The sequence below is a fragment of the Streptosporangium sp. NPDC050284 genome (genome assembly GCF_044459525.1).
Classification (GTDB): domain Bacteria; phylum Actinomycetota; class Actinomycetes; order Streptosporangiales; family Streptosporangiaceae; genus Streptosporangium.
The window spans coordinates 56857-113630 of record NZ_JBITIZ010000009.1 but is presented as its reverse complement, the minus strand read 5'-3'; the positions used below and the strand labels follow the sequence as shown (position 1 = coordinate 113630).

Genomic DNA, 56774 nt, shown 5'->3' with positions numbered 1-56774 from the left:
GGGCAGCGCTGCTTGATCAGCGGCAGGGCCTCGATGAACGCCTTGGCGTACCCGTTGTGCTCGCTGATGCCGGTGGCGACGGCGAGCACGTTGGGGTCGAACACGATGTCCTCGGCGGCGAACCCGGCCTTCTGGGTCAGCAGGTCGTAGGCGCGGGCACAGATCGACACCTTACGCTCGACGGTGTCGGCCTGTCCCTGCTCGTCGAAGGCCATGACCACCACGCCGGCGCCGTAGTCGCGGATGATCCGCGCCTGCTGCAGGAACGACTCCTCGCCCTCCTTGAGGCTGATCGAGTTGACGACGCCCTTGCCCTGCACGCACTTGAGACCGGCCTCCAGCACGCTCCACCGCGAGCTGTCGATCATGACCGGGATGCGGGCCACCTCGGGCTCGGTCGCGATCAGGTTCAGGAAGGTGGTCATCGCCTGCTCGCTGTCGAGCAGGTCGGCGTCCATGTTGACGTCGAGCAGGTTGGCGCCGCCGCGTACCTGCTCCAGCGCGACGTCGACGGCGCCCTGGTGGTCGTCGGCCTCGATGAGGCGCCGGAAGCGCGCCGAGCCGGTGACGTTGGTGCGCTCGCCGATCATGACGAACCCGGTGTCCGGGCCGATCTCGAAGGGCTCCAGGCCGCTGAAGCGGGTGCGGGCCGTCGGTGCCGGTACCTGGCGGGGCGGGAGGCCGGACACGGCGGCCGCGATCCGCTCGATGTGCCCCGGCGAGGTCCCGCAGCACCCGCCGACGACGTTGACCATCCCCGACCTGGCGAACTCGTCGAGCAGCGCCGCCGTCTCGTCCGGGGTCTGGTCGTAGCCGCCGAACGCGTTGGGCAGGCCCGCGTTGGGGTGGCAGGCGACGTAGGTGCCGGCGAGGCGCGCGAGCTCGGCGACGTGCGGGCGCATCTCCTCGGCGCCCAGCGAGCAGTTCACGCCGACCAGGAGCGGTTCGGCGTGCCGGATCGAGCTCCAGAACGCCTCGACGGTCTGTCCCGACAGCGTGCGCCCGCTCAGGTCGACGATCGTCACCGAGATCCACAGCGGCAGGTGCGGGGCGACCTCGCGCGCGGCGGTGATCGCGGCCTTCACGTTGAGCGTGTCGAAGATCGTCTCGATCAGGAGCAGGTCGACCCCGCCCTCGGCCAGCGCGCTGATCTGCTCGGCGTAGGCGGCGCGGACCTCGTCGAACGAGACCGCCCGGTAGGCGGGGTCCTCGACGCGCGGGGAGAGCGACAGCGTGACGTTCAGCGGGCCGATCGAACCGGCCACGAAGCGCCCGCCCGCCTCGTCGGCGGCCTGGCGGGCCAGCTGGGCGCCGCGCAGGTTCATCTCCCGCACCAGCGACTCCAGCCCGTAGTCGGCCTGGCCGATGCTCGTGGCGGTGAAGGTGTTGGTGGTGGTGATGTCCGCGCCGGCCGCGAGGTACTGGCGGTGGATGTCCAGGATGACGTCGGGGCGCGTCAGGTTCAGCAGGTCAGGGTCGCCGGTCACGTCGCGCGGGTGGTCGAGTAAGCGGTCGTTGCGGTAGTCGGCCGGGGTGAGCGAGGCCCCCTGCAGCATCGTGCCCCAGGCTCCGTCGAGCACCAGGATTCTTTGCCCCAGAAGCTCGCGCAGTGCCCGCGCGCGGGCCTCGGCTCCCTGTGTGCCGCCTTCGGGACGCGGGCCGTCACCGGCCGCGTGCGAGACGGAGTCGCTCTCGTGCTCACCGACGTGCTTCGAAGATCCGTTCATCGGTCTACCTCCCTGTTGTGGGAGGCGCCCTTGCCGGAAGATCAGGGCCGAGCGTGGCGGACCTGAGCCCGTTGCAGCGCCTCTCGACCTTGAGATCAAGGGTACCGAGGGTTGGGATGGGACGCCAAACAACAGTCCACTATTTGAAAAGCCCCTGCCCACATACCGTCATGGAGCCCCCTCGAGCGAGGGCGGTCGTCAGGGGCCGTCCTCGGCCGCGCTCAGCCACGCGCTGATCCCGGCCAGCGCGCCGGGGCCGTAGTCGGAGTTGACGTCGCGGGCCAGGTCGGCCACCGAGACGGACCGCAGAGCCTCCCGCCATGCGGTCTCGGCGCCGGCCATGGCGCGCTTGATGGCGCAGGGGGCGGTGCACGACTGCGGCGAGGCGGCCATCGGGCCCCGCTGGCGGATCTCGGTGCAGACGAAGGCCGGGCCTGGCCCGTCGACGGCCTCGACGACGTCGAGCACGGTGATCAGCTCCGGGGAGCGAGTGAGGACGTAGCCGCCGGCCTTGCCCTGGACCGAGTGGACGAGTCCGGCGCGCGAGAGGGCTTGGAGCTGTTTGGCGAGGTAGCTGGGTGAGACGTCGTGCAGCTGTGCCAGCCGGGCGGCCGAGGCCGGTTCTTCCACCGAGGTCAGTACGACACAGCAGTGCAGGGCCCACTCGACCCCACCGGACATCTTCACCTCTTAACTCTAATCCACCCCCTACTACCCGGACAAAAAATATCCGTGTAATATCTCGGATAGAAGATGTCCGAGTTAGCGGGCATGGGTCATCGAGGAAGGGCAGGACGTGTCATGAAGTTCGCAGTCATCGGCGGAACCGGGCTGATCGGATCAAAGGTGGTAAAGATCCTGAACGAGGCAGGGCACGAGGCGGTGCCGCACTCGCTGTCCAACGGAGTCGACGTGCTCACCGGTCAGGGCGTGGACGCCGCGCTGGCCGGCGCCGACGTGGTCGTCAACCTGACCAACTCCCCGACCTTCGACGAGGCGTCCCCCGCGTTCTTCCAGACCTCGATGGACAACCTGCTGGCCGCGGCCCGGCGCTCGGGCGCCAGGCACTTCGTCATCCTGTCCATCATCGGCGTCGATCAGGTCCCCACCGACTACTACCGCGCCAAGACCCTCCAGGAGGATCTCCTCAAGGCCGGCCCCGTCCCCTACTCGATCGTGCGCGCCGGCCAGTTCATGGAGTTCGTCGACGCCATCCTGTCCTGGACCGCCGACGAGGAGACCGTCCGCCTGCCCCGCACCCCCCTCCAGCCGGTCGCCGCCGACGACGTCGCCGCCACCGTCGCCGACGTCGCGGCCGGGGCACCCCTGAACGGCACCCTCGACGTGGCCGGACCCGACGTGTACCCGCTGGACGAACTGGGCCGGATCACCCTCGCCGCCAAGGGCGACGGTCGCTCGGTGACCACCGACGACGCCGCCGGCATGTTCGCCGCCGTCCCCGGCGACGTACTCGTCGCCGGGGACGGAGCCCGCATCGCCCTTACCCGCTACACCGACTGGCTGAAGTAGGCCGCACCGCGCGTACCACTCGACCGCCGGCCGCGGGCACTACTTGGTGATCGTGATGGTGTCCACGTCGAACAGCGAGCCGGAGCCACCGCTGAAGGTGAGGAACAACGGCCCCGAACCCGTCGCGGTGAGGGTGGTGGAGATGGTCCTGAAGGTGTCCCAGCTGCCGGTGTTCGGCACGGTCACCGTACCGAGCACCGTCCCGGTCTGCGAGCCCGCGCGCACCCGGATGGTGCCACCGGCACCGGCCGAGGAGACGCGGGCGCTGAAGGTCTTCGCCCCGGAGACGTTCACCGACGAGTACCCGACCCAGTCACCGTTGTCGATGTAACCCACCGTCCTGCCGCCACTCGCCGGGCCGTGGTTCGCCGGCTGCACGCCGAAGTTGGAGGTGTAGGCCTCCCCCTCGACCGTGATGCTGGTGCCTGAGGTCCTCGGGCTGCAGTCGGCCGTCACCTGCCCGGCCACGTACCTGATGCCGCCGAGGAGCAGGCTGCGGAAGGCCGATTCCGCGTAGGACTGGATGGTGTGCCCCAGGCCCGTGTAGAACGAGCGGCCCGAGCCCTGCGTGCGGCACCAGGTGATGGGGTGGTCGCCGCCCATGCTGCCGCCGCTGTAGCTGCCCTCGTCGAGGTTCTGCAGGACGCGCACGTTGGAGCGGGGGTTGGTGCCGTAGTTGTACCACTCGTCGCTGCGGCTCCAGGTGGCGCCGAGGTGGGAGGTGGCCGGGTGCGTGTTGTCCTCGGTCCTCACGGTGGCCTGCTGGATCGCGGGGTGGCTGCTGAACCAGGCGCCCACGAGCTGGCCGTAGTAGGCCCAGCCGTACTCGGTGTCGGCCGCCGCGTGGATGCCGAGGTAGCCGCCACCGCCGTTGATGTAGCTCTCGAACGCGCTCTGCTGGGTGTTGTTGAGGACGTCACCGGTGGTGCTGAGGAAGATCACGGCCTCGTACGTGGCCAGGTTGGCCGTGGTGAAGGCTCCCGCGTCCTCGGTCGCGGTGACGGTGAAGCCGTTCGCCGTGCCCAGGTCCCTGATGGTCTGGATGCCGGTCGGGATGGAGTCGTGGCGGAATCCGGCCGTCTTGGAGAAGACCAGTACGTCGAACGGGGCGGCGGCCTGGGCCGCGCCGGGGACGAGCACGGTCGCTGCCGCCGTGAGGGCCGCAGCGGCTACCGCGAGCCCGCGTGCGATGAGACTACGCATCGCTGTCCTTTCGGGTACGTGAGAATCCCCGGCGCGGCGAAGTGCCGCGCCGGGGATTCGTCATTTGGTGATCGTGATGGTGTCGATGTCGAACAGTGAGCCGGAGCCACCGGTGAAGGTGAGGAAGATCGCCCCTGAGCCCGTCCCGGTGAGAGTGGTGGTGACGTTCCGGTAGGTCTCCCAGCCGCCGGTGACCGGTACCGCCACCGAGCCGAGGATCGTCCCGGTCTGCGAGCCGGCGCGGATCTGGATGGTGCCGCCCGCACCCGCCGAGGAGATGCGCGCGGTGAAGGTCTTCGCCCCGGACGCGGTCAGCGTGCTGTAGCCGGCCCAGTCACCGTTTTCGATGTGGCCCATCGTGCTGCCGCCGCTGGCTCCGGCGTGGGTGACCGACTGCACGCCGGAGCTGGAGGTGTAGGCCTCCCCCTCGACCGTGGTGCCGGTGCCGCCGCCGGTGTTCAGGGTGAAGGCGTCCAGGTCGAAGAGGTTGCCCTGACCCGTCGCGCCCTTGAAGACGAGGAACAGCGTGCTGGTGCCCGAGGGAACGTTGCTCAGGTTGGCCGAGACGTCCCTGAAGGTGTCCCAGCCGCCGGTGACCGGCACGGTGACCGTGCCCAGGAGCGTACCGGTGGCCGACCCCGCCCTCACCTCAAGCGTTCCGCCGGCACCGCCGGAGGAGACGCGGGCGGTGATGGAGGTCGCGTTGCCGAGCGCGTACGGCGTGAAGGAGATCCAGTCGCCGTTGTCGATGAACCCCGCGGTCTTGCCGCCCTCGGCCGTGGCGTGGTCGGCGAGCTGGACGCCGGACTGGGCGCCGAAGTGCTCGGCCTGGCGATGGCGAGGCTGCAGGGTGCGCGTGCTCTCGGTGGTCAGGCCGGCCTTGTCGGTGTAGCTGGCGACGAAGACGCCGTAGATGTTCGCGGCGCTGTCGTGCTCACCGTCCGTGGGGACCGCGATGCTTCCCGAACAGCCGTTCCTGCTGGTGATCTGGTGGGCGTGGCTGTCGTGGCCGAGGAGGTAGGTGACCGTGACCTTGCTGCAGTCGATGGTCCCGTCCTCGGGGTCGCTCACGTTGACCTGGAAGGGCACCGTGTCACCGAAGGAGAACAGCTGCCCGTTGACGGGCTGGGCGAAGTTCACCGTGGGCGCGGTGTTGCCGACCGTGATGGTGACGTTGGCGGTGCCGGTCAGCCCGCCGGAGTCCCGCACGGTCAGCGTGGCGGTGTAGGTGCCGTTTGTCGTGTAGGTGTAGGTGGGGTTGGCCGCGGTGGAGGTGACCCCGTTGCCGAAGTTCCACGAGTAGGTGAGCGCGCCGCCCTCGGGGTCGGAGCTGCCGGCCGAGGAGAAGGTGACGGCGAGCGGCGCGGCCCCGGAGGTCTTGTTCGCGGCGGCCCTCGCGATCGGGTTGCGGTTGCCGCCCCCGATGTACTCGATGCGGTAGAGGGCCTGGTTGCCCGAGCCTGTGCCGTAGTCGAGAACGTACAGGGCGCCGTCGGGGCCGAAGGTCATGTCCATGACCTGGGTGCCGGTCCACGGGAAGGCGGAGATCTCGCCGGGCGCCCCCGAGGAGGTGACCTCGATGGCCTTGATCCAGCGACGGCCGTACTCACCGGCGAAGTAGCGGCCGTTGAGCGAGGCGGGGAACTTGATCGCCGAGTTCAGGTTCGCGTCGTAGCGGTAGACCGGGCCGCCCATCGGCGACTCGGAGCCGCTGCCGAACTCCGGCGGCGATCCGGCGTCGCCGCCGTAGCGGATCCAGCTGGGCTTGGCCGCGGGCAGGGTGGTCAGACCGGTGTTGCGGAACGAGTTGTTCGTCGGGCCTCCGGTGCAGTTGTACTTCGCCTGGGAGGGTCCGGACGGGAAGGTGTACTCGTTGTAGGTCTCGGCGGTGGTGTTGGTGCCGGTGCAGTACGGCCAGCCGTAGTTGCCCGGGGCCGTGATGCGGTTGAACTCCACCTGGCCGGACGGGCCGCGGCTGGAGTTGCTGCTGCCGGCGTCCGGCCCGTAGTCGCCCAGGTAGACGATGCCGGTGGCCTTGTCGACCGACATGCGGAACGGGTTGCGCAGGCCCATCGCGTAGATCTCAGGGCGGGTCTTGGCCGTGCCCGGGGCGAAGAGGTTGCCGCTGGGGATGGTGTAGGTCCCGTCGGCCTGCGGCTTGATGCGGAGCACCTTGCCGCGCAGGTCGTTGGTGTTGCCCGAGGAGCGCTGGGCGTCGAACTGCGGGTTGCGGTCGGTGCGCTCGTCGATGGGGGTGTAGGAGTTCGACTCGAACGGGTTGGTGTCGTCGCCCGTGGTCAGGTACAGGTTGCCCGCCGCGTCGAAGTCGATGTCACCGCCCACGTGGCAGCACTGGCCACGGTCGTTCGCCACCTGCAGGACGACCTTCTCGCTCGCCATGTCCAGGGTGTTGTCAGTTTTGAGGGTGAACCGGGAGAGATTCAGGTGCCCCTTCCACTGGTCGAAGGTCGCCGCGCTGCCGGTGGTGGGCGCGTCACCGTTCGGGGTGCTCAGCCTTGGCGAGTAGTACACGTACACGTAACGGTTGGTGGCGAAGGCGGGGTCGGCCGCGATGCCCTGCAGCCCCTCCTCGTCATGCGTGTAGACGTTGAGCTTGCCGGCCGTCGCGGTGCTCCCGGCCGCGGTCGTACGGCGGATCGTGCCGTCACGCGCCGTGTGCAGGACCGACCTGTCGGGCAGCACCGTCAGCGACATCGCCTCACCGAGCGAGCCGGAGCCCCTGGCCAGGGCGACCTGCTGATAGTCGGAGGCCGGGATGTCGATCATCGCGCGGGCCGCCGCGCCGGTGGCCGATCCGGTGACCGCCTGGGCCGTCGATCCGGTGGCCACGACGCCGGTGGTGATGAGCAGGACTGCGGTCAGCAGCCTGGCCCACGGCCGAGGGCGTGGGGACATGGAGGGTCCTTTCCTGACTTGGGGGACAGTCAGGCAAGGCGCGCGCCGCCGCGCTTATGCCGCCGGCAGCGTTGTCACGTGCTGCCGGTGATACCAGGGTTCGTGCGGTGGTGCGGTGATACCGGGTTCGTGCGATGGTGCGCGCGTTCTCGGAGGGTGCCGTCTCAGAGAACGAAACCGTGAAAACCAACGATGTCGCGACAACCAACAATCTGGCTTTTCGCGACCCGCTGCACGAGTTACAGATTTTTAACACGCCGGAAATTGCCTGTAAACCCCCTGTCAAGGCTTCCCAGGTCAGGCCCACCAACACGAAAACACCCGAACCGCTCCCCTCCCACGCGGCGGATCCTTCGATGGGAACGGGGCTGCGAGCCGACGCGGCGATCATCCGGCCCTCAGGATGAAAACATGTCCGGGCCCGTTTTCCTTACGCGCCGCATCGTCGCGGGTCAGCGTCCTTGTCCGATCCGGTTCGGCGGTTAATCATCACTCCGCGTCAGCCGAAGTCACAGGCGGAAAGCGGGTCAACGCAGGCCGTTTCTGTTTTTGTAGTCGTTCCACACCTGTATGCAGTAGGCGTGGCGCCAGTCCGTGGAGGACAGATGACGGCAGGCGTAGCCGGCGCTGATGCCGCCTCCGGACGACGGCCTGCTTCTGGAGGCCGAGGGCGGCGGCGACCCGGTGGCCGGCGCCCCCGTCCTGCCCGCCCGGGGCTGTGTCCCGCCCTCCCGCGCCCCGGAGCGCGACCGTCCCGTCGTCCCCCCGGCGTCCCTCGCGTTCCCCGCTCCGCGCCCGGCGCTTCCGTCCCCTCGCCCGCCGCTCGCCTTCCCCCGCCCCGCACCGGCCTTCGACGCGGTCCTGCGCCCGCTCTCCTGCCCCGCGCCTTCTTTCGCCCGCCCCGTCTCCGCCCCGGCGGCGGCCCGTGCGGAATCGCCCTCGCGGTGCCGTGCGTGCCGCTCGGCCGGCTTCTTGGCGGCTCCTGCCCGCTCCACCCGCTCAATCCACTCGTTTTTGGTGTCTCTGTCAGAGGAGAGGGCGCGTTCCGCCGGAAGCGTCCCCACCGGGGCACGGCCCGGGGCCTTCCTGTCCCCGCCGGCCCTACCGACCCCCTCATGGCCCGGCCCCTTCCCTCCCTCGTGAGCCCTTCCTTTCCGGGCCTTCGCGTCCGTTTCCTTCCCGCCTTCGGGAGTCCTCCCCGTCCCAGGCGGGACCTTCGCGTCCACCCCGGGGGCTCGCGAGGCGGTGATCACCATGTCGTGCCCCAGGAGAACGCCCTCCCCGGAAGTCGCGGGCGACGTACCGGCGGTGGGGACCCCGTCCCACGGGGACCAGCCCGACGACCAGACACCGACCCCGGCCGCGGCGAGGAACCCCGCGATCAGCGCGGGCCTCAGGAGTTGGTCGCGCGAGAGACGCGACCACGGCCGTCGCCACGGGCTGGGAGGCGGGGGCATGGAGAACGGCCTGCTGTCGAGGTATGTCCGGGAGTCGCGGACCGGTGAACGGGGGACGGCGTCGCCGCCCTCCTCGTCCTGCTCGTCCCTGCGGTGCCGCGCGGGCCCGCGCCGCACCTTCCCACCTTCCCATTCTGGCCACTCCGGTAGCCAGGGAGGAGAAGGCGGCCCCACGGGCGCCCGGGACGCCGGAGGCCGTACGGGGCGCGGAGGTTGGGCCGGCTCCGGTGGCTCAGGGGGATCCGGTGGCTCCGGGGGATCCGGGACTCCGATGGCACGCGGCGCCTCTGGGGCGTGCGACGGCTCGGAGGGCGGCTGCCCGGTGGACGGCGACGGCTGCCGGGGCGGCGGATCGCCGTACGGCATGCGCCCTCGCGGTCTCGCCGTGAGGCCGTGACCGTGAGTCCGATCATGCTCACCGTGCATCTCGCCTCCCGTCTCGCGGTTCGCCCTCCCACCCTGGCAAAATCACACACTGTATGCGGCCCATGACAGTACGGTCTTACCGATCCGTTATCAGCAGCAGGCCGCAAAGACAAAGAAAAGCGATGAAAGACCGGCCCCTCCACGGTCACCGGTCGCGCCGGTCGACCACGTTCGTCAGTTCCTCTCGGCCGGTGCGGAAAAGGTTCGCCGGGTGCTCCTCGTCGGCGTAGCCGAAGGAGACACCGCAGACGATCATTCGGTCGTCGGGAATCCGGAAGTGCGCGCGCACGGTATCGGAGTGCATCGCGATCGCGCCCTGCGCGACCGCCGCGATCCCCAGGCTCTCGGCGGCCAGCAGGAGCATGGATACGTACGCGCCGCAGTCGACGTAGCCGTAGGGACCGAGTGACCGCTCCGATGTGATCACTGCGACATGGGGCGCGCCGAAGAAACGGAAGTTCTCCAGGCCCTGGCGCCTTCGCGCCTCGAAGTCCTTCCGGTCGATCCCCAGGCTCTCGTAGAGCCCGTAGCCCGCCTCCCGCCGTCGTATCCGGTAAACGCCTCGGTACTCCTGCGGTTGTGGAATGTCCGAACCGCCGTCACGAGTCGAGGCCGCCTCGTACAGCACGGTACGGAACCGCTCGGTCGCCTCACCGCTGGTGAGGATCACCTGCCATGGCTGGGAGTTACACCAGGAGGCGGTGCGCTGGGCAAGAGCGAACATCCGCTCGATCAGCTCCGGCGGCACCTGCTCGGAGCGGAAACCCCGGCAGCTGTGGCGTCCGGTCAGGATCCGCTCCAGCACATCGTCAAGTCGAGCGGGCTCCCCGCCGCCCGCCGACTCACCGCGCTCGCCTTCGTTGAAAGTCATGGTCGGCAACCCGGTTCACCCCTACCCGGCCTGCTTCGCCAGTTCCTTGCCGACAACCATGCGCTGGATCTGCCCGGTGCCCTCGAAGATGTCCAGGATCTTCAAGTCCCGGTACCACTTCTCCAGCAGCAGGTCCGTACTGGCTCCGTCCGGACCGAGGATCTGCATGCAGCGGCGGACGACGCGTTCCGCGGTGCCCGGCGAGAACGCCTTCGCCGCGGAGGCCTCCAGCCTGTTCGGCAGGCCCTGCCGGCGCATCCACTGGGCGCGGCGGCACATCCGGCGGCCCCGTTCCAGCGCCGCCGACATGGCGTCGAGATCGTCCTGGATCGCCGACCAGCGGTGCGGCCTGTAGCCGTGCCGCTGTTCTCCCAGCACCTCGACGGTGACGTCCAGGGCGGCCTGGGCGATGCCGATGGCCATGCTGCCGACGTTGGGGCGGTTGTTGTTGAGCACGCTGAGCGCGCCCAGCCGGCCACCGCCCGCGGTGTCGTCGGCACCGGGGACGTAGCCGAGCCGGTTCTCCAACGGGATCCGGCAGTCGGCGAAGCCGAGTTGCGAGGTCTCCCAGGAGCGCAGGCCGAGCTTGTCCTCGTTGGCCCGGATGATCTCGAAGCCGGAGGTGCCTGGTTCGACGACGAACGCCTCCGACGCGGCGGCGCCGCGCGACGGGTCCGTCGTGGCGAACACGACGACGAAGTCGGCGGAGGCACCGTGACTGCAGAAGATCTTCTGGCCCTTGAGCACCCAGGTGTCACCGTCACGAACGGCCCGTGTCTGGATCATGCTGGTGTCCGAGCCGAACTGCGGCTCGGTGAGCGCGAAACCGGTCGTGCCGCCACCGCTGATGATCGGTTCGTACCAGCGCTTCGACTGTTCCTCGGTGCCGAGCATCCGCACCACGATGTGGGCGATGCCACCGCCCATGCAGTGCATGGCCCAGATGTCGCCGTAGTTCAGCATTTCGTACTGCACGAGGCCACGCATCAGTTCCCCGTCGGGGAAGGTGGGCAGATCCTCTGGGTGATCGGTGGCACCGGCCGGAGCGGTGTTCTTCGACAGTGGCACCGGGCAGGAGTCGATGATCTCCTTCCAGTTCGCGGGCGGCTCGTGGTCGGTGTCGGCCTTGCGGGCGTGCGGGCGCACCATCTCCACCGACCACTCGCGCAGTTCTCGCTCGTAGCGCCGCAGCTCCGGGCTGAGCTCCAGATTCACCATGTGTGGCTCCCTCAGACGGCCGGTGCGAACCGGGTGAAACGTGGATCACAGTCGATCGTCGACAGCAGGCCGGTACAGCGGTACCAGAGCTCGACCGGGTGGTCGGTGAGGAATCCGTGCCCGCCGAGCATCTGGATCGCGTCGCGGGTCGCCGTCGTCGCCGCCGCGTGGCATTCGGCGACGATGCGGCCGACCTCGTCGGCGAGCCGGTCGTCGTCGAGCCCGTCGAGTGCCGTCGCGATGCTCCACAGACCCAGCCGGGCCGCGTCGAGCTGCATGTGGTTGTCGGCGAGGGTGAACGACACCCCCTGGAAGGAGATGATCGGCCGGCCGAACGCGACGCGTTCGGTGGCGTAACGGGTGGCGTACTCGCGAGCCCGGGTCGCCCCGCCCAGCGCGACGGCGGCCGGTAGCAGCCGGGTCCGCGCGACCGCCTGGGCGAGGGTGACGCCGTCGGCCTCGTCGTGCAGCAGCGCGTCGGCGTCGACGGTGACGTCGAATCGGATTCCGGTCAGCCCGGCACTGGACATCGCCAGATGGCCCTGGGCCGGCGCGCTCGCCACCTCGATGTCGGCGAGTGCGACGACGGCGGCCCGCAACACGTCCTGTTCGGGGTCACGACCCACCACGATCACATGATCGGCCCCGCCGCCCAGGGCGACGGCGACCTTCTCGCCGCGTACCAGGTATCGACCGTCGGCGGTCCGGGTGATCTCTGTGTCGTAGGCGCGCGGAGAGGGCTCGAAGCGTTCGTAGAGCGCCACCGCCGGCGCGGCGGCCGAGCCGGCGGCGGCCCCTGGCAGGAAGCGCCGCCGTTGCCCGGCGGTGCCGAGCAGGCTGAGCAGCAGCGCTCCGCCGCCGGTGAACACCTCCGCGCCGACGATCGACGGATCGCCGTGAGCCAGTGCCTCGACGCCGATCAGCTGGGTGTGGGTGTCGGGGACACCGCCGCCACCGAACTCGCTGTCGACGACACAGGTGAAGCCCATGTCGCGCAGGTGCCCGGCCACATCGACGGGCACCTGCCCGGTCGCGTCGACCTCGCGGGCGACCGCGTCGAGCCGGCCGAGCGCGAGGCTGCGCGCGGCCTGCCGCATGGCGATGACCTCGTCGGGCAGGGCCAGATCGAACGACGCGCTCATCGGCCCGCTCCCCCCCGTAGCAGCATCTGTGACACGCTGCGGCGCTGGACCTGGCTGGGGCCGAGCATGGCGTCGGTCATCTTGATGTCGCGGTACCACTTCTCCAGCAGGTGCCGCTCGGAGGCGCCTTCCGCGCCGACGAGCTGAAGGCAACGCAGGACGATCGACTCGGCGAGCTTCGGCGTGACGGCCTTGGCCTCACAGGCCGTCGCGGCGGCGTTCTCGCCCCTGTCCTTGAGCCAGGCGGACTTCAGCGCCAGGCGCACGACGTCGTCGAGGGTGTCGTGCATCTCGGCGAAGTCGGCGCGGATGCGCGTGAGCCGCGCCGGGGAGTACTCCTCGGCGCGCTCGTCGATCCACTGCTCGGTGAAGCCGAGGCAGCCTCGGGCGATGCTGGTGCCCCAGACGGCGCAGGTAGCCCGGTTCTTCGAGAAGACACCGAGGGCGGCGGCGACGCCGGGGGCCTCAGGACCGCCGACGCAACGGTCGAACGGGATGCGGATGTCGTGCAGTTCGAACGTCGCGTTCCGGATGAACCGGAATCCGATCTTGTCTTCCTTGTCGGTGGTGACGTCAAACTTCGCTATGTCGTCCCTGTCGAGGATGAACGCGCGGACCCCGGCACTGCCGGCCTCCGGGCTGATCGTGGCGAGCAGCACGATCCACTCGCATTCGAGCAGGTTGGAGATGAAGACCTTCTTGCCGTTGAGCACCCACTCGTCGCCGTCGCGCACGGCGGTGGTCTGGATGCCGGCCAGGTCGGTGCCGCTCTGGTCCTCGGTCATGGCGATGGCGGTGAGCACGTGCTCGCCGGTGCACCACTTCTCGACCTGCTCGGGCGTGCCGATGAGGTTGATGAAGTCCTCGGAGACGGTGCCGCCGTGCAGCATCTGCCAGGCCCACGAGTCGCCCTGCGACAGCGGTTCGGTCATGAAGACCGACAGCACGTTGGGGCCGAACTCGATGTCGGTCTTCAGGGTGTGTGCCCGGTCGACGTACTCGTCGTCTCGCAGGGTGGCGAACCCGACGGGGGCCACGTCGAGCGGACAGGCCTCGATGACCTCGGGCACGTCGGGGTAGATCTCGTTGGTGTCGGCTTCGCGCGCGTAGGGGCGGACGACGTCGAGCGACCAGCGGCGGGTCAGCTCGACGAGTTCGACGGTCTTCTGAGAGGGTTTGAGGGAGATCGCCATCGCTGAGTTCCTTTGCTCCGCAGGGATCGGTGGTCGCTTCGCCGGTCGAGAAGAGGAATCTCAGGCCGCTTCGATGACGGGGACGTTGTGGTGGAGCACGTCGAAATCGACGGCCGAGAGCACGCCGGCGTCCCGGTAGCGGGCCTCGGCGAGAAACTGCTGGCTCAGGCCGCGCCAGCCCATCGTGTTGCAGGCGATTCGGGCGGCCTGGGTGCCGGCGGCGCAGGCGGCGGCGACGGCACGGCCGACGCGGCGTTCCAGTACGGCGCCGGTGTCGAACTCGGCGAGCCGGGAGGCGAGGTCCCAGATCTGCAGCCGGGCCCGGCTGAGCGCGATGCCCGCGTCGACCAGCGGGAACATGACGCCCTGGTTGCGGCCGAGGGCGGCACCGCGCACCTTGCGCCCGGACACCCACTCGGCGGTGGTGTCGACGGCGGCCTGGCCCAGTCCGACGGAGACGGCGGGAACGAGCAGGCGCTGTGTGTTGAACGCGCGCAGCACGGTGAACTCCTCGGCGCTCGCACCGATCCGAGCGGTGGCGGGCACCGGTACGCCGTCGACGCGCACGGCGGCGGAGGCGACCAGGCCGAGGGCGAGCTTGCCCTCCTTCCGGTCGTCGCGTTCGACCTGCACACCGGCTGCCTCTACCAGGAAGGCGGCGGAGGCGTCGTCGTCGGTGCGGCCCGCGAGCAGGACGGCGGAGGCGTCGGCGCCGTGCGACACCGGGTCCTTACGGCCGCTCAGCGACCACTGGTCGCCCTGCCGTTCCGCGCGCAGCCGGTACTCGGACGGGGCCCGGCCGTAGCCCTCGTACAGACCGAGGGCGACGTCGCCGAAGGCCCGCAGGGCGCCGATGCGCTCGACGGCGGCGCTGTCGCCGAGGGCCGCGGCGAGCAGCTGCGCCTGGGCGGCACCGATGATCTCCAGTGCGGTCCCGGCGTCGGCGATGGCGAGTTCCTCGGCGACGAGAACGAGGCCGACCGGGTCCAGCAGCACGGAGCTGCCGTCGGTGATGGCCTCCGGCGTCGCCCCGGCGGCACGGCTCAGGTCGGTCCTCAGATCGGCGGGGAGCCTCCCGGTACGGTTGACCTCTCGGGCCATCTCTCTGATCTGGGGGCGGAAGCTGCGTAGTTCCTCCACCGCGCTCTGCTGGGCGGCGGTGGGTGAAAGATCGAACATCGGCGTTTCACATCCTTCGATGACGCGGGGGGTAGTTCGGAGGTCGGGCGGATGTCCTCGGGATCGAGGTCAGGAGGTGGGGCTGGCCTCCAGATCCGCGCGCAGGATGGATCGGCCCGAGTAGTGCGGCGCCAGCGGGGCGTGCTCCTCCGGAGGGAGTCGCTCACCGGTGACGAGCCGGTTCCACTGCCGCCACCAGGTGCGCATCTGCAGCTCGTCGGAGCCGGACGGGTCGGGCTTGGCCATGCCGCGGGAGATGTCCGACCAGGACAGTTCCTGGAAGGCGGCGAAACCTCGCTGGCAGGCTTCCAGGGCTTCGACGTCGTCCGGGGTGGCGAGGCCGCCCGGCCCCCAGAACGTCAGATAGTTGTCGAGCCGCTGACGCCTGAGGTCGTCGCCCTCCTCCGGCGGGACCAGCTCCCAGCCGGTGACCTCCATGTGGTCCGGCGCCAGCGGGTCGATCTTGCGGATCACGACACCCATGGTCAGGTCGATGACCACCAGGTTCGGGAAGATCACCAAGTTGCGGGCGCCCTCCATCCGGTCGACCCAGGCGTCGCCGTGGATCTGGCGCAGCCGCCCGAGCCGCTCGGCCTTCTCCCGCCGGCCCTCCTCCGACAGCGGCCGGCCGAACGTGTCGAGGGCGGAGACGGCACCGGCGATGACGGCGTGGCCGTTGCCCAGGTCGATCGCCGAGGACTTGCCCAGTGCCGAGCCGTCGAGGCTGCCCCGGGCGGCCTTGACCATCTCGAAGTAGCGCTGATGGGCGGTGACCGCGTGGTAGCCGTCGTAGCTGTTCTCGACGAGCAGCTTCCAGTTGGCCCGGACCGAATACTCGTGGGTGCCCTCGATCACCTGCATGCCGACCTCGGACTGGTCACAGATCAGGTCCAGGTATTCGGCGGCACCGGCCAGGTAGGTCTTCAGGTCGACGATGTCGGGGTCGAAGGAGACGAAGACGAACCCGCGGTAGGAGTCGATCCTCGGGGCCGCGGTGAGCGACGGGCGTTCGAAGTCGGGGCCGTAGGACTGGTCGCCGGGCAGCGACACCATCTCACCGGAGATCGAGAACGCCCAGCCGTGGTAGAAGCACGTCATGAATCGGGCGTTACCCTTCGGCTCCCGGCAGAGAAGGGCACCGCGGTGCGGGCACGAGTTGATCCAGACCTTGATCTCACCCTTGTTGTTCTTGGCGAAGATCAGCGGCCGTCCACCGACCGAACGGGTCTTGAAGTCGTTCGGCTTGGACAGCTCGGACTCGTGACCGACGTACAACCAGGTGTGGTTGAAGATCTTCTCTTTCTCGAGCCTGAAGACCTCCGTGTCCACCATCACCGACCGGTGGACCCTGAATCGCGGTTTGGTCCGGTCATCGTCGATGTACATGGAAACTCGATTCTCCAATCGTGCTTCGGACTCGGCGACGGTCATTCGTTCGCCTGCCGCCGTGCCCATGCCAGAGCGAGCTCGGTGGGTCGCGGAACGACCCGGAGGTTCAGCCACTCCATCGCCCTCTGCCAGGAGTCGAAGGAGGCCGCGTGGTCGATCGCGTCGCGATCGTCGAGGTGCGGCCACGCCGACCCGCCCGCGTAGCCGACCACCCGCGTGTACACCGGAGCGTCCGCGCGCAGCCTGCGCCGCAGATCGGCCAGCGTGTCGGCGGCCTGTGTCGTGGTGGCGGTGAACAGCCCCAGCCAGGGCACGCGCATGACCGCGGGCCGGTCAAGCAGGTGGAGCGCGTGAGCGGCGACATCGGCCGCCGACGACGAGATGCTGACGACGGCGCCGAGATCGAAACCGAAGGCCGCGGTGAGGGCCACTCGCGCGCCGGCGCCGTAGCCCAGGACCCCGACCTGCTGGTGTTCCCAGCCGCGCTCGGCGAGCACGCCGAGCAACGCGTCGACGTCGGCACGGTGCTCCCGCTCCGCCGTGTCCCCGTCGATCTCGGCGACCAGCGGTTCGTACCCCTGCATGAGCAGGTCGTTGGCGACGGCCTCACTGTCCGGGCCGAGATCACCCGCATCGCACAGGACCAGCGCGGCGCCCCGGAGGGCACCGCCCAGATGGATCTGTTCGGCCCGGATGGTCCGGGTCCCGACGGCGACCGTACGTCGCGTCGGCTTGATCCGGATCAAGGCGTCCACCTTCGAGGTACTCCTTCGCTCACTCTCCCGGCAGCGGCGGGAGGATCTCGCTGACGTCGTCGGAGAACGGCGACGACGTCACTCTTGCAGTGGGTGGCCCACCGTTCCATCTCCCGTCTCAGCAGCCGGAACTCTGCGGCGAACCGGTGTGCGCCCCCAGTCCGAGCGGGGCGCGGCGCCCTGCCGGCGCCAAGATCCTCACGGTCCGGCACCTGCGCGTGACCTAGGCGCCGTGCGGGTTCCAGGGCCAGTACTTGGCCGTGGCACCCGCGTCGACGGTGATGTTCGTTCCGTTGATCATGGCGGACTCGTCAGAGGCCAGGAAGACCACCGTCGGCACGTAGTCATCGGGCACCGGTAGCCGATGCCACGGCATCAGGCCCACGAAATCCATCGTGTAGTCGCGGGCCGAGGTCGCCTTGATCTTCGCCGTCCTCTCGATGCTGACCGGGTCGACCGGTTTGGTCGCCGTCGGGGTGAACGCGTTCACCCGGATGCGGTGCTCGGCCAGCTCCATCGCCGCCGACCGGGTGAAGTTGATCAGACCGCTCTTGCCGGTCGAGTATCCGATGTTGCCCGGCTGCCCCTGCCATGCCGCCGTCGACAGCACGTTGACGACGCTGCCCGGCGAACCGGCCGCGATCATCGCCTTCGCGGCGGCGCGGGTGAACAGGAAGGCACCGGAGAGAATGACGTCCAACTGACGCCGGTACTGCTCGATCGGCATCGTCAGGATGCCTTTCTGGTTGAACAGAACGGCGTTGTTGACGAGGATGTCGACCCCGCCCCAGTTCGAGACCGCCAGGGCGACGGCCTCCTCGCTGTGCGCCGGGTCGGTGACGTCGCCGGCCACGGCCAGCGCCTGCCCCCCGGCCTCGACGATGCTCTTCGCGCACGCCTCGGCGGTGGCCGCCGACAGATCCGTGCAGACGACCTTGGCGCCTTCGGCCGCCAGCCCGCGGGCCAGCGCGCCGCCGATGTTCGGGCTGGCACCGGTCACGATCGCGATACGTCCCGCCAACCTGTTCACAGGATGATGCTCACCTTTCCCTGCGGGCGCAGCGTGTCGAGGTCCAGAATCGCTCGCCGCTCCGTGAAGACGAAACCGTGCTCCGCGTCACGGCGCAGCACGTGCCGATACCGGCCGACGTAGGTGTCGAACACCCCCGGGCGCGTGCGATAGATCGCGAAGTTGGCGTGCACCGTCAGCCGGTCGTCGCCCTCGTCGACGGCCCGGATGTTGGTGATCAGCCGCCGCGTCTTCGAATGCGGGTACTCGGCGTGCGCCGACCGGGTCAGCAGCGAGTTCACCCGCTGCTCCAGCAGGAACCGGTCGTCCTGCACCAGGAACAGGTGCCGGCTCGGATCTCCGTCCGGCAGGTCCGTGGAGGGCACCAGATAGCGGCATTCGAGCGCGAAACGCCCGAGCCACTCGTGCAACCGCCATTCGTCGAGCAGATCGGCGTCCTGGAACAGGTACCGCTCCACCGCGCGCAGCTCCGCGTCGGAGACCGGGGCAGCGGCCGGCCTCACGGCTGTCGTCTCAGTCATGGAATGTTTCTCCGCTCAGCGGTAGACGGCGAATGCCTTGTTGGAGTTGAAGACCTCGGTGGTGACGAATTCGCTCCACCGCAGCTCCAGTCCCAGCTCCGACATGGCCCCGAGCAGGCAGAACCAGTTCAGCATCTCGTGCTGGCCCGCTGCGACGACCTCGCCGGTGGTGGCCGCGCGCCAGGTGTCGTAGTCGCCCGCCACCAGGGCGTCGTAGAGCCGCAGGTCGGCCTCGGTGTCCGGACGCAGGTGCCAGTCCTTGTCGTTGAGGAAGGCGTGCGACCAGCTCGACGAGGCGACCAGCGCCACTCGCCGACCGCCGGCGCGCACGGACCGGCCGACGGCCCGGCCCAGCTCGAAGCAGCGCAGCGGCGACGGCCCCGGCGGGTCCAGGTCCTCACCGGCGTTGATGTCGGCGAAGCGGGCGATGCCGCCCTGGCGGGCGATGACGTGCTCGCCGTAGCAGTTCACCGCGATCGGCACGATCGGGTACGGGAACTCCTTGCCGACGTTGTCCCAGTCGAGGAAGAGCTGGGTGTTGGCGAAGGCGTGCGGGAAGTTGATCCCGCTGCGTTTCTCGTACGAGTAGGCGATGTCGAAACCTGAGTTGATCACGTCGGTGACGAGCCGCTTGGCGAAGTCCGGCCGGCCCCGCATGACGAAGCTCTGGCCCTCGTCGGGCAGGCCCCACGCGTTCGGATGGTTGCGCTTGCGAAGCAGCGCCAGCGGGTCCACGACGGTGTCCTGGTAGGCCAGCACGCAGAACGACGGGACGACCTCCTCGCGGAAGTTCTCGTACTGGTCGTCGCCCCAGACCACCATCACGTCCGGCTGGAACTCGTCGAGCTCGGCCCGGATGCGGTCGAAGCCGGCGCGCAGCGCCTCACGGTGCCCCTGCGCCGCGGCGGCTCCGGCGTCGTCGCCCCATTCACGCCGCGCCTGCTCGGACCAGTTCTTCGGATCCTTACGGTCGGCCGGGATGTCGGGGTCCTTCAGCGTTCCGCGAAGCAGGCTCGCCATGTTCGCGTTGTCCGTGGCCACCATCGGGTAGTGGGTCATGCCCAGACCGATCACGTCTGCCATGTTGAATCCTCTGCGAGTCGGGAAGGCGGACCGCCCGGGTCGCGTACGGACGGCCGGTTGTCACGTGAGGCCATGCTCTGGGGTTCCGGAACGGCAGACCACTTCGAGTTCTGGTGTTCGGAACCCCCACCGACGGTCAAGGCGTGATCGGCACGTACTGGACCGTGCCGAACCCCACAGAAGCGTCGGAGTGCACCTCGGCCAGGAAGTTGACCAGGCCGCGGGTGCTGCCCTGGAATGTCTTCTTGCGTCCGGCCGGAACGTGTACGCCGCGTGGATGGGTGAAGCGGCGCACGACCCCGTCGCCGACGGCGATGGAGTCGGCCGCGGTGAAGGCCGGCCGGGATGCGACGGCGTTCGTGCGGACCCGGTAGTCCGGGAGCACGTGCACGATGCCGGTCTCGTCGGCTTCGATGAAGTAGCTGCGCCAAACCCCGTCGTAGAGGGCACAACTGGAGGCGATGAAGCGCCGGGCGCCGTCGAAGACCATCGGCGTCCAGAAGATGTCGTCGATCCTGATGTCGCGTGGACCCCACGTGTGATCACGCATCAGCAGCCCCGACGCCTCGGTGACGGTGTCACCGCTGAACAGCCGGCCGACCCACTCGGCGCCGACCTGGTAGTGGTTCGCGACGAACCAGATGCCCATCTCGCGGGCGCCCGGATCGTCGGCGAACAACTTCGCGGCGAGCTCGGAGACGAAGATCGGGTGGTGCCTGGTCGTCAACTCCACGTCGAAGCCGAACGGCACGTCGCCGTCCTGAGTGAAGTACCAGCCGTCGGCGTCCGGTCCGACGAAGCCGCGGCCTTCGTAGCGCAGCCGCCATCGCCGGAACGGTTCGATGACCTCCACAGTGAGCCCTGGTGAGGCGAAACAGTCCTCACCGGAGCTGTGCGTGGTGGTGGTCGTGGAAACGCCACCGACGGTCACCCCCGCGCGTACGTCCAGGGTCCCGTCCCGGGCGACGTGCTGCAGGTGCAGGCTGAGGCCCTCGGTGAGCGCGGCGTTGCCGCCGTAGAACGCGTAGTTCTCCTGCCAGGAGCCCTCGCCGGGGGTGTGCGCGAACTCGTCGGCACCGGTCAGCTCCACCACCCCTTACACCCCCTTCGTGTTGATCTCGTCGATCAACGTGATCGAATCGTGGTCGAGCAGGGTCTGGCCGAGTCGCCGCACCAGGCCTGCGGCGCGGCGGCGGGCCCGCGGGTTGTCCGTCTTCAGCGAGCCGCAGACGACCACCCCGTAGGAGAAGAACAGCAGCGTCGCGAGCCGGTGCTCGTGCCAGGCCTGTTCAGGACCGTAGGTGACCCCGTGCCGGCCGAGGGCGGCACTGTAGACGCCGAGCAGATCCTGCTCGTGGCGTCGCCGGACCTCGGTGTCCATGCAGTGGGTGACCAGGTACGACACGTCCTGGATGCCCTTGGCCCGCATGATGCCCTGCCAGTCGAGGGCGACGAACGCGTCCGGGTGTCCCGGCGGGCCGAACATGAGGTTGTCGAGCCGGAAGTCGCCGTGCACGATGGTGGCGTCCTCCGACAGCCAGGTCTGCAGCGACCGCAGGGCTGCCAGATATTCGTCACGCATGCCGCGCAGCCGCTCCGGCAGCAGGTCGCCGAAGTCGGCGATCATCGTGGCCCAGCTGCTCCCGACCTTCGCCGCGATCGACGGCCCGTGGCTCGCGTCGTGCCGGGCGAACGTCCGATGCAGCACCGGATCCTGGGTGCGCCAGTACCGGGCGTGCAGCGAGGCCACCGACTTCAGGGCGAGGGCGGCCTGCTCCACGGTGCACCCGGCGACGTCGTCGCCGGGGATGTGATGGGGGAAATCCTCCATGACCAGGACGAACCGGGCCCCGTCGTCGTCGATCTCCCGGTGGTGGCACCGAGGTGAGCGCAACGGGCTGTCGTCGCCGATGGTCTCGTAGAAACGGAACTCCCGCTTGTACGTCGACATCTCGACGGCCATCTCGATGCGCTTGGGCAACGAACTGGAGAGCTTGACGATGACACTGTCCGGCCCGGTGCCCGACTCGGACGGGCCGTAGTCGAGGTGCACCCGCGCCACCTGGGACATCTCACCGACGCCCTCCCCCAGGGGTTGGATACGCACACCGGTCAGCGGCGAGGCCACCCCCTCGGCGGCGAGGATCGGGGAAAGCCAGCCGACCGTGACATCGGCGACGGTCGCCGGCGAGAGGACGGCATCGTTCTTGAGGTTCATCAGACGTACCTCCATCGCAACAGCACCCGCTCCAGTACGCTGATCACCGCGTTGAGTATCAGCGCCATGACGATGAGCACGAGGATCGCGGCCACCATCGCGGACGGCTGGAAAGCGTTGCTGGACTTCTGGATGAGCGTGCCCAGCCCGTCCTGGGCGGCCATCATCTCGCCGACCACGGCCCCGAGGAACGCGTACGGCACCGAGATCCGCATGCTGGTCACCACCCAGACCAGGCTGGATGGAATCGTGACGCGCCGCAGGATGAGCATCCGCGAGGCGCCCAGCATCTTCAACGCGTTCACGAGGTGCTGGTCGACCTCGCGGACACCCTGGTAGGTGTTGTTGAAGACGAGAAAGAAGACCAGCAGGGCGGCGACGGCGACCTTCGACGCCTCACCGATGCCGAACCACATGATCAGCATCGGCGCGAGCGCCAGCTTCGGGATCGTGTTCGCCGCCATGACCAGCGGCCGCAGGATGTCGCCGAGGATGTTGCTGAGGCCCAGCGCGAAACCGGCCACGACGCCCAGGGAACAACCGATCGCGAACCCGTACAGCGTCTCGCGCAGGGTGATGATGGTGTTCGTGAGCAGCGTGCCGTCCTCGACCCACCCGACGAACGCGGCCCACGCCTCACCGGGGCGGCCGACGTAGAACTCGTCGACGATGGCGAGCCCTTCACCGGGACGACCGGCGAAGACCTGCCAGGCCAGGATGAGCAGTGCCAGGACCCCGATGTTTCCGGCGCCGACGATCAAGGCGCGCGGCGTGATCCGTTCCCGCACCCGGGTGCCGATCGTACGGCGTTGTGAAAGCTTGCCGGGCTCCGCGGCCGGAGGCCGGCCGGCGGGCGCCCGCGCCGGTTCCGCCTCCTCAACCGGCGCGACTCTGCCTTTCATTCGTCCTCCTGAGCCGTGTGGTCCATCCGGTTCCACAGGTCCTGCCACAGCTCGCCGAAGCCCGGGTCGGTACGGAGCGACGTGAGATCGCGTGGCCGGGGCAGGTTCACCTCGGTGCGGTAGACGATCCGGCCGGGACGCGCCGCGAAGACGACGATCTCGTCGGCGAGCAGCAGAGCCTCGTCCAGGTCGTGGGTGACGAAGACGATCGTCTTGTCACCGGCGCTCCAGGTCTCCAGCAGCTGCGTCTGGAGGCGCTGGCGCATCTGCGCGTCGAGCGCGCCGTACGGCTCGTCCATCAGGATCAGCGACGGCTCGTAGGCGAGCGTACGGGCCAGCAGCACCCGCTTGCGCATGCCGCCGGAGAGCTGCGACGGGTAGAGGGTACGGAAACCTTCCAGGCCGACGCTCTCCAGTGCCCGCTCGACGCGCGCCTTGCGCTCGGCCTTGCCGTAGCCGCGTACCCGCAGCGCCAGTTCGATGTTCGACTCGACGGTCGACCACGGGAGCAGGGTGTCGTGCTGGGTGATGTACCCGGCACCGGTGTTGACGCCGCCCAGTTCCCTGCCGTCGAAGTACACCTGGCCCTCGGTCTGGCGCAGGAGCCCCGCGAAGACGTTGAGCAGCGTCGACTTGCCGCAGCCACTGGGCCCGACGAAGCATACGAACCGCCCGCGCCGGATACCGAGGCTGACGTTCGACAGCGCCTGCACTTCGTTCTTGCCTCGTTTGCCGAATTTGACGGAGACGTTCTCGGCGCGGAGGAAGTTGTCGTCCCCGCCGGCGCCCGATGTGTGGGCGCCGGCGGTGGTGGTCTGCCGCGTTCCGGTGAAGGACATCTCCTATTCCGCCCAAACCCCGTCGGCGAAGGTGAGGGCCGACGGCTTGTCGCTGGAGATGTCGTAGATCGCCTTGTTCTTCGCGAAGTAGTTCTCGGTCATCTTGGCATCGCCCTCGTAGTTCGCTTTGATCATCTCGAACGATTCCTTGACCAACGCCGCGTCGTTCTTCGGCGAGAACGTCAGATACGTCTCAGCGGCCTTGGAGGGGTCGTCGGCGAGCAACTGACGGGCCTCGTCGAGCGAGGCGAGGAACTTCTTGACCGTCTCGCGGTTCTGCTCGGCCCACGGACCGGCCGCCATGTAGGCGATGTTGCCCGCGTCCCAGGCACCGGTCTGGGCATAGTCCGCCGGGCCGAGCCAGATCGCGCCGTAGTCGTTCTTGACCGGATTGAGGCCACCGGGCAGGCCGGTGTAGATCGCGTCGACGCGCTTGGCCTTCAGACCGGAGTCCAGGCCGGCGGGCGAGCCCAGGGCGACGAAGCTGTTCTCACCGAACGGAACCTTGTAGTGCAGCAGCAGCGCCCGCAGCGACGCCTCACTACCGGGACCGCGGGAGGCGACGCCGAACTTGGCGCCCTCAAGCGCCTTGATGCGCTCCTCGACCGAAGACGCCTGGGTGACCCCCTTGGCCTCCTGTGCCTTGACGAAGTCGCTGTTGGCGAGCAGGACGCCGTTCTGGGTGTTCGACGCCCGGGCGACGGCGACGACGTCACGATCGCTCGCGGTGCCGAAGAAGAGCGCGGAGATCGCCCCGCCGACGATGTCGGTGTCACCCGTGACGGCCGCCTGCACCTGGGTGCCCGAGTTCGCGATATAGGGGAGGAACTCGACGTTCAGCCCGTTCTTCTCGAAGTAGCCGGCGCTCTTGGCGGTGATCGCGTCGGCGAAACCGGTGGTGTCCGCGGCGAGCAGCAGCCGAACCTTGGTTTCACCGGCGGCATTGGCCGCACCGGTGGCAACCTCGTCATCGGAGCCGCCACAGGCCGCCAGGGTCACGACGGCCAGCAGACCGGCCGTGAGGATTGCTGAGACTCTCTTACGCTTGAACATCCGCTGCCTCACATTTGGAATCGGGGAGCTTCTCACCGCTTCGCGCGGCCCTGCCCCGAGTCGCGTACTGACTTGGATTTCCGAACCTCGCCCCAGGTTCTTTGTCGCCTCTCGGAGGTCGACGGGACCGCGCTGCGCGAGCGCCCCCTGGACCACTTGGGGGGACACTAAGATGACCGAATACGCACAGCCACCAGAAGTTCCGGGCACTGGAACATCGGCGTCACCGGCCCGACACAGCCTCTTGACCGGGGCTGACGTGTCAGAGGGCAGCCTGCTACCGCGCCCGGGAAACCTCTCCTCCGGATCGCGGAAACACCACGGGCGCAGCTCTGATCGCGCAGGTCAGCGCACCGCGCCGGAACCCGATGCCTTGATGATCGACGCGGTCGACACCGGGGCCGTCTGGAACGAGCCGATGCCCGCGGAATCGCCCGAGCGCACGTGCCCGACGTGGTCGACCAGGCCCCAGTTCGGCAGGCCGTTGACGTCCCAGTTGCGGGGGGCACCCATCACCCGGACGACGTCGATGTCGAAGCGGGTCACCCGCTCGTCGCGCACCGCGAGCGAACTGGCGTCGGTGAACACCTCGCCGTGGGCGGTGTTCTGCCGCACGAGGTAGTCGGTGTAGACGTTGACGACCTGGTCGTCGACGGCTTCGGCGGCGAAGCTGTACCAGGTGTCCTCATAGCGCTTGGTCAGCGCGGTGAGGAAGCGCCGACCGCCGTCGAGCACGACCGGCGTCCAGTATCCGGCGTTGCTGCGGAAGCGGCGCCGGCCCCACGAGTGGTCACGCCACATCAGGCCGCTCGCCTCGATCTTCCGGCCGCCGCTCCACACCGTGCCCTTCCACACCGAGCCGACCTCGTAGTGCTCGGCGACGGTGAAGATGTTGGTCGGGTCGACCGGGAACAGCTCGGTGGTGATCGGCCGCCACGAGATCGGCGCACAACGGGTGCCGATCTCGATGTCGAAGCCGAACGGGGAGTCCCCCGCCCCGGAGCAGAGCCAGCCGGACTCGTCCAGACCGACCCGGCCACGGCCGTCATAACTGAGTCGCATCTTCTCGAACGGGACGACGATGTCGACGTCGAAGCCGTCGGCGCCAAAAGCACTGCCGCCCGCCTGCTGCCTGACCGTCGAGGTCAGCACGCCGTCGACACACGAGGCGGCGCGCACGTCCACGAGACCTTCGGCCGGGATGTACTGGAGATGCAGGTAGACCCCGTTGCCGAACGCCTCGTCCCAGCCGTGGAACAGGTAGTTCTCCTGCCAGGCCTCGCTTTGGGGGGGTTCGTGGATCGACTCGTCGGCGGGAAGCAGCATGGATGGTCCTTCGGTTCGTGGTGAGTGGTCCTGCCGTGCTGGGAGCGCTCAGAGCAGATCCCAGACCTTCCAGTCGTCCATCGCCGTCAACGCGCGGTCGACCAGTCCCTTCTTGCGCGCGATGGCGCGCGGGTCCTTGTTGTTCATGCCCCCGGTGATACCGACGACGATGGAGAAGACGAACAGCATGGCGAGGCGGTAGTGCTCCTCGGCCTCGTCACGGCGGTAGTCGACCCCGGCGTCGTTGAGGGTGCGCACGTAGAGGTCGATCAGCCCGCTCTCGGCGGCGCGCCGGTCGTTCGTGGTCATGCTGTGGGTGACCAGGTAGGCGACGTCCTGGACGCCGCGGCCGACGACACTGCCCTGCCAGTCGAGCAGGACCACCGGATCGGGCCGGCCGGATCGGCCGAACAGCAGGTTGTCCATTCGCAGGTCGCCGTGGACGAAGGTGACCGGTTGCCGCGCCATCAGACGCAGCAACCGGGGGAAGGCCTGGACGTACGCCTGCTCGTAGGCGCGGACCTGGTCACCGAACCGCGCCTCATGATTGGCGATCATGTTCGGCCATCCCTGGATGACGGCCCGGTGGCGGTTGGCGGCGAAGACGCCGTCGTGGCGGGGGACCCACGCCAGTTCGGGGCCATCGGTGCGGTTCCAGAACGCGGCGTGGACCTTGGCGACCTCGGCCACCGCCAGGGCCGCCTCCCCTGGCGTGCAGCCGCGCACCTCGTCGCCGGGAATATGGTCGGAGAAGTCCTCCAGGACCAGGCAGTAGCGGGCGCTGTCGTCATCGACGGCGGCGAGGTAGGCGTGGGGCACCCGGGCCGGCACATGCGCGGCGAGTTCCCGGTAGAAGCGCACCTCGCGCTCGTAGAGCCGGATGCTCTGGGCCCGCTCGCGGTGGTGCTCGTTGTCGGTGGCGAACTTGGCGATGAGGCTCGCGGGTCCGCCCCGGTCTCCGTCGGCGTAGCCGAGACCGACACGGACGAGGGTTCCCATCTCGCCGACCCCGGACTTCAGGGGGGTCGTCTCGAACGCCACCGGCGCCGCCGCGTCCGGATGGTGCTCGCGGAGCAGCTCGGCCAGCCAGGGCAGAGTGATCTCCGACGAGGTACGGGGGAATGCCATGTCATCTCCTCGTAACGTGCTGCCGGTTGGCTCCCGGTCAGGGTGCGGGCAGTGCGTGCCAGGCCTCAAGCCACCGTTCCGGTTCCCGGAACGAATCCGCGAGGACCGGTGAGCGCGGTGGTCTCACTCATCCGGTGCTCCCCGCGTCGTCTCAGCCGGTTATCTCAGGAAGTCCGCCATGTACTCCTGGAAGCGGGGCTTGGTCACGGCCGATGCCTGGGCCCACGACTCGAATTCCAGCACCGTGTCCAGATCCGCGGCCTGCGACATCTGGACGGCCCGCTTCAAGTCCCGCACCAGCGCGGGGTCACGCCGCGCGTAAAGCTGGGCCAGGCTCGTCGCCTCGGCCAGCGGATCGTCCGCGAGCCGGGTCGCCAGGCCCGTCTCGTACGCCTGCCCGGCGTCGAGCACCTCCGCACCCAGCAGTGCGCACATCGCCCGCCCGGTCCCCATCCTGCGGGTCAGGAACCAGCTCGACCCGCCCCCCGGGTGCAGCCCGATCTCGGCGAAGGTCAGCGCGAACTTCGCCCGTGGGCCGGCTATCACGATGTCGCAGGCCAGGGCGATGTTCACGCCCGCGCCTACCGCCACCCCGCCTACCGCCGCGATCGTGGGGATCGTCAGATCCTTGATACCGAGGAACGACGCGTACACCCGCTTGAGGTCCTCGCGGATCTCCGCCGGTCTCCGGTCGATGTCTCCGAACATGGTGTTCAGGTCGGCGCCGGCGCAGAACGCCTTGCCCGCGCCGCTCACCACCAGCGCGCGGGCCTCGTCGTCGGCGGCCACCGTCCGGACCGCCTCCGCGATCTCCCGCAGCATCGGCAGGTTGAGGGCGTTGCGCCGCTGCGGCGCGTCGAGCATCAGGTGCCGGATCGGGCCGTCGGCCGTGAGCTTCGTGAACTCGGTCATCGTTCTTCTTCCTTCTCTCTGCTTCTCTGTCGGGCGTCCGCCGACCAGCGGCCGGCGCCTCCCGTCCAGGCGGGAACACCTCCGGCGCGTACCGAGGCCACGTCCAGGTCGTCGGCGTGGCGCAGCACACCCTCATCACACAGCCTCACCGCCGCGGCCACCGCCGCGGCGACGAAACGCCTGCCCAGACCTGCCGCCTCCTCGGTCGCCACCGGCTCTCGCGCGCAGGGGGCAGCGGTCAGCGGCGCGGGCCGCAGTCCCGCCACGACCAGCGCCCGCTCGATCACGGCCGGGTCGGCCCCGGCACGGCGCGCCTCGTCGGCGGCGGCCCTCACGGCCTCCGCGACGCGACCTCCGAACCCCGCGCGCTCCCCGTCGGCCAGCGGCACCGCCAGTGCTCCGGTGCGCGCGAGCCGCGCGACGACGTCGTCGACCGGTTCGTCCGCGGCCGCGTACTCGATGACGTATCCGCCGTCGCCCAGCCGGTCCGGGGCTATCCAGAGCACCGGATCGCCGGCGGGCGGCTCGACGCCCGGCTCGGCGACGGTGAGCACGACGTTGCCCTCCTCGGCGCGCAGCCGGGACAGCCCTGCGGCGTCACCGTCGCTGACGACGGCCACCGACGCGATTCCGCCGGCGGCGAGTGTCCGGCGGCCCACCGGCCCGGCGACCACCAGCACCGGCGTGCGGGCCGGCGCGTTCCCGGCGGCCTTACGCAGCCGCGATCGGGTCCGGACCGTGTCGAAGAAGGCCACCGCGATGGTCGCCCGCGCCGCGTCGGAGACGACGAGGTCGGCCAGTCCCTCGCTCTCGGCACGCAGGGCCGTGTCGACGTCGGCACTCGCCGCGATCGCCGCGACCTCGCGGATGGTGGCGACGGCGGGGGCGAGGTCGCGCGCCGGTTGCAGCACGACCGGGTCCTCACCGGCCTCGTCACCGAACGCCGCCGGTCGGCCCCGGTCCCACGGCTGGGCCGCGTCGGGGTTGGCCAGAATCCAGGCGCGGGCCTTCTCCAGCGCCTCGGCGCGCGAGGTGGCGAGGTCGTCGATCAGGCCGAGTTCGTGAGCCTGGCGGGCGTTCAGCCTGGTGCCGCCGACCAGCAGTCGCAGGGCGCGCGGCAGGCCGATCAGCCGGGTGGTGCGGGTGATGCCGCCACCTCCCGGTAGCAGCCCCAGCGTCACCTCGGGCAGTCCCACCATCACCTCGGTGGAGTCCAGCGCGATCCGGTGGTGGCAGACCAGGGCGAGTTCCAGGCCACCGCCGAAGGCGCCACCCTCGACGAGCGCGACGACGGGGCGTCCCAGCCTCTCCAGCCGTCGCATCCGGGACTTGCGCAGTTCGAGATCGTCGAGGAACGCCTGCCGGTCGGCGGGGCCGATCCCGACGAGCCGTTTGAGGTCGCCACCGGCGAGGAAGCCTTTCTTGGCTGAGGTGAGCACGACACCGATGACGGTGTCGCGTTCGGCCTCCAGCCGGTCGATCACGGCCGCGAACGACCGGACGAACAGCTCGTTGAGGGTGTTGACCCTCTGATGTGGGTCGTCCATGGTGAGCGTGACCACGCCCTGGTCGTCGCGTTCCCAGCGGATCGCGGTCTCGGCGGTCAAACCACTGCGCTCCTTCCCGTGCTGACTCTGAGGTGAAACACCGGCCGGATCGCCGGACGGACCGCTGGACGGGCTTGATCTCACCGCCCCGCAGTCCGGATCTCTGAACGGCCCGGATCTCAGGACTGCTCGACGAGCGACGCGATCTCGGGGCGGTTCTTCGAGATCCCGGCCGCGTCGGCGGTGGCGCGGGTGATCCGGCCGTCCCGGAGAAACTCCAGGAACAGCGGGTTGAACAGATCCGGGCGGTCGGTCTGCCCCTGGTGACCGCACTCCCCCGGATAGAAGAACTGGATGTTCGGCAGGACCTTCTCCTGCTCATAACCCCACTCGACGGGGGTGAGCACGTCCTCGGTGCCGTAGAGGTAGACGCCGGGGATGGTCAGCCGGTCAAGGCGGCCCCGGGTGGTGAGCCTCGCGGCGATGTTCTGGTCCTGCCACGGGATACGTCGGCCGTACTGCAACACGCTCGGCCAGAGCCGGGCGTGCGCCTCACGGTGCCGTTCCGCGGCGGCGTGGCGCATCTTCAGCAGGTCGTCACTGATCGCCGCCTCGCGGTGGATGATCGCCCCCATGAGGGCGCGCATGCCCTCCTCGGTACCGTCGTACTTCGGGATCGCGACCTTCGCCGAGGGCTTGACGGCGTCATCGGGCACCACATCGCCGACGTCACCGGCGATCAGCACGAAGCTGACGACTTTCTCCGGGTGCGCGACCAGGTAGTTGACCGTGTTCATGCACCCCATCGAGTTTCCCGCGAGGTGGAACCGGTCAAGGCAGAGCGCTTGGACGAACTCGTGGACGAAGTCGACGTGGCTCTCCAGGCCGGTGGGCCAGTGCTCCTCGCGGGTGTCGGACAGCCCGAAACCCGGCATGTCGGGACAGTAGACCCGAAATCCGTTCTCGCCGAGGAACGGCGCCATGAACCGCCAGCCCGCGGTGCCGGAGGAGCCCGGCAGACCTCCGTGCAACAGGACCACGGCAGGACCGGTGGTACCGGAGGTCATGTAGTGCGCCCGTGCGCCACTGGCCAGCCGTACCCAGCGGCTGTGCATGCCGGGAACCTCGATGATGCCTTCCTCTGTCAGTGCCATCTCGTTGTCTCCTCTCGGTTGCCCGTCACGTGATCCGCCGCCTCGCAGGGGGTGGGAACACGCGTGCGACATGGTGGGGCGCCGCCGATCGCCGGTCGGCGAGGCGATGCGGGTCGGTGTCAGAAGGGTGCGTCGAGCGCGTCGATCGGTGTGCGCGCCATGACGGCGCGGCGTAACCTCATCAGCAGCCGGGGGTCGTCGACGACGACGGCCGCCACGACCGTGCCGTCCTCGTCGGCGTAGACGGCGGCGACCTGGTGGTCGTCGGCGGCGGGACGCACCCGCACCGCTCGTCCGAGGCCGGGTCGGCCGACGATCTGGATCCGATGGCCGTACTGGTCGGACCAGACGTACGGCGGCTGCACGCGGGGCGCGGGAGCACCGGTGACCGCCGCCGCGACGATCTCGGCGTGCTCGTTGGCGTTGGTCCAGTGTTCGATGCGCATCTCGACGCCGTACATCGGGTGCGGCCACCGGGCGACGTCACCGGCGGCGTAGACGCCGTCGAAGCCACGGACCCGCAGCCGCTCGTCGCAGACGACGCCGTCGTCGACGGGCAGCCCCGACGTGGCGAGCCAGCCGGTGGCCGGGGTCGCGCCGACGCCGACGACGACGAGGTCGGCCAGCAGGGTCCGGCCGTCGGCGAGGGTCACCCCGGTCACCCGGCCGATGCCCTCGAAGCGTTCGACCTGCGTTCCGGTCAGCAGAGTGACGCCGTTGGCCTCGTGCAGGCCGCCCAGCAGCGCCCCGACCTGCGCGCCGAGCAGATGGGCGAGCGGCACGGGCTGAGCCTCGACGACGGTCACGTCGGCGCCGTACGACCTCGCCGCGGAGGCGAACTCGGCCCCGATGAATCCGGCCCCGATCGCCACCACGTGCCGGGCCGCGGGCAGCGCGGCGCGCACGGCGAGGGCGTCCTCGACGGTGCGCATGGTGTGCACGCCGGTCAGTCCCTCGGCACCGGGCAGGGTCCGCGGGGAGACACCGGTGGCGATCACCAGGATGTCGTAGCCCAGTTCCTCACCGGTGTCGGTGACGACGACGCGGGCCACCGGATCAAGCGCCACCGCGCGTACCCCGACGCGCAGGTCGACGCCGAGGGCGTCGAGTTCCTCGGCGCCGAGCAGGGGCACCGGGGCGCCGTCGGTCTCCGGCAGGATCATGTCCTTGGACACGGGGGGCTTGTCGTACGGACGGTACGGTTCGGCCCCCACGATGGTGACGGGGTCGGCGAATCCGGACTTGCGAAGGCTTTGTGCGGTTCGCACTCCGGCGATCGACGCCCCGACGATCAGGATTCCCATGGCGGACATCGTCGTGCAGGGCACGATGACCGGGAAGTGCCGGTGCCAGCCACCGGAACCCTCAGCACCGGACGTAGACCTTGCCGTCCTCGACCTGGACCTCGTAGGTCTTCAGGCCGATGGTCGCGGGCAGGCACAGCGCCACACCGGTGCGGATGTCGAAGCGGGCCATGTGCAGCGGGCAGACGATCTCGGCGCCTTCGAGGTCGGAGTCCTCGCCGAGCGACCATCTGTCGTGCGTGCAGACGTCGTGGGTGGCGTAGAACTCGCCGTCCTCGGTGCGGTAGATCGCGATGGGCTCCTCCCCCGCGCCTTTCCACGTCATGGACGTCCCCGGCTCCAGATCATCGACACCACAGGCCAAGCGCCACTCCATCAGTCCCCCTTGTCGCCGCTCACCGTCTACTACGCCGCCGATTGTCGGGCACCATGGGTGCCGACTCCGACACGTGTCCCGGCAACCGGAACATCCGTGCCGAAGAACCCCGCCCGGGGCTGCTTCAGTAGTCGCGGGGGAACCAGTGTGAGTGACCGTTGGCCAGACCCATGCGGCAGGCCGCGGCGATCCGGGCGGTGGTCTGCCGCAACGCGCCCTCGACCTTGAAGTCGAGCCGGGTGGCCGAGTCGTAGGCGACCGATACGGCGGCGACGGCGGCGTCCTGGACGATGACGGGAACGGCCATGCAGGCGACACCGGCCTGCGACTCGTTCGATTCGTGCGCGCTCTTCTCGGCTCGGATCTTACGGAGCTCGACGAGCAGTTCGTCGATCGTGGCGACCGACGCGGGCGTCAGCCGCGGCAGCGGCGAGGGAAGGAACGCCTCGAGATCCTCGAAGTTCTCCCATGCGAGCATCGCCTTACCGATCGCGGTGCAGTTCGCGGGGAGTCGCGCGCCGACCCGGGAAACGGTGACCGGCGAGTTCGCGGACGCGAACTTCTCCAGATAGACGACGTCGAACTGGCGCAGCACGGCGAGGTGCACGGTCAGCCCGGTCCACCGGTGCAGTGCCGCGAGGAACGGCATCGCCTTGTCCCGCATGCTGCCGGCCGGCGTGATCACACCCATCTCGAAGAGGCCAAGGCCGATCTTGTAGCCGCGCCGGTGCTGCTCGATGGCGCCCAGGTCGATGAGGCGGGCGATAATGCGGTGCACCGTGGATTTCGGCAATCCGGCCGCACGCGCGAGTTCACTCAAGGTCATTACTCGGTCGTCGGCGCTGAAAGCCCGGAGAATATCGAATGCCTTGGTGAGAATGGAAGGGGAATCCCCATCGACGGGATCCACCGATTCGAATTCCGCCATCGGCACCCCCGTCGAGCTTGATCCGGCCTGGTAGAGCTACGCCGAGACCCTTTTTTCCACAAAAATCCCGCATTGTTTCCTACACGTTTCGTGGAGGATAACACAGTCACAGCAGATCCTGCGGAGAGTGTGACGCACGTTACCCGGCCCCGGAGAGATTCCGGTGGTTGGAACAAATCTCCGCAACCGATTTCCGGATGCCCTAGCATGCCCGGATGTAAATAGATCAATCAGCAGTGCGACCCCCGGGAGCCGAACCGGCTCCCGGCGACGACCATCGCCTGCTCGCGCCCGCAGCGGAGGAGGCACCATGGGGCAGGGACGCCAGCCTACTGTCGACGTCCACGCGCACTTCCTCCCGGGGCACCTGCCGGGCTGGCCGGGCGAGACCGCGGGACCCCGGTGGCCACGCCTTCGGACCGGCGACACCGAAGGTCAGATCCTGATCGGCGACTCGCTCTTCCGGCGCGTACGCCCCAGCCTCTGGGACGTCACCGAACGCCTGCGCGAACTCGACGAGGCCGGCATCGACCACCAGGTCATCTCCCCCGTACCTGTCACCCTCGTCTACGACGCCGAGCCGGAACCCGCGGCCCGTTACGCCCGCGCCCTCAACGAGGCCCTCGCCCAGACCGCCGGGGCCTCCGGCGGGCGGCTCACCGCCTGGGGCACCGTACCGTTGCAGGATCCCGCCGCCGCCGTCAGGGAACTCGAACACCTCTCCGGCACGCTCGGACTGACCGGTGTCGAGATCGGCACCACCGTCAACGGCCTCGAACTCGACGATGAGGCGCTGACCCCCTTCTTCGCGGCGGCCGAAGCCACCGACACCATCGTGTTCGTCCACCCGATGGACGGCGGCGGCGGCGCCATCCGCCGACGCGGTCAGCCCTACGACTTCGGCCTCGGCATGCTCACCGACACGGCGATGGCCGCCGGAGCGCTCATCTTCGGCGGGGTCATGCAGCGCTTCCCCAGGCTGCGGGTGATGCTCTCGCACGGTGGCGGCACCCTGCCCTGGGCCTGGCCCCGGCTGGCCAGGGGCGCCCGCCTCGGCGACGTCGACCACACCATCGACCTGGCCGCCACCATCCGCCGGTTCTGGGTCGACTCGCTCACCTTCGATCCCGGGCACCTGCGTCTGATCATCGACCGGTTCGGTGCCGACCGGGTGATGACCGGCACCGACCACCCGTTCATCACCCGCCAGATCCATACCGCGACCGAAGAGATCGAGACGGCCCGTCGCGACGGGACCATCACCGACGATGAGTCAGGCGCGCTGCGCTCGGCGAACGCGGTCGCCCTGCTCGCCGGGCGGAGCGGTGATCCCTCAACAGCGGACTCGACAGCGGACTCGACAGTGGAGAAGAAACGCGATGACGCGCGATGACGTGACCGTAGTCGGCGGTGGCCCGATCGGGCTGCTCGCCGCACTCGGCCTGGCACAGGCAGGCATCCCCGTGACCGTCCTGGAAGCCGCGAGCAACGTCGTCCGAGCCCCCCGTGCGATGATCATCCACTGGTCGGTCCTCGACGGCCTCGACCGGCTGGGCATCCTCGACGACGTACTGAGCGCCGGCCTCGTCCAGGACTCCTGGTCACTGCGGGTCACCGCCACCGGCGAGACGTTCCGGTTCGACCTCGGGGTCCTCGGCGACGAGGTGAACCGGCCCTTCAACCTGCACCTGGAACAGGACCGGCTGGCCGAGATCCTGCTCAGGCATGCCACCAAGCTGCCCAATGTCACCGTGCACTGGGGTAGCCGGGCCACCGAGGTGACCCTCGACGAGCACGGCGCCACCATCGTCGCAGGCGGCCCCGAGGGGAATCTGCGACACCGCACCTCCTGGGTCATCGGGGCGGACGGCGCCCACAGTGTCGTCCGGCGCGGCATGGGCCTCGGTTTCCCCGGCATGACCTGGCCGGAAAGCTTCGTCGCCACCAACATCACCTACGACTTCGCCGGCCTCGGTGTCCAGCGCTGCACCGGCATGATCGACCCGGTCGACGGCGCGCTCGTCGCCGAGATCGACGGTGAGGGCCTGTGGCGCTACACCTACGCCGAATCGCTGCGCCTGCCCGTGGAGGAGATCGCGCAGCGGATTCCCGCGGCACTGAAACGGGCCCTGCCCGGCGGTGACGACATCGAGGTGCACGCCTGGTCGGCGTTCCGTATGCACGAGCGGGTCGCCGACCGCTTCCGCGTCGGCCGGGGCATACTGGTGGGCGATGCCGCCCACGTCACCAACCCGTCGTCGGCGGTCGGCTTCGCCGGCGGGTTCTTCGACGTGTGGACGCTGATCGAGACGTTGACCCGGGTGATCATCGACGCCGACGACCCGGCCGTGCTGGACCGCTACTCACAGCTGCGCCGTCAGGCGTTCACCGAGCACGCCTCACCGCTGTCGTCGGAGTTCAAGCAGTTCGTTTTCAACATGGACGATCCACGACGGCTCGACCGGGAGGTGCAACGGTTCCGGCGCGTCGTCGGCGATCGGGACCTGCTGCGCCGCTTCCTGAAGGCCGGCTATGACACGAAGACCCCGACGTTGAAGAACTGACCCGGCGCGACAACGCGAATCGGCCGGTTCCCCAGGGCGGGGAACCGGCCGATTCGCGTCGCGCCGGGTCAGCCCCGAGCCTTCTTGGCGAAATCCTTGGCCACGATGACGCGCTGGATCTGCCCCGTGCCCTCGAAGATGTCCAGGATCTTCAGGTCGCGGTACCACTTCTCCAGCAGCAGTTCGGTGCTGGTGCCCTCCGGCCCGAGCAGCTGCATGCAGCGCCGCACCACCCGCTCGGACGTGGGCGGGCCGAACGCCTTCGCCATCGATGCCTCGACGCGGTTCTGCAGGTCGTGCTGCCGCATCCACTGGGCGTGCCGGTTCAGGTGCCGGTTACGCGTCAGGGCCGCGGCCATGCCCTCCAGCTCGCGCTGGATCAGCGACCAGCGGTCGGCGCGGAAGCCCAGCCGCTGCTCGTGCAGCAGCTCACCGGTCAGATCGAGGGCGGCCTGCGCCACCGTCGTCGACAAGGCAGAGACGTTGGGCCGGTTCTGGTTCAGTACCGACAGCGCACTGAGGCGGGCGCCACCGGCGCCGTTCGTGCCGGCCGACGGGTCGTGGCCGAGCCGGTTCTCCAACGGCACGACGCAGTCCTCGAATCCGACATGGGTGGTCTCCCACGCCCGCAGACCCAGCTTGTCCTCGTTCTCCTTGAGGATCACCAGGCCGGGGGTGCCCCTTTCGATGACGAACGCCTCGGCCGAGGCGATGCCCTTCTCTGAATCGGTGACGGCGAACGCCACCACGTACTCGGCGGACGCGGCGTGGCTGCAGAAGATCTTCGAACCGTTGATGACCCACGAGTCGCCGTCACGGACGGCCCGGGTCGCCAGCCCGCTGGTGTCGGAGCCCGCGCCCGGCTCGGAGAGACCGAACCCGGTGACGCCGCCACCGCGCACCACCGGCTCGTACCAGCGGTCGATCTGTTCCGGCGTGCCGAGCAGGCTGACGACGACGTGGCCGATACCACCGCTCACGTAGCTCTGCGCCCACGTGTCGCCGTAGTTGAGGCCCTCATACTGGGCCATCACCCGCATCAGCTCACCGTCGGGGAACTGCGGCAGGTCGTTGTCGCGGCCTTTGGCGACGTGCTTACTGATCTTCACCGGGCAGGTCTCGAAGATCTCCCGGTAGTTCGCGGGCGGCCGATGGTCGGCGTCGGCCTGGCGCGCGTGCGGCCGGATCTGGGCCACCGACCATTCCTTGAGCTCGCGCTCGTAGCGCTGCAGCTCCGGACTGAATTCAAAGGCGAGCGTCACTGTGGGTACCTCTCAGACCGCGGGCGCGAAGCTCGCGAAATACGGGTCGGCGTCCAGGGTCGAAAGCAGCGCGGCAGCGCGGTACCACAGCTCCGTCGGGTGGTCGGTGAGGAATCCGTGGCCACCGAGCACCTGGATGGCGTTGCGGGTCGCCTCGGTCGCCGCGGCGTGCGTCTCGTTGACGATCCGGCTGACGTCGGCGAGCGCCTCCGTGCGCCCCCGGTCCAGCCCGCTCGCCACCGACAGCAGGCCCAGCCGGGCCGCGTCGAGCCGCATCTGATCGTCGACGAGGGTGAAGGAGATTCCCTGGAAGTCGAAGATCGGCCTGCCGAACGCGATGCGTTCCGTCGCGTACTTCGTGGCGTACTCCCGGGCCCGGTTCGCGCCACCGAGCGCCACCGCCGGCGCCAGCAGCCGAGTCCGGGCGACGGCGAACGCGAGTGACCGCGCGTCGGCGTCCACGCCGCCGAGCAGGTCGTCCGCCGCGACGAGCACATCGAGGTGGACCCTGGACAGTCGCGCCGCGCTCAGCGCGATGTGCGAGGTGCCGGAGACACGCTTCGTGTCGACGCCCTCCCGGTCGAGGCCGACGACGGCGGCGCGCAGACCGCCCTGCGGGTCCACCCCGACGACGAGCAGTTCGGTGACACCGTCGAGCAGCGCCACCGCGTACTTGGTGCCGCGCACCCGCCAGCCGTCGCCTTCGGCGGTGATGGTGGTGTCGTACTCCTCGGGCGGCAGGCCGTAGCGCTCGTAGAGGGCCGGTGCGGGCGCCGCACGCGCCCCGTCCGCGACCCCGGCGAGCCAGCGGTTCCGCTGCTCCCCGGTACCGGCGGCGTCGATGATCAACGTGGAGCCACCGGCCAGGACGGCGGTACCCACGATGCCCGGATCGCCGTAGGCGAGGTTCTCGACGGCGCGCAGCTGGGTGACCGCGTTCGGAGTGCCGCCGAGGTGCTCGGCCACCGGGGCGGTGAAGCCGAAGTCGCGCAGCCGGCGCCAGAGCCCCTCCGCGATGGCGCCGGTCCTGTCCACCTCACGTGCCGCCTGGTCCACGGGGCCGAGTGCCAGCCGGCGCGCCGTCTCGGCGATGAGCTGGTCCTCGGCGGACGAGGAAAGAACAAACATGGAGAACCTTTCTTCAAGCGGAGACCGGCCGACGGCTGCTCACCGCGCGTTCGGCAGGACCTTCTCGGTGAACAGCTTCAAACCGGCGTTCACCACCTCGCGGTCGCCGTCGCGGGCGCCCATCAGCACCACCACCCGGTCGAGTCCGGCGGCCTTGAGTGCCTGGAGGCGGTCGACACACGCCTGTGGTGGCCCGGCCACGGCGAAGCGGTCGATGAACTCGGGCTCCAGCACCGTGCCGTGTCCGCTGCCACTGCTCGCGTGGTGGATCCGGTCATACGCCTCGGCGGCCCGCCGGTACTGCTCCTGGAGCGCGGGGTCCTCGGTGGCGAACCGCGCGGTGGCGGAGAAGCGGGCGATGGTCAGCACCGCGCCGGCCAGCATCGAACGGGCCGCTTCGACGTCGTAGCCGGTCATCACGTTGATGTAGGCGCCGAAGGTGAGGTCGGCGGGATCCTTGCCCGCCTCGGCGCGGCTCTGCCGGGCCCAGGCGATCGCGGCGGCGATCCGCTCCGGGTCGGCGCCGAGGGCGAACATGATGCCGTCGGCCTCACGAGCGGCCATCGCGATGGCCTTGGGGCCGCTGGCGGCCACGTCGACGCGCACCGGCGGCAGCGTCGACCTGCCGATCCACTCCGAGCGGCTCTCGAAGCCGTCGAGGTCGACGATCTCGTCGCGCAGGTAACCGCGTACCTGGCGCACATACGTGCCGAAGTCAGCGAGCTTCGCGGGCTTGCGGTTGATGTAGGTCAGCGACGAGTCACCACGGCCGATGCCGAGCACGGCCCGGCCGCCGGAGGCCTCGTGGACCGACTGCACCGCCGCCGCCATCACCGACGGGTGACGGGTCACCGGGTTGGAGATACCCGGGGCCACCAGCAGCCGTTCGGTGGCCTCCGCGGCCAGCGCCATGCCGACGAACACGTCGCCGGTGAGGCACTGGGTATCACCGAAGGCCAGACCGTCCCAGCCCGCGTCCTCGGCCCGTTTGGCCATCCGGCCGGTACGACCTGGAATGGGAAAATTGACCTGCCAGATCTCCATCGCAACGCCCTTGCTCTTTCGGCGCCCGCAAACACATGCACGGCACGGGCCGGCCGGGAACGTCGACATGGCGTTTCCCGGTGGCCGGACTGGTGACTCGAATGCAAACTAGTTGCCGACGTAGCGGGGGCCGTGTTTCTGTTCCAACGACTGGAACGGATTTCCCTGTCGCACTTCCGGCAAGATGGCGCGCTATTTCCTGAAGCGCACGGCGCCGGTTACCGCCGGACGGAACTCGGCGATGCCGACGGGATGCCGACGGGATTCAGGCCTCAGGCGACAGTAGGGTGTCAGCGTGGATCTCCGGCTCATAGAGTATTTCATCGCTGTCGTCGATCACGGTGGGGTCACTCGGGCCGCGCAGGCGCTCTACATCGCGCAACCGTCGCTGTCACAGGCGATCCGCACCCTGGAACGCAGGCTCGGCGTGCAGCTGTTCGACCGGGCCGGACGGCAACTGCGGCTGACCGACGAGGGAGAGGCGTTCACGGTGTCGGCGCGCCGGATCCTCGCCGATGTGGTCCGGGCCCGGCAGCGGGTGGCGGCGGTGCGGGAGTTGCGCAGCGGACGCCTCGACATGGCCGCGCTCTCCACCCTCGCCGTCGAACCGCTGCCCCGGCTGGTCAGCACGTTCAACCGGGAGCATCCCGGAGTGCTGGTCAGCGTCAGCGACCCGGGCAGTCCGGCCGGGGTGGTGTCCATGGTCCGCCAGGGAGGCGTCGAGCTGGGACTCTCCGAGCTGCCGGTGCGCAGCGACACACTGCGGTCCATGGAGCTGTTCACCCAGGAGATCTGCCTGGTGCTGCCGCCCGCACTGGCACAGCGGCTGCCCGATCCGGTGCCGGTGGCCCACATCGCTGAGATCCCGCTCGTCCTGGAGGGGGCGGCGGGGCCCAACCGGACTGCGGCCCACGCCGTACCGGCCGGGGTGACGTTGCAGGTCGTGGTGGAGTGCGTCCACCGGCAGGCCATCTGGGCGCTGGTGGCCAACGGCGCCGGGGCGACCCTGCTGCCGCGCCAGGTGGCCGAACAGGAGGTCACCGGGGTCGTGGTGCGCTCGACGACGCCGCGTCTGGAGCGTCCGGTAGGCCTGGTGTTCCGGCCGGGAGCGCTGTCACCCGCCGCGCAGGCGTTCATCGACTGTGTGCGGCGGCTGTATCCGCCACCTGCTCCCGCACCAGCTCGATGAAGGCCCGTCCGACCGGCGACAGCGCTTCCGGGTTGAACAGCAGCCCGTAGGGGCGGCTGAAACAGGGGTCGACCGCCCGGACCACCGCCCCACGGGCGGCGGCGGCTTCGGCCATGGATCGTTCCATGAAGGTTCCGCCGAGCCCGGCCAGCACGAACGCGAGCCGAGCCTCCCGGTGCGCGATGATCGCGGCGGGCCGGCGCAGCCGCCCCGCCGCGGTCACCGCGCGCTCGATCTCGGTCGCCCAGGAACTGCCCGGCGGCACGACGATCAGGGGTACGTCGGGCAACTGGGCCCTCGGCAGCGGATCGGCCCGCGACACCTCGGTGCCGGGCGGGAAGACCGCCCAGAACTCCTGTACGCCCAGCGGCAAGGTGTCCAACCCACCGGTCGCCGTGGGCAGATAGCAGACGACGATCTCGCAATGCCCGTCGACGATCAGCGATGCGGCGGCCTCCTCGTCCTGCAGGTCACCGATGCGGATGTGCACCTGGGGACTACGTTCCCGGAACCGGCCGATCAGTTCGGCGAGCGACCCGGCCGACAGGGTGGCGTACGCGACGATGTCGAGCCGCCCGCGCAGCCGGCCCGCCGCGTCGACCACAGAGCTCTCGGCCGCGACGACGTCGCGCAGGATCTGCCGGGCAGGGCCGACCAGGGAGTGCCCTGCCGAGGTCAGCACCATGCCCCGGCCGATACGGTGGAACAGTTCGGTGCCCAGCTCGCGTTCGAGGCCGCGGATCGACTGGGAGATCGTCGGCTGGGACAGGTGCAGGCTCTCCGCGGCGGCGTTGATGCCCTGATGGTCGACGACCGCGAGGAAGTACTCAAGGTTATGCAGGTCCACTCCGAGAACCCTACTGTCCGGCACGCGCCCCACCACGGTGAGCCGGCACGTCAGCGGGGTGCCATCCGGATGGCACCGTCGAGGCGGATGGTCTCTCCGTTGAGGTAGCCGTTCTCCAGGATGGCGGCGGCGAGCTGCCCGAACTCGTCGGTGCGACCCAGCCGGGCCGGGTTCGGCACGGTGGCCTCCAGCGACTTCTTGACGTCGTCGCGCAACCGGGCCAGCAGCGGCGTGTCCATGATGCCCGGGGCGATGGTGCAGACCCGGATAGCGCGGCCGGCCAGGTCGCGGGCGGCGACGATGGTCATGCCGACGATGCCGGCCTTCGAAGCGGTGTAGGGGATCTGGCCGATCTGACCTTCGAACGCCGCCACCGAGGCGGTCATCACGATCGCGCCGCGCTCACCGTCGACGAGCTCCTGGCGGGCGATGCGCTCCGCGCCAAGGCGCAACGCGTTGAACGAGCCGATCAGGTTGAGCCTGATCGTCCATTCGAAGTCCTCCAGGCTGCCGGGGCGGCCCTCCCTGTCGATGACGCGCACCTTGCGGGAGGCCCCGGCGCAGTGCACGAGCCCGCGCAGCCCGCCGCGCGCGTCGGCGGCGTCGAGGGCGGCGGCGAACGACTCCGGGTCGGTCACGTCGCCCGGCGCGAAGTGCGCCCGCTCCCCCAGCTCCTTGGCGACGGCGGCCCCGTCGGAGGTGGGCAGGTCGATGACGGTGACCGTCCCGCCGGCGGCGATCAGCCGGCGGGCGGTGGCCAGACCGAGGCCGGACGCACCCCCGGTGACGGCCGTGTTGAGTCCATCGAGATTCATCAAATACCTCCAGCGTGGATACTCCGGCCTTCAGGCCGGAGAGGAAACGCGGCACCATGCCGCACGAACCTGGAATCGAACACACGTCCACTGTTAGCTGATCTTGCGCTAGAATGTGAGGCATGGCGCAGACCGTGAAGCGGGCGTTCAAGTTCCGCTTCTACCCGACCCCTGAGCAGGCCGAAGAGCTTGCCCGGACGTTCGGCTGCGTACGCCTCGTCTACAACAAAGCCCTCGAAGAACGCACCCGCGCCTACATGCTGGAAGGCCGGAAGACCTCCTACGTGCAGTCGTCGGCCGCGCTCACGGAGTGGAAGAAAACCGACGACCTCGCGTTCTTGAACGAGGTCTCCTCGGTGCCGCTTCAGCAGGCATTGCGCCACCTTCAGGCGGCGTTCACGAACTTCTTCGCCAAGCGGGCGAAGTACCCGGCGTTCAAGTCCCGCAAGAAGTCCCGCCTCAGCGCCGAGTACACCCGCAGCGCCTTCCGATGGCAGAACGGGCAGCTCACCCTCGCGAAGACGAACGACCCGCTGAACGTCGTGTGGTCGCGCCCACTGCCCGAAGGAGCACAGCCGTCCACGGTGACGGTGTCGAAGGACGCGGCGGGCCGCTGGTTCGTCTCCATCTTGTGCGAAGACACCGTCCGGCCGCTTGACCCGACGACCAATGCGGTCGGGGTGGACGCGGGCATCACGGCGTTGGCGACGCTCTCCACCGGAGAGAAGATCGTCAACCCCGAGCATGAGCGGGCCGACCGCAAGAAGCTCGCCAAGGCTCAGCGGAACCTCTCCCGCAAAGAGAAGGGGTCGGCGAACCGGGCCAAGGCGAAACTCGCCCTCGCCCGCGTGTATGCCCGCATCGCCGACCGTCGCCGTGATCATCTGCACAAGGTCACCACTCGTCTCGTCCGTGAGAACCAAACGGTCGTGATCGAAGACCTCACCGTGCGCAACATGGTGAAAAACCACAGCCTGGCCCGCGCCGTCTCGGATGCCTCCTGGCGCCAGATGCGGTCCATGCTGGAGTACAAAGCAGCCTGGTACGGGCGGGAGTTGCTGGTCGTGGACCGGTGGTTTCCCTCCTCCAAGCTGTGCTCGGCGTGCGGCACCCTCCAGCGGTCCATGCCGCTCAACGTCCGCGACTGGGTGTGCGCTTGCGGCGCGGCCCATGACCGGGACGTCAACGCCGCGAAGAACATCCTCGCCGCCGGGCTGGCGGAGAGGTAAAACGCCTGTGGAGCCGGTGTAAGACCTCAAAGGGGGGATCCTCCTGGCGGGCAACTGGCGGTGAAGCAGGAACCCTCACGGGCGACCGTGGGGAATCCCCTCCCTTCAGGGAGGGGAGGAGGTCAATGTCTTCCCCTTGTGACCGTCAGAGCCCGAACGACTTCGCGATGATCGTCTTGAGTACCTCGGTGGTGCCGCCGTAGATGCGGGTGACCCGGGCGTCGGCGTAGAGCCGGGCGATCGGGTACTCGCGCATGTAGCCGTATCCGCCGTGCAGTTGAAGGCAGCGGTCGACGACACGGGACTGCATCTCGGTGCAGAAGATCTTGATCTTGGCGGCGTCGACGGGGCTGAGCTCGCCCGCCTCGTGCTCCGCCAGGCCCCTGTCCAGCAGCGCCCGGCCCGCCTCGATCTCCACCGCGCACGACGCGAGCTCGAACTTCGTGTTCTGGAACGAAGCCACCGGCACACCGAACGCCTTGCGGTTCGCCACGTACTCCAGCGCCGCCGCCAAAGCCGCCTCCGCCGCACCCTGCGCGGCGACGGCGATACCGAGACGCTCCTGCGGCAGGTTACCGGTCAGGTAGCCGAAGGCCCCGCCCTCCTCACCGAGCAGGTTCGCCACCGGCACCCGGACGTCGTCGAAGAACAACTCGGCGGTGTCCTGCGTGCGCAGACCCACCTTGTCGAGGTTGCGGCCCCGGGTGAAGCCCGCCATCTCCTTCTCGACCACCAGCAGCGACAACCCGTCACGACGTCCGCCGCCCTGGCCGGTGCGTGCCACCACCACGATCAGATCGGCGTGGATACCGCCGGTGATGAACGTCTTCACCCCGTTGAGCACCCAGTGCTCACCGTCGAGCCGTGCGGTGGTGGCGATACCGGCCAGGTCCGAACCCGTTCCCGGCTCGGTCATCGCGATCGCCGTCATCAACTCGCCGGACGCCATGCCGGGCAGCCAGCGCCGCCTCTGCTCCTCGTTCGCGTACGACAGGAAGTACGGCAGCACGACGTTCATGTGCACGGCCAGGCCGCCCAGGTTCACGTACGCGCGCTGGGTCTCCTCCATCCAGACCGCCGAGAACAGGAAACTGTCCTGCCCGCCCCCGCCGTACTCCTCCGGGATCTGGACACCGAGCACGCCCAGCTCACCCAGCCTGTGGAAGATACCCCTGGGAACGATCTTCGCCTCATCCCAGTCGAGATAGTGCGGCACGACCTCCCGGTTGAGGAACTCACGCGCCGTCGCGCGAAACGCCTCGTGATCGGGGCCGTACAGGGTGCTCTTCATCGTCTCGTCTCTTCCAGCGCCGTCTACAGCAGTTCGAGGATCGTGGCATTCGCCAGGCCGCCGGCCTCGCACATCGTCTGCAGGCCGTAACGGATGCCGTTGTCACGCATGTGGTGCACCATCCGGGTCATCAGCACCCCGCCGGAGGCGCCCAGCGGGTGCCCGACCGCGATCGCCCCGCCCAGCGGGTTCAGCCGCTCGGTCCTCGCCCCGGTCTCGGCCTGCCAGGCCAGCGGCACCGACGCGAACGCCTCGTTGACCTCGAAGACGCCGATGTCGTCAATGCTCAGGCCCGCCCGGCGCAGCGCCTTCGCGGTCGCCTCGATCGGCGCGGTCAACATCATCACCGGGTCGTCGCCGGCCAGCGCCACCGTGTGAACCCGGGCGATCGGCCGCAGACCTCGCGCCGCCGCCAGCTCACCGGTGGTGATCAGCAACGCCGCCGCCGCGTCGGAGATCTGCGACGAGTTACCGGCGGTGATCACGCCGTCCTCGCGGAACACGGTGCGCAGCCCGGACAGCACCTCGGTGGTGCTGCCCCGGCGCACCCCCTCGTCGGCGGTGAGCAACCCGTTCACCGACACGAGCTGCGCGTCGAGAGCGCCCGCGTCGATCGCCGTCGCGGCCAGCCGGTGCGAACGCACCGAGTATTCGTCGAGCCGGGCGCGCGACAGCTTCCACTTCTGGGCCACCAGCTCCGCGCCGATGCCCTGGTTGAAACCGCCGACGCCGTAGCGTTCCAGCACCGACTCCGGGTACTGCTGCCCGTCTTGCACGTTGGAGCCCATCGGTACCCGGCTCATCGACTCCACGCCACCGGCGATCGCGATGTCGTAGTGCCCGGCGATCACCGACGCCGCCGCGAAGTGCACGGCCTGCTGTCCCGAGCCGCAGCGCCGGTCGACGGTGGTGCCCGGGATCGACTCGGGCCACCCGGCGCTGAGCACCGACACCCGCCCGATGTTGCCGGACTGCTCGCTCACCTGCGTCACACAGCCCCACACCACGTCGTCGATCTCGGTGGGTTCAAGGCCGTTGCGCTCGGCGATCGCACGCAGCACGCACGCCGACAGATCACCCGGGTGCAGGCCGACCAGAGCGCCGTTGCGCTTACCGACCGGCGTACGGACCGCGTCGACGATCACCGCGTCTCTCATGGTTCTTCCCTTAGGGTCGTGGCCTCGCGGCGGTCGACGGTGTGGTGCGACTCATCACTAATCTCACTCATCGGCGAGGAACGTCTCTCGCACCTCGCTGCGCCGCAGCTTGCCGGCACCGTTGCGGGGCAACTCCCCGCGGAACTCGAAAGCCTTGGGCACCTTGTATCCGGCCAGCACGGCCCGGCAGTGCTCGGTGAGCTCCTCTGCGAGCGCGTCGCCGGCCCGCGTACCGGGCTCGGGCTGTACGACGGCGACGACCCGCTGCCCCCAGTCAGGGTCGGGCACGCCGATGACCGCGACGTCGGCGACGGCCGGGTGGGTGATCAGCGCCACCTCGATCTCGGCGGGGTAGACGTTCACTCCGCCGGAGAGGATCAGGTCGACGCGCCGGTCGACGATGTACAGCCAACCGTCGGCGTCCAGGTAACCCAGATCACCGGCGGAGAAGAACCCGTCGCGCATCGCCGAGGCGGTCTTGTCCGGATCGTTGTGGTACTCGAACGGCACCGGCGGCATGAAGTACACATTGCCGATCTCTCCGGTGGGCAACTCGACGCCGTCGGCGTCCAGGATCCGCAGCCGCATCCCCGGCAGGGGATATCCCACGCTCCCCGGCTTGCTCAGCCACTCCTCGGAGTTCAGCGCGGCCGCCGACCCCTCGGTGGTGCCGTAGAACTCACAGACGACCGGTCCGAACCAGGCGATGGCGGCCCGCTTGACCTCCGGCGGGCACGACGCGCCGGAGAGCACCATGGCACGCATGCTGGACACGTCGTAGCGAGCGCGGACCTCCTCGGGCAACCGCAGCAGCCGATGCACGACCGTCGGCACGGTGAACGTCACCGACACCCGATGCCGCTCGACGAGGGCGAGGATCTCCTCCGGCCGAGGGCGCTCGGCGACCACGACGGTGTGCCCGAGCTGCAGGGCCATGAACGAGAACGTGCCCGGTCCCGCGTGGTACAGCGGGCCGGCCGCCAGGTGTACCTCACGGCCGGGAAGGATCCCGAGGCGCCCCATGAATCCGAGAGTGAACGCCGACACGGCGGGCGCCCTCCCCGACAACCCCTTGCGGACGCCCTTGGGGCGGCCGGTGGTGCCGGAGGTGTAGCCCATGTACTCACCGGCGATCGGATCTTCCAGCGGCGCCGTCGGGTACCCGGCCAGCAGTGCCTCGTAGTCGACCCAGCCGGGAGCACCGCCGACGGAGATGCGCCGCCGCGGATCCAGGTCCACCTCGACGAGGGCCGGCGCGACGACGTCGATCAGTGACGCGTCGATGACGACGGCCCCGGCGCCGCTGTCCCCCAGGATGTAGGCGATCTCCGCCGCGGTGAAGTGGTGGCTGACCGGGGTGAAGTAAAGCCCGACCTGGAAGGTGGCCAGCCGCAACTCGTAGTACGCACGCCGGTTGGGCAGCATCGCCACAACGCACTCTCCGGGCCGCAGGCCGCTCTCCCGCAGTGCCCGGGACAGCTGGTTGACCCGCTGCGCCAGCTCGCCGAAGGTCGTCGACGTGCCGTCGGTGTCGATGACGGCGACACGATCCGGATCGGCGGCGGCGACGGCGGCGAAACCGACGGGGGCGGCTGCGGTGCTGCTCGACATGCCTGACACTTCCCTTCCGCCGAGGCGCACAGACCTTGACGTCTCTCCAGCCGACCATCCTCCACAGCAGTTCATGGCACGAGCCACCAGAACGTCAAAGAGCAACCGTCGAACATTCGGATAGGCGCCGCCTATGGCGTCGAAGAACGCGGACGCATTCGGCGCTCTCATAGGTCACTCCTATCCGATTGTTTACGAGAACGTCTTTGTCACCCGGATAAACGGTGTGCTGTAGTCGGCGGCGACGCGCTTTGAGGATCCTCACGCGTTTTTCACGAAAAAATTGCCACCGATCAGGGAGGCACGGTGCTCGGCAATCTTGTCCCTCCGGCTCTGGAGGAGACGTCAGAGATGACGGCTCTCCGCCTTGAGGTTCGGAGTTTCCTCCGAGAAACCGCTCAGGAAGGCGTTTTCGCCCCCGGGGTGGACACCTGGCTCACCGGCTGGGACGAGGACTTCAGCCGAACGCTGGCCGCCCTCGGCTGGATCGGCATGACCATCCCCACCGAGTACGGCGGCCGGGGCCGCACCCACCTGGAGCGGTTCGTCGTCACCGAGGAGCTGCTCGCCGCGGGCGCCCCGGTCGCGGCGCACTGGATCGCCGACCGGCAGATCGCGCCGTCACTGCTCGCGTTCGGTACCGAGGAGCAAAAACAGCGCTACCTTCCGAAGATCGCCGCCGGCGAGGCGTACTTCGGTATCGGGATGAGCGAACCCGACTCGGGCTCGGACCTGGCCAGCGTACGAACCAAGGCGGTCAGGGTCGACGGCGGCTGGCAGATCACCGGCAACAAGGTGTGGACATCGAACGCGCACCGCTCGCACGCCTTCTTCGTACTGGCCCGCTCTGCCCCGCAGGACCCGAAGAACCGTCACCAGGGGTTGAGCCAGTTCATCGTCGACCTGCGTTCGCCGGGGGTCGACATCCGGCCGATCGTGTCGATGGGCGGTTCACACCACTTCAACGAGGTCTTCCTCCAGGACGTGCTGGTCCCCGACGAGTCGGTGCTCGGCACCATCGGCGAGGGCTGGAAGCAGGTCAACCACGAACTCGGCTTCGAACGCAGCGGCCCGGAGCGACTGCTCTCGACCTATCAGCTGTTCACCGAGGTCGTCGACGGGATGCGCGACGGCTCACTACGCCGCGACGCGAACCTGGGACGGCTGTTCGCCCGGCTCACCGGGTTGCATCGCATGTCGCTGGCGGTGGCGGGCGCCCTGCAACGGGACGAGCCCGCGGACACGGCTGCGGCGCTGGTGAAACTACTCGGCACGACGACCGAGGGCGACTTGGCGGAGTTCGCCGACCTGATCTCGGACGACACGCTGGGCGCCGAACGCTACGAGCGACTACTGCGCGAGAGCCTGATCCAACGGCCCGGTTTCACACTGCGCGGCGGCACGAACGAGGTACTGCGCGGCGTGATCGCCCGCGGATTGGGGATGCGCTGATGTCCGGCCACGACAACGCCGAACTACTCGACATGATGCGGCAGGTCTTCAAGGATCACGCGCGGACCGCCGGCCCACGGACCACCGAGCGCACCTTCAACGCCGAGTTGTGGAACACCCTGGAATCGCTGGGCCTGACCCGGCTGACCGGCCGCGAGTCCGACTCCGGCAGTGGCGCGGGCTGGCCGGAGGCGGCGGCGCTGCTCGCCACCGCCTCCGAACACGCCGCGACGGTGCCGCTGGCCGAACACGATCTGCTGGCCGGCTGGCTGCTCGAGACGGCCGGGCTCCCCGTCGACAACGCTCTGCGGTCGGCGTGCGTGCTGAACGCCGACGGTACGGCCACCGCTGTACCGTGGGCTCGCCACGTGCGATCGCTGGTGGTGCTCTGGCCCGACGGCGGCACCTGGTACGCCGCGGACGTGTCGCTTGCCGAGGTCTCCCTGCGCCCCGGACACAACATCGCCGGGGAACCCCGCGACCATGTCACGGTGGTCACGGACCGGCTCACCGGGGTCCCGATCGCCGACGAGGTCGTCGCCGAGTTCCGGCTGCGAGGAGCACTGGCCCGTACGGTGCAGATGTGCGGAGCGATGGAGAAGATCGTCGAACTGTGCGTCGAGCACACCACGCGACGGGTGCAGTTCGGGCGCCCCCTGGCGAAGTTGCAGGCGGTGCAGCAGCTCGTCAGCGATCTCGCCGCGGAGACGTCGCTGGCGCGGGCGGCGACCGACGCCGCCGTACGGGTCGCGACGGAGTCGCTGCTGAGCGACGAGGCCCTGTTCGCGGTGGCCGTGGCGCGCTCCTGCGTCGGGCACGCGTCGTCGGTGGTGGTGCGCAACTCCCACCAGGTGCACGGGGCGATCGGCACGACCGCGGAACACGACCTGCACCTGTTCACCACCCAGCTCCTCGCATGGCGCTCCGAGTTCGGGTCGGTACGACACTGGGATGACTGGCTGACCGATGCCGCCCTCACCGGCGGCGCCGACGGGACGTGGGCACTGCTGACCGCCGTCGCCGAATAGGCGGCACACGGTGACCACGGCGAAACTGCACGGCACCTCCCGGCCCAGGGGCTCGTACCGGCTGATGTTCGACGCGCGGTACGGGGTGCACTTCTGGGCCACCACGTGCGCCACGACCGGACTGTGGATCTTCAGTATCGTCACCGCGATCCTGGCGTACGAACTGACCGGCTCCGCCTCCGTCGTCGCCCTGGTGATCGTGGCACAGAACGTCCCACAACTCTTCTCTCTGCTGAGCGGCAAACTCGCCGACCGCCGGCATCTCGGCCGGCTCGTCGCGCTGGGCCGGCTGGTGTCGGCGGCCGGGCCGCTGACGATGGCGATCTGGCTGTGGGCGTTCGATCCGGTCGGCAGCGTCGAGGGCACCGTCTTGATGTGCGCCTCGGCGGCGCTGATGGGCTTCGGCCTGGTGCTCACCGGCCCGGCCAGCCAGGCGATGATTCCGCTACTGATCCGCCCCGGCGAGATGTCGGCCGCGATGGCCTTGAGTAGCGTGCCGATGACGTTGTCCCGGGCGATCGGGCCGGCGGCGGGCGCGTTCCTGGCCCTGCATCTGGGGCCGGTGACGGCACTGCTGGTGGCCGCGACGGGAAACCTCATCCACGGTGTCGCGGTCCTGGCGCTGCGGGTGCGGCGGGCCACCACACCCGTCGGGACCGACAGCGACGACCTGTCGGTGACCGCGTCACTGCGCTATGTCCGCGACCATGCGCCGTTACCGGCGTTGCTGCTGGCGGTGGCGGCGATCAGTGCCGCCGCGGAACCTTCGGTGACCCTGTCCCCGACGATCGCCGCCGACCTCGGAGGCGGCTCCGCACTGGCGGGCTGGCTGACGTCCGGGTTCGGCATCGGCGCCTGCGTGGGTTTCCTGCTGTTCGCGGTGATCCGCCGCTGGGTCAGCCTGCAACGTCTCACCGGTGCCAGCATGCTGCTGATGGCGGTGGGGCTACTGGCGCTGGCGGCCGCCTGGATCCCGGCGGTCGCGCTGGGGGCGTTCGGACTCAGCGGCATCGGCATGACCCTCGCCTTCATCTGCGTCATGACGCTGATCCAGGAAAGGACATCGGACTCGTTCCGGGGCCGGGTGATGGCGTTGTGGCTCCTCGCCTTCCTCGGCGTGCGCCCGATAGCCACCACCGCCACCGGGGTACTCGCCGACACGGCGGGACTGCCGACGTCGCTGATCGTGGCCGCCGCCGTCATCGCCGGCGCCGCCTACCTGTGCCGCCCGGCGGTGCTCGGCCCGGACTCCTCCCCGACCGCCTGATCCGGCCCTCGTACACCGGCACAGCGCAGGCGGCTCCGGTGTGCCGCCGTGATCGCGCGGACGTTACCGCGGCTCGCCCGGGTTGAGCACGCCCGCCTCGATCAGTTCGGCGATGCGCTCCTCGCTGTAGCCGCTGCCGCGCAACAGATCAGGACCGTCGCCCCCCAAGGGACGCAGTTCCAGCGTCGGATCGGCCGGGGTGTCACTGAACCGGACCGGCGGGCGCGGCGAACGCACCTCACCACCGACCGGATGTGTCCACTGACGCAGCAGACCGACCTGCTCGACGTGTTCGTTGCGAACCACCTGAGAGGTCTCCAACACCGGACCACAGGGCACCCCCGCGTCGTTCATACGCTTGATGAAGTCCTCCTTGGGAAACTTCAGCGCCTCCTCGCGGACGATCGTTTCGAGCGCGTCGAGATTCTCACGCTTGATCATTTCGCTCTGCGTGGCGAACCGCGGGTCGGTGCGCAGGTCGGATCGGTTGACGGCGTCGAGCAGACCGAGCCGCTGCTTCAGGGCGATGGCCATGTAGACGACGAAGCCGTCGGCGACCTCGGTGAGCCGCAGCGTCTTGACCCCCATCCGGCCGGCCTCGAAGTCGCCGACGAACGTTTGGTCCGCCATGCCCTCGGGCCACAGGAAGTAGACGGCCGAGTCGAGCATCGGAATCTCCAGCCGCTGTCCTAGACCGGTACGCTCGCGCGCATAGAGGGCCGCGCTGATGGCGTTGGCGGCGAACAGCGAAGTGATCTTGTCGACGATCATGTTGTGGATGACGTCCGGTGGCCCGCCGGCGGCCGGCCGCTGCAGGGCGATCATGCCGGCCAGGCCCTGGATCACCGGATCGAACGCGGGCATGTCCCGGTACGGGCCGCTCTCCCCGAAGCCGGTGATCTCGGCGACGACGACTCGCGGGTTGCGAGCGTGGATCGCCTCGTAGTCCAGGCCCATCGCCGTCAGCACACCCGGCCGGAAGTTCGCGACCACCGCGTCCGAATCGGCGATCAGTGTGAGTGCGGCCTCGCGCCCCTCGGGCGAACGAAGATCCAGGGCGATGGACTTCTTACCCCGGTTCGTGTTGATGAAGAAGGCCTCCACACCGTTACGGCTCGGCTGCCCGATCTGGCGGTCGAAGCTGCCGTTGACATCCTCGATCTTGATGACTTCCGCGCCGAGGTCGCCCAGTATGAGAGCTCCGAACGGCGCCGACGCGACCCGGCCGAGGTCGATGACCCTGACGCCTTCCAAAGGACCTGACATATGTGACTGTTCCCTTCCCTCCGTACCGACGCCGCCCGGTGGACCGGTCTTCCTTTCCAGCTTGGTGGTATGTCACCGCATGGTCAGGAATCGGTGAAGTCCGAAGGCCCGCGCCCGACGAACGCGCGAGCGCCTTTCTTCGCGTCCCGGCCGGCCCGCACGATCGACGAGTGCCGACACCGCATCGCCGGCCGTCACGTCCGGACATTAATGTGGCTGTCCGCACCACACTCCTCACAGTTCCGACAGTTGGAACACCTCCGTACGCTCTGCAGTTCTTCACCGGCCCGCGCCCTTTACGATGTAGATTCATAATCTGTGATCGCGAGACCCGGCACCTTCCGAACGGCGAGCCCGAGGCGCCGGCCAGGAGTGACGGAAAACGCTTCCGCAGCCATCGGCCGGGGTTCCCCCGGTGTGACAGGATCTATCGCAGTGCCTCAGGTCGGCGTGGCAATCCTGTCCCGCCGTCGTGGCGCACCACGATGGCAAGCCCCCTCCTCGTCAGGATCCCCACGATGCTGAAAGCCGGTCGTTCCCAGGAGGAGATTCGCCGGCACAACCTTGGCGTTCTACTCCGGCACGTCCACCTGGGCGGCCCGCTCTCCCGCACGGCACTGGCCGACCGGATGGGCCTGAACCGCAGCACCATCATGGGACTGACCGGGGACCTCGCCTCGGCGGGGCTGGTCCGCGAGGAGCTCCCCAAGGACACCGGCAAGGCGGGCCGGCCGTCGCTGGTGGTCCGCCCGGAGTCCGGCCGGTTCCACGTGATGGCCTTCGACGTCCGCGTGGACCGACTGGTCGCCGCCAGGGTCGGGCTGGGCGGAACGATCCTGGACCGCAGGGAGGCGGTCCGGCCTCGCGCCGGGGCCGACCTCGACGACGTGGTCGGCACCCTCGCCGACTTCGCCCGCGAGATGGACCGCGAGGCCCCCTCGGACTCGGTGTGCGTCGGGGTCGGCGCGGCCTACTGCGGCATGATCAGGCCCGGTGACGGGATGGTGCGTTTCGGGCCGAACATGGGCTGGGTGGACCAGGCGTTCGGGACCGAACTCGGTCTCAGGCTGGGACTCGGGCTCCCGGTGGCGGTCGGCAACGAGGCCCACCTGGGCGCGCTGGCCGAGCTCGAACGGGGGGTGGGCGTCGGCTTCCAGAACCTGGTCTACCTGCACGGGGACGTCGGCGTGGGCGGCGGGATCATCGTCGGTGGCAAACTGCTCGACGGCGACGGCGGGTACGGCTGCGAGCTCGGGCACATGATGGTGAACCCGTACAACGGGCGGCCCTGCGGGTGCGGATCGCGCGGCTGCCTTGAGGCGGAGGTCGGCGAGCAGGCCCTGATCGACGCCGCCGGCCGCTCCTCCGAGCTCTCCGGCCGCGAGGGCGTACAGGCGGTGGTGGAGGCCGCCGGTCGAGGGGACGTCGCGGCCACGGAGGCGCTGCTCCGGATCGGCGACTGGCTCGGCATCGGGGTGGCGAACCTGATCAACCTCTTCAACCCCGGCCTGGTGATCTTCGGCGGGATGTTGCGCGAGGTCTACCCGGGCTCGGCGGCCCAGGTGCACAGGCGGGTGGAGGCGAACGTGCTGGTGATCTCCCGGGAGAGGGTGCGGCTGCGCGTCTCGGCTCTCGGGGACGACGCCACCCTGGTCGGCGCGGCCGAACTCGCCTTCTCCGAGCTACTCGCCAACCCCCTGGAGGTGCTCGCCAAAAGGACCGGCCGGATCGGGGCCGGGACCGCGCCTCCCACACCACGGTGACCGCCTCACCCCAGGCGCCCCCCTCACACCGGGTCGGGGACCCCGGGCGCCAATGGCCCCGCGTCGTGCGACACAGCAACAACCGGGGCATGGGGACCCCCAGGCGCCAACGGCCTCCCTCGCCACGATGACCCGCCTCGCGTCGGGTCCAAGACCGCCGGGTGCCCGGGGAGGCGGCCTCACTCCGGGTCGGGGACCGCGAGGTGCCATCTGAGCCATTCGACGACGTTCTTCACGAAGGTCACCCGGTTCGGGATCTGCCGGATCTCGTGCCCCTCGTCCTCGAACAGCAACAGCTCGCAGGGCACCTGACGGGCCCGCGCCGCCTGGAGCACCTGCTCGGCCTCGTACAGGGGGACGTTGGTGTCCTGGGCACCGTGCACGACCAGCAGCGGGGCGGCGAGCCGGTCGAAGGAGTGCAGGGGTGACAGGGCCCGCAGCAGGTCGCGGTCGGTGACGGGGTGGCCGTACTCGCTGACCGCCGCCGCGGCGATCCACGGCTCGGTCCGCTCGTAGAAGGTCTCGAAGTCGGCCATGCCGCAGACGTCGACTCCGGCGCGGAAGAGGCGCGGGTGGGTGACGAGGGCGGCCAGCGTGAGGTAGCCGCCGTAGGAGCGGCCCATGCAGGCGATCCTGGCCGGGTCGGCGATGCCCTCCCGCGCCAGCTCCAGGGCGCAGTCGGCGACGTCGTTGATCGCGTCGAAGCGGAGGGCGTGGTTGTCGGCGTTGCGGAAGGCCCGGCCGAAACCCGACGAGCCGCGGATGTTCGCCGCGAACACCCCGATCCCGGCGGCCAGCAGGTTCTGGAACAGCGGGTTGAAGGTGGGCCTCTCCTGGCTCTCGGGGCCGCCGTGCAGGTAGACGACGAAGGGCGCGGGGCCGGGGACGCCGGGGACCCGGTAGAGCCAGCCGGTCAGCTCCATGCCGTCGCCCGCCTGGAAGCGCATCAGCTCCGCTCCGGCCGCCTCGGGGATCCGACCCGATCCCGCGATCCGCCGGTAGCCGCCCACCTCCAGGTCGCAGAGCAGCACGTGGGAGGGGTGGCCGGGTCCTTCCGCCGCCAGGACGGCGAGACTGCCGTCCAGGGACACCCTGATCGAGGACACCACCTCGGTGGGCAGGGGCGGAAGCGGACGCGTCCGGCCGGTGTCGAGCTCGATCACCTCCAGCCCCGAGCGGCCGGAGTCGTTCCACACCAGCACCGCGCGGCGGCCGTCGGAGCTCAGCGCGAACTGGTCCAGCTCGGCGTCCGAACGCTCGGCCAGCACGACGCCCACCCCGTCCTCGCCCACCGCGACCAGCGCGGCCCGGTCGCGGCCGACGTCGGACAGCAGGTAGGCGGTGCTCCCGTCCGGAGAGAGGATGCCGTAGTCGGTGGTGCCGGTCAGGCCGGCCAGCAGCGGCAGCTCCCCGTGGCCCGGCAGGTCACCGGCGGCCTCGTCGGGAAGGCTCGCGGGCAGGCCTGGGGGGACGTCGGCGAGATGGCCCGCGGGAAGGTCGACGCGAATCCCGGCCGGAGGGTCGGCGGGCAGGCCGGGCGAGAGATCGGAGAGATCTTCGGTGGGCAGGTCGAGGTGAATCCCGGCGGGAAGGTCGGCGGAGAGGTCACCGGACGGGTCCGCGGCGAGATCCCCGGGATGGGACAGGCCGGGAACGAGAGCGCCGGGACCCGCGGGATCGCCGGCGAGGGCGGGCGGGTGGCCCGTGGGGTCGCCCGCGAGGGCCGGAAGATCGGCCACGTACATCCGGCGCACACCGCGCGGGCCGCGCCGCAGCAGCATCCGCCGGTGGTCACGGCTCACCGCGGCCGGGTGCATGAGTGCCCCCTCCGCGATCACCTCCCGGCTTCCCGAGCCCGCGTCGATCAGCACCGCGTCCGTACGGCCCGACGAGGAGACCTCCGCGACGAGGAGGACCTCCCCCTGGCCCGTCCAGCGCACGAACGACGCCGACCCGCCCTCGGGCGCGGCCAGCGGGCGCAGGTCGCCGCCGTCGGCCCTCACCGTCCAGACCTGCGTGTGCTCCCCGCCGCCGGGCACGACGAGGACGGCGAGCCGCCGGGCGTCGGGGGACCAGCTCACGTCGGCGACGGGCTCGGCCCCCGTGTCGATCGGCCAGGCGCCTCGGTCCTCCTCCTGGAGATCCAGGAGGTCCTCGAGCTCTCCCGGAGGCCACGCCTCCAGGTCTCTTCCGAGGGGCTGGATCCAGACCCTCGGCGAGCCGTCCCGGTCGCCGATGAAGGCGACGGCGCTCAGGTCGGGCGCCAGGGCGGGCGCCCGGCAGCTCCAGGCGGTCAGGCCCGTGCCCATCGAGGGGCGGGAACGGGCGCCGAGAATTTCGGTCATCAAACTCCTTGTGCCTGCAACCACAGCTCCAGGAGTCCGAGTTGCCACAACGCGTTCGCACCCAGGGTAGTGCGGTGTTCGTCCGGAGCCGCCAGCAACTTGTCGACATATGGCTGGTCGAACAGGCCGCGGGCCCTCGCGGCGGGGCCGGTCAGCGCCTCCCTGACGAGTTCCAGATACGGGCCGTGG

At 69.5% G+C, this 56774-nt stretch carries 48 protein-coding genes and 1 pseudogene (2 of these 49 only partly in view); 10 read left to right on the top strand and 39 right to left on the bottom strand.

The features are described from left to right. On the bottom strand, positions 1–1727 hold the 5' portion of the coding sequence (metH, locus tag ACIBH4_RS21810) for a methionine synthase (protein WP_362767551.1). It extends 1978 nt beyond the left edge of the window; 1727 of the gene's 3705 nt are visible here — the first part of the coding sequence; it begins with the start codon at positions 1725–1727; the stop codon falls past the left edge of the window. Between the two features lie 198 nt (positions 1728–1925). Beyond that, entirely contained in the window at positions 1926–2408 is a 483-nt protein-coding gene (locus ACIBH4_RS21805) for an Rrf2 family transcriptional regulator (RefSeq protein ID WP_362767656.1), read from the bottom strand. A 120-nt stretch (positions 2409–2528) separates the two neighbouring features. Here ACIBH4_RS21805 and ACIBH4_RS21800 point away from each other — a divergent pair, with 120 nt between their 5' ends. Beyond that, positions 2529–3257 carry an NAD(P)H-binding protein gene (locus ACIBH4_RS21800; protein ID WP_362517034.1) on the top strand — a complete coding sequence of 243 codons (729 nt, stop codon included), beginning with the start codon at positions 2529–2531 and terminating at the stop codon, positions 3255–3257. Between the two features lie 39 nt (positions 3258–3296). On the opposite strand, the gene ACIBH4_RS21795 is transcribed toward ACIBH4_RS21800, so the two are convergent. Further along, positions 3297–4460, bottom strand: coding sequence for a ThuA domain-containing protein (locus ACIBH4_RS21795; RefSeq protein ID WP_362517037.1), 1164 nt, complete (start codon positions 4458–4460; stop codon positions 3297–3299). A gap of 60 nt (positions 4461–4520) precedes the next feature. Beyond that, positions 4521–7376 (bottom strand): carbohydrate-binding protein, encoded by a 2856-nt coding sequence (locus tag ACIBH4_RS21790; protein WP_362767554.1) that lies wholly within the window; start codon positions 7374–7376, stop codon positions 4521–4523. 134 nt (positions 7377–7510) lie between these two features. Between ACIBH4_RS21790 and ACIBH4_RS21785 the strand changes: the two genes are divergently transcribed. Next, on the top strand, positions 7511–7783 hold the full coding sequence (locus tag ACIBH4_RS21785; RefSeq protein ID WP_362517043.1) for a hypothetical protein: 273 nt from the start codon (positions 7511–7513) through the stop codon (positions 7781–7783). Between the two features lie 120 nt (positions 7784–7903). Here the strand turns inward: ACIBH4_RS21785 and ACIBH4_RS21780 are convergent, their stop codons facing one another. From ACIBH4_RS21780 to ACIBH4_RS21665, 24 genes are all read right to left on the bottom strand, one after another. Then, positions 7904–8950: a hypothetical protein gene (locus tag ACIBH4_RS21780; RefSeq protein ID WP_362767557.1), complete on the bottom strand. Its 1047-nt coding sequence runs from the start codon at positions 8948–8950 to the stop codon at positions 7904–7906. A 454-nt stretch (positions 8951–9404) separates the two neighbouring features. After that, positions 9405–10130, bottom strand: a complete 726-nt coding sequence (locus ACIBH4_RS21775) for a nitroreductase (RefSeq protein ID WP_362767560.1) — start codon at positions 10128–10130, stop codon at positions 9405–9407. A gap of 21 nt (positions 10131–10151) precedes the next feature. Beyond that, complete coding sequence (locus ACIBH4_RS21770; protein ID WP_362517052.1) at positions 10152–11348, bottom strand: acyl-CoA dehydrogenase family protein; 1197 nt, start codon at positions 11346–11348, stop codon at positions 10152–10154. Positions 11349–11359: 11 nt separating this feature from the next. Further along, positions 11360–12490, bottom strand: coding sequence for an acyl-CoA dehydrogenase family protein (locus ACIBH4_RS21765; protein WP_362767563.1), 1131 nt, complete (start codon positions 12488–12490; stop codon positions 11360–11362). After that, on the bottom strand, positions 12487–13683 hold the full coding sequence (locus ACIBH4_RS21760) for an acyl-CoA dehydrogenase (RefSeq protein ID WP_362517058.1): 1197 nt from the start codon (positions 13681–13683) through the stop codon (positions 12487–12489). The genes ACIBH4_RS21765 and ACIBH4_RS21760 overlap by 4 nt, the downstream gene beginning before the upstream one ends. Positions 13684–13743: 60 nt before the next feature. Further along, positions 13744–14862, bottom strand: a complete 1119-nt coding sequence (locus ACIBH4_RS21755) for an acyl-CoA dehydrogenase (protein WP_362767566.1) — start codon at positions 14860–14862, stop codon at positions 13744–13746. Between the two features lie 69 nt (positions 14863–14931). Beyond that, positions 14932–16248, bottom strand: a complete 1317-nt coding sequence (locus ACIBH4_RS21750) for an aromatic ring-hydroxylating dioxygenase subunit alpha (RefSeq protein WP_362517064.1) — start codon at positions 16246–16248, stop codon at positions 14932–14934. 41 nt (positions 16249–16289) lie between these two features. Further along, a complete protein-coding gene (locus tag ACIBH4_RS21745; RefSeq protein WP_362517067.1) occupies positions 16290–17006 on the bottom strand; it encodes a hypothetical protein in 717 nt (238 codons plus the stop codon). Between the two features lie 223 nt (positions 17007–17229). Next, on the bottom strand, positions 17230–18036 hold the full coding sequence (locus tag ACIBH4_RS21740; RefSeq protein WP_362767568.1) for an SDR family oxidoreductase: 807 nt from the start codon (positions 18034–18036) through the stop codon (positions 17230–17232). Beyond that, a complete protein-coding gene (locus ACIBH4_RS21735) occupies positions 18033–18557 on the bottom strand; it encodes an aromatic-ring-hydroxylating dioxygenase subunit beta (RefSeq protein WP_362517073.1) in 525 nt (174 codons plus the stop codon). The genes ACIBH4_RS21740 and ACIBH4_RS21735 overlap by 4 nt, the downstream gene beginning before the upstream one ends. Positions 18558–18572: 15 nt before the next feature. Next, complete coding sequence (locus tag ACIBH4_RS21730; RefSeq protein WP_362517076.1) at positions 18573–19640, bottom strand: hypothetical protein; 1068 nt, start codon at positions 19638–19640, stop codon at positions 18573–18575. Positions 19641–19776: 136 nt separating this feature from the next. Continuing rightward, positions 19777–20733, bottom strand: a complete 957-nt coding sequence (locus ACIBH4_RS21725; protein WP_362517079.1) for a hypothetical protein — start codon at positions 20731–20733, stop codon at positions 19777–19779. Between the two features lie 3 nt (positions 20734–20736). Continuing rightward, positions 20737–21858, bottom strand: coding sequence for a phosphotransferase (locus ACIBH4_RS21720; protein WP_362767571.1), 1122 nt, complete (start codon positions 21856–21858; stop codon positions 20737–20739). Next, the gene (locus tag ACIBH4_RS21715) at positions 21858–22760 is read right to left on the bottom strand and encodes an ABC transporter permease (RefSeq protein WP_362517085.1); all 903 of its coding nucleotides are present in this window, start codon (positions 22758–22760) and stop codon (positions 21858–21860) included. The genes ACIBH4_RS21720 and ACIBH4_RS21715 overlap by 1 nt, the downstream gene beginning before the upstream one ends. Continuing rightward, a complete protein-coding gene (locus ACIBH4_RS21710; RefSeq protein WP_362517089.1) occupies positions 22757–23599 on the bottom strand; it encodes an ABC transporter ATP-binding protein in 843 nt (280 codons plus the stop codon). The genes ACIBH4_RS21715 and ACIBH4_RS21710 overlap by 4 nt, the downstream gene beginning before the upstream one ends. Positions 23600–23602: 3 nt before the next feature. Next, a complete protein-coding gene (locus ACIBH4_RS21705) occupies positions 23603–24652 on the bottom strand; it encodes an ABC transporter substrate-binding protein (protein WP_362767574.1) in 1050 nt (349 codons plus the stop codon). Between the two features lie 345 nt (positions 24653–24997). Then, positions 24998–25978, bottom strand: coding sequence for a hypothetical protein (locus tag ACIBH4_RS21700; protein ID WP_362517095.1), 981 nt, complete (start codon positions 25976–25978; stop codon positions 24998–25000). Between the two features lie 48 nt (positions 25979–26026). Beyond that, complete coding sequence (locus ACIBH4_RS21695) at positions 26027–27106, bottom strand: phosphotransferase (protein WP_362517098.1); 1080 nt, start codon at positions 27104–27106, stop codon at positions 26027–26029. A 159-nt stretch (positions 27107–27265) separates the two neighbouring features. Further along, positions 27266–28018, bottom strand: coding sequence for an enoyl-CoA hydratase (locus tag ACIBH4_RS21690; RefSeq protein WP_362517101.1), 753 nt, complete (start codon positions 28016–28018; stop codon positions 27266–27268). Next, entirely contained in the window at positions 28015–29625 is a 1611-nt protein-coding gene (locus tag ACIBH4_RS21685) for an enoyl-CoA hydratase-related protein (protein ID WP_362767577.1), read from the bottom strand. Before ACIBH4_RS21685 ends, ACIBH4_RS21690 begins: the two co-directional genes overlap by 4 nt. A 119-nt stretch (positions 29626–29744) precedes the next feature. Then, on the bottom strand, positions 29745–30719 hold the full coding sequence (locus ACIBH4_RS21680) for an alpha/beta hydrolase (protein WP_362517107.1): 975 nt from the start codon (positions 30717–30719) through the stop codon (positions 29745–29747). 119 nt (positions 30720–30838) lie between these two features. After that, complete coding sequence (locus tag ACIBH4_RS21675) at positions 30839–32023, bottom strand: FAD-dependent oxidoreductase (RefSeq protein ID WP_362767580.1); 1185 nt, start codon at positions 32021–32023, stop codon at positions 30839–30841. A gap of 61 nt (positions 32024–32084) precedes the next feature. Then, a complete protein-coding gene (locus ACIBH4_RS21670; protein WP_362517113.1) occupies positions 32085–32399 on the bottom strand; it encodes a non-heme iron oxygenase ferredoxin subunit in 315 nt (104 codons plus the stop codon). A 124-nt stretch (positions 32400–32523) separates the two neighbouring features. Next, entirely contained in the window at positions 32524–33327 is an 804-nt protein-coding gene (locus ACIBH4_RS21665; RefSeq protein WP_350948862.1) for an IclR family transcriptional regulator, read from the bottom strand. Between the two features lie 310 nt (positions 33328–33637). Here ACIBH4_RS21665 and ACIBH4_RS21660 point away from each other — a divergent pair, with 310 nt between their 5' ends. Both ACIBH4_RS21660 and ACIBH4_RS21655 read left to right on the top strand, forming a co-directional pair. Then, a complete protein-coding gene (locus ACIBH4_RS21660; RefSeq protein WP_362767583.1) occupies positions 33638–34720 on the top strand; it encodes an amidohydrolase family protein in 1083 nt (360 codons plus the stop codon). Continuing rightward, positions 34707–35891 carry an NAD(P)/FAD-dependent oxidoreductase gene (locus tag ACIBH4_RS21655; RefSeq protein ID WP_362517119.1) on the top strand — a complete coding sequence of 395 codons (1185 nt, stop codon included), beginning with the start codon at positions 34707–34709 and terminating at the stop codon, positions 35889–35891. Before ACIBH4_RS21660 ends, ACIBH4_RS21655 begins: the two co-directional genes overlap by 14 nt. A 68-nt stretch (positions 35892–35959) precedes the next feature. Here ACIBH4_RS21655 and ACIBH4_RS21650 read toward each other — a convergent pair whose 3' ends face one another. From ACIBH4_RS21650 to ACIBH4_RS21640, 3 genes are read right to left on the bottom strand one after another with little or no spacing between them, the layout of a single operon-like run. Then, complete coding sequence (locus ACIBH4_RS21650; RefSeq protein WP_362517122.1) at positions 35960–37153, bottom strand: acyl-CoA dehydrogenase family protein; 1194 nt, start codon at positions 37151–37153, stop codon at positions 35960–35962. A gap of 12 nt (positions 37154–37165) precedes the next feature. Beyond that, the gene (locus ACIBH4_RS21645) at positions 37166–38281 is read right to left on the bottom strand and encodes an acyl-CoA dehydrogenase family protein (RefSeq protein WP_362517125.1); all 1116 of its coding nucleotides are present in this window, start codon (positions 38279–38281) and stop codon (positions 37166–37168) included. Positions 38282–38320: 39 nt separating this feature from the next. After that, on the bottom strand, positions 38321–39325 hold the full coding sequence (locus ACIBH4_RS21640; RefSeq protein WP_362767586.1) for an LLM class flavin-dependent oxidoreductase: 1005 nt from the start codon (positions 39323–39325) through the stop codon (positions 38321–38323). A 295-nt stretch (positions 39326–39620) separates the two neighbouring features. Between ACIBH4_RS21640 and ACIBH4_RS21635 the strand changes: the two genes are divergently transcribed. Beyond that, complete coding sequence (locus ACIBH4_RS21635) at positions 39621–40514, top strand: LysR substrate-binding domain-containing protein (protein WP_362767589.1); 894 nt, start codon at positions 39621–39623, stop codon at positions 40512–40514. On the opposite strand, the gene ACIBH4_RS21630 is transcribed toward ACIBH4_RS21635, so the two are convergent. Both ACIBH4_RS21630 and ACIBH4_RS21625 read right to left on the bottom strand, forming a co-directional pair. Then, positions 40459–41361, bottom strand: coding sequence for a LysR family transcriptional regulator (locus ACIBH4_RS21630; protein ID WP_362517134.1), 903 nt, complete (start codon positions 41359–41361; stop codon positions 40459–40461). The genes ACIBH4_RS21635 and ACIBH4_RS21630 overlap by 56 nt on opposite strands. A gap of 50 nt (positions 41362–41411) precedes the next feature. Then, positions 41412–42176, bottom strand: coding sequence for an SDR family NAD(P)-dependent oxidoreductase (locus tag ACIBH4_RS21625; protein ID WP_362517137.1), 765 nt, complete (start codon positions 42174–42176; stop codon positions 41412–41414). Between the two features lie 122 nt (positions 42177–42298). Between ACIBH4_RS21625 and ACIBH4_RS21620 the strand changes: the two are divergent. Then, positions 42299–43576 (top strand): annotated as a pseudogene (locus ACIBH4_RS21620) (RNA-guided endonuclease InsQ/TnpB family protein). On the opposite strand, the gene ACIBH4_RS21615 reads toward ACIBH4_RS21620, so the two are convergent. The 3 genes from ACIBH4_RS21615 to ACIBH4_RS21605 form a co-directional block, all read right to left on the bottom strand. After that, positions 43551–44696, bottom strand: coding sequence for an acyl-CoA dehydrogenase family protein (locus ACIBH4_RS21615; protein WP_362517143.1), 1146 nt, complete (start codon positions 44694–44696; stop codon positions 43551–43553). The pseudogene ACIBH4_RS21620 and the gene ACIBH4_RS21615 sit on opposite strands and share 26 nt — an antisense overlap. Positions 44697–44719: 23 nt before the next feature. After that, positions 44720–45853, bottom strand: coding sequence for an acetyl-CoA C-acyltransferase (locus tag ACIBH4_RS21610; RefSeq protein ID WP_362517146.1), 1134 nt, complete (start codon positions 45851–45853; stop codon positions 44720–44722). Between the two features lie 63 nt (positions 45854–45916). Continuing rightward, complete coding sequence (locus ACIBH4_RS21605; RefSeq protein WP_362517149.1) at positions 45917–47464, bottom strand: AMP-binding protein; 1548 nt, start codon at positions 47462–47464, stop codon at positions 45917–45919. Positions 47465–47815: 351 nt separating this feature from the next. Between ACIBH4_RS21605 and ACIBH4_RS21600 the strand changes: the two genes are divergently transcribed. Genes ACIBH4_RS21600 through ACIBH4_RS21590 form a run of 3 tightly spaced genes read left to right on the top strand, consistent with a single transcriptional unit; the run spans position 47816 to position 51211 of the window. Next, positions 47816–48916: an acyl-CoA dehydrogenase family protein gene (locus ACIBH4_RS21600; protein WP_362767591.1), complete on the top strand. Its 1101-nt coding sequence runs from the start codon at positions 47816–47818 to the stop codon at positions 48914–48916. Further along, the gene (locus ACIBH4_RS21595) at positions 48916–49944 is read left to right on the top strand and encodes an acyl-CoA dehydrogenase family protein (protein WP_362517154.1); all 1029 of its coding nucleotides are present in this window, start codon (positions 48916–48918) and stop codon (positions 49942–49944) included. The genes ACIBH4_RS21600 and ACIBH4_RS21595 overlap by 1 nt, the downstream gene beginning before the upstream one ends. 10 nt (positions 49945–49954) lie before the next feature. Then, on the top strand, positions 49955–51211 hold the full coding sequence (locus tag ACIBH4_RS21590; protein ID WP_362517157.1) for an MFS transporter: 1257 nt from the start codon (positions 49955–49957) through the stop codon (positions 51209–51211). 63 nt (positions 51212–51274) lie between these two features. On the opposite strand, the gene ACIBH4_RS21585 is transcribed toward ACIBH4_RS21590, so the two are convergent. Further along, positions 51275–52477 carry a CoA transferase gene (locus ACIBH4_RS21585; RefSeq protein WP_362517160.1) on the bottom strand — a complete coding sequence of 401 codons (1203 nt, stop codon included), beginning with the start codon at positions 52475–52477 and terminating at the stop codon, positions 51275–51277. 485 nt (positions 52478–52962) lie between these two features. Between ACIBH4_RS21585 and ACIBH4_RS21580 the strand changes: the two genes are divergently transcribed. Then, complete coding sequence (locus tag ACIBH4_RS21580; protein ID WP_362517162.1) at positions 52963–54240, top strand: ROK family transcriptional regulator; 1278 nt, start codon at positions 52963–52965, stop codon at positions 54238–54240. 179 nt (positions 54241–54419) lie between these two features. On the opposite strand, the gene ACIBH4_RS21575 is transcribed toward ACIBH4_RS21580, so the two are convergent. Then, complete coding sequence (locus ACIBH4_RS21575) at positions 54420–56585, bottom strand: alpha/beta fold hydrolase (RefSeq protein WP_362767594.1); 2166 nt, start codon at positions 56583–56585, stop codon at positions 54420–54422. Then, positions 56585–56774: the final stretch of an N-acetylglutaminylglutamine amidotransferase gene (locus tag ACIBH4_RS21570; RefSeq protein ID WP_362767596.1), read on the bottom strand. Its footprint extends 1598 nt past the window's final position; 190 of the gene's 1788 nt are visible here — the last part of the coding sequence; its start codon lies off the right edge, out of view; the stop codon is at positions 56585–56587. The genes ACIBH4_RS21575 and ACIBH4_RS21570 overlap by 1 nt, the downstream gene beginning before the upstream one ends.

Excerpts from the sequence above, each read along its gene's own strand:
- ACIBH4_RS21805 (WP_362767656.1), bottom strand. The coding sequence starts at position 2,408 with ATGTCCGGTGGGGTCGAGTGGGCCCTGCACTGCTGTGTCGTACTGACC.
- ACIBH4_RS21800 (WP_362517034.1), top strand. The coding sequence starts at position 2,529 with ATGAAGTTCGCAGTCATCGGCGGAACCGGGCTGATCGGATCAAAGGTG.
- ACIBH4_RS21795 (WP_362517037.1), bottom strand. The coding sequence starts at position 4,460 with ATGCGTAGTCTCATCGCACGCGGGCTCGCGGTAGCCGCTGCGGCCCTC.
- ACIBH4_RS21790 (WP_362767554.1), bottom strand. The coding sequence starts at position 7,376 with ATGTCCCCACGCCCTCGGCCGTGGGCCAGGCTGCTGACCGCAGTCCTG.
- ACIBH4_RS21785 (WP_362517043.1), top strand. The coding sequence starts at position 7,511 with ATGGTGCGCGCGTTCTCGGAGGGTGCCGTCTCAGAGAACGAAACCGTG.
- ACIBH4_RS21775 (WP_362767560.1), bottom strand. The coding sequence starts at position 10,130 with ATGACTTTCAACGAAGGCGAGCGCGGTGAGTCGGCGGGCGGCGGGGAG.
- ACIBH4_RS21770 (WP_362517052.1), bottom strand. The coding sequence starts at position 11,348 with ATGGTGAATCTGGAGCTCAGCCCGGAGCTGCGGCGCTACGAGCGAGAA.
- ACIBH4_RS21765 (WP_362767563.1), bottom strand. The coding sequence starts at position 12,490 with ATGAGCGCGTCGTTCGATCTGGCCCTGCCCGACGAGGTCATCGCCATG.
- ACIBH4_RS21760 (WP_362517058.1), bottom strand. The coding sequence starts at position 13,683 with ATGGCGATCTCCCTCAAACCCTCTCAGAAGACCGTCGAACTCGTCGAG.
- ACIBH4_RS21755 (WP_362767566.1), bottom strand. The coding sequence starts at position 14,862 with ATGTTCGATCTTTCACCCACCGCCGCCCAGCAGAGCGCGGTGGAGGAA.
- ACIBH4_RS21750 (WP_362517064.1), bottom strand. The coding sequence starts at position 16,248 with ATGTACATCGACGATGACCGGACCAAACCGCGATTCAGGGTCCACCGG.
- ACIBH4_RS21735 (WP_362517073.1), bottom strand. The coding sequence starts at position 18,557 with ATGACTGAGACGACAGCCGTGAGGCCGGCCGCTGCCCCGGTCTCCGAC.
- ACIBH4_RS21730 (WP_362517076.1), bottom strand. The coding sequence starts at position 19,640 with ATGGCAGACGTGATCGGTCTGGGCATGACCCACTACCCGATGGTGGCC.
- ACIBH4_RS21720 (WP_362767571.1), bottom strand. The coding sequence starts at position 21,858 with ATGAACCTCAAGAACGATGCCGTCCTCTCGCCGGCGACCGTCGCCGAT.
- ACIBH4_RS21715 (WP_362517085.1), bottom strand. The coding sequence starts at position 22,760 with ATGAAAGGCAGAGTCGCGCCGGTTGAGGAGGCGGAACCGGCGCGGGCG.
- ACIBH4_RS21710 (WP_362517089.1), bottom strand. The coding sequence starts at position 23,599 with ATGTCCTTCACCGGAACGCGGCAGACCACCACCGCCGGCGCCCACACA.
- ACIBH4_RS21705 (WP_362767574.1), bottom strand. The coding sequence starts at position 24,652 with ATGTTCAAGCGTAAGAGAGTCTCAGCAATCCTCACGGCCGGTCTGCTG.
- ACIBH4_RS21700 (WP_362517095.1), bottom strand. The coding sequence starts at position 25,978 with ATGCTGCTTCCCGCCGACGAGTCGATCCACGAACCCCCCCAAAGCGAG.
- ACIBH4_RS21695 (WP_362517098.1), bottom strand. The coding sequence starts at position 27,106 with ATGGCATTCCCCCGTACCTCGTCGGAGATCACTCTGCCCTGGCTGGCC.
- ACIBH4_RS21690 (WP_362517101.1), bottom strand. The coding sequence starts at position 28,018 with ATGACCGAGTTCACGAAGCTCACGGCCGACGGCCCGATCCGGCACCTG.
- ACIBH4_RS21680 (WP_362517107.1), bottom strand. The coding sequence starts at position 30,719 with ATGGCACTGACAGAGGAAGGCATCATCGAGGTTCCCGGCATGCACAGC.
- ACIBH4_RS21675 (WP_362767580.1), bottom strand. The coding sequence starts at position 32,023 with ATGGGAATCCTGATCGTCGGGGCGTCGATCGCCGGAGTGCGAACCGCA.
- ACIBH4_RS21670 (WP_362517113.1), bottom strand. The coding sequence starts at position 32,399 with ATGGAGTGGCGCTTGGCCTGTGGTGTCGATGATCTGGAGCCGGGGACG.
- ACIBH4_RS21665 (WP_350948862.1), bottom strand. The coding sequence starts at position 33,327 with ATGGCGGAATTCGAATCGGTGGATCCCGTCGATGGGGATTCCCCTTCC.
- ACIBH4_RS21660 (WP_362767583.1), top strand. The coding sequence starts at position 33,638 with ATGGGGCAGGGACGCCAGCCTACTGTCGACGTCCACGCGCACTTCCTC.
- ACIBH4_RS21655 (WP_362517119.1), top strand. The coding sequence starts at position 34,707 with ATGACGCGCGATGACGTGACCGTAGTCGGCGGTGGCCCGATCGGGCTG.
- ACIBH4_RS21645 (WP_362517125.1), bottom strand. The coding sequence starts at position 38,281 with ATGTTTGTTCTTTCCTCGTCCGCCGAGGACCAGCTCATCGCCGAGACG.
- ACIBH4_RS21640 (WP_362767586.1), bottom strand. The coding sequence starts at position 39,325 with ATGGAGATCTGGCAGGTCAATTTTCCCATTCCAGGTCGTACCGGCCGG.
- ACIBH4_RS21625 (WP_362517137.1), bottom strand. The coding sequence starts at position 42,176 with ATGAATCTCGATGGACTCAACACGGCCGTCACCGGGGGTGCGTCCGGC.
- ACIBH4_RS21615 (WP_362517143.1), bottom strand. The coding sequence starts at position 44,696 with ATGAAGAGCACCCTGTACGGCCCCGATCACGAGGCGTTTCGCGCGACG.
- ACIBH4_RS21610 (WP_362517146.1), bottom strand. The coding sequence starts at position 45,853 with ATGAGAGACGCGGTGATCGTCGACGCGGTCCGTACGCCGGTCGGTAAG.
- ACIBH4_RS21605 (WP_362517149.1), bottom strand. The coding sequence starts at position 47,464 with ATGTCGAGCAGCACCGCAGCCGCCCCCGTCGGTTTCGCCGCCGTCGCC.
- ACIBH4_RS21600 (WP_362767591.1), top strand. The coding sequence starts at position 47,816 with ATGACGGCTCTCCGCCTTGAGGTTCGGAGTTTCCTCCGAGAAACCGCT.
- ACIBH4_RS21595 (WP_362517154.1), top strand. The coding sequence starts at position 48,916 with ATGTCCGGCCACGACAACGCCGAACTACTCGACATGATGCGGCAGGTC.
- ACIBH4_RS21585 (WP_362517160.1), bottom strand. The coding sequence starts at position 52,477 with ATGTCAGGTCCTTTGGAAGGCGTCAGGGTCATCGACCTCGGCCGGGTC.
- ACIBH4_RS21580 (WP_362517162.1), top strand. The coding sequence starts at position 52,963 with ATGGCAAGCCCCCTCCTCGTCAGGATCCCCACGATGCTGAAAGCCGGT.
- ACIBH4_RS21575 (WP_362767594.1), bottom strand. The coding sequence starts at position 56,585 with ATGACCGAAATTCTCGGCGCCCGTTCCCGCCCCTCGATGGGCACGGGC.